The 55,432-nt window shown below is 69.7% G+C and carries 56 protein-coding genes and 1 pseudogene (1 of these 57 cut by a window edge); 16 read left to right on the forward strand and 41 right to left on the reverse strand.

Features of this window, described 5'->3' with window-relative positions; translation table 11 throughout:
* Window positions 1-43: 43 nt before the first annotated feature.
* Together ACWC2B_RS10855 and ACWC2B_RS10860 are read left to right on the forward strand one after the other, a co-directional pair.
* Window positions 44-910, forward strand: coding sequence for a chitosanase (locus ACWC2B_RS10855; protein ID WP_450716138.1), 867 nt, complete (start codon window positions 44-46; stop codon window positions 908-910).
* A 187-nt stretch (window positions 911-1,097) separates the two neighbouring features.
* Window positions 1,098-1,562 carry an excalibur calcium-binding domain-containing protein gene (locus ACWC2B_RS10860; protein WP_450716139.1) on the forward strand — a complete coding sequence of 155 codons (465 nt, stop codon included), beginning with the start codon at window positions 1,098-1,100 and terminating at the stop codon, window positions 1,560-1,562.
* A 16-nt stretch (window positions 1,563-1,578) separates the two neighbouring features.
* On the opposite strand, the gene ACWC2B_RS10865 is transcribed toward ACWC2B_RS10860, so the two are convergent.
* The 8 genes from ACWC2B_RS10865 to ACWC2B_RS10900 form a co-directional block, all read right to left on the reverse strand.
* Window positions 1,579-2,988, reverse strand: coding sequence for a nucleobase:cation symporter-2 family protein (locus tag ACWC2B_RS10865; RefSeq protein WP_450716140.1), 1,410 nt, complete (start codon window positions 2,986-2,988; stop codon window positions 1,579-1,581).
* A gap of 481 nt (window positions 2,989-3,469) precedes the next feature.
* Window positions 3,470-4,861, reverse strand: coding sequence for an 8-oxoguanine deaminase (locus tag ACWC2B_RS10870; RefSeq protein WP_450716141.1), 1,392 nt, complete (start codon window positions 4,859-4,861; stop codon window positions 3,470-3,472).
* A gap of 48 nt (window positions 4,862-4,909) precedes the next feature.
* Window positions 4,910-6,310, reverse strand: a complete 1,401-nt coding sequence (locus tag ACWC2B_RS10875) for a nucleobase:cation symporter-2 family protein (protein WP_450716142.1) — start codon at window positions 6,308-6,310, stop codon at window positions 4,910-4,912.
* Window positions 6,311-6,378: 68 nt separating this feature from the next.
* Complete coding sequence (pucL, locus tag ACWC2B_RS10880; RefSeq protein WP_450716143.1) at window positions 6,379-7,302, reverse strand: factor-independent urate hydroxylase; 924 nt, start codon at window positions 7,300-7,302, stop codon at window positions 6,379-6,381.
* Window positions 7,303-7,307: 5 nt separating this feature from the next.
* On the reverse strand, window positions 7,308-7,697 hold the full coding sequence (gene uraH, locus ACWC2B_RS10885; protein WP_450716144.1) for a hydroxyisourate hydrolase: 390 nt from the start codon (window positions 7,695-7,697) through the stop codon (window positions 7,308-7,310).
* Window positions 7,697-8,209, reverse strand: coding sequence for a 2-oxo-4-hydroxy-4-carboxy-5-ureidoimidazoline decarboxylase (gene uraD / locus ACWC2B_RS10890; protein WP_450716145.1), 513 nt, complete (start codon window positions 8,207-8,209; stop codon window positions 7,697-7,699). Before uraD ends, uraH begins: the two co-directional genes overlap by 1 nt.
* Window positions 8,210-8,376: 167 nt before the next feature.
* Window positions 8,377-8,754: a helix-turn-helix domain-containing protein gene (locus tag ACWC2B_RS10895; protein WP_450716146.1), complete on the reverse strand. Its 378-nt coding sequence runs from the start codon at window positions 8,752-8,754 to the stop codon at window positions 8,377-8,379.
* The gene (locus ACWC2B_RS10900; protein ID WP_450716147.1) at window positions 8,751-9,002 is read right to left on the reverse strand and encodes a hypothetical protein; all 252 of its coding nucleotides are present in this window, start codon (window positions 9,000-9,002) and stop codon (window positions 8,751-8,753) included. Before ACWC2B_RS10900 ends, ACWC2B_RS10895 begins: the two co-directional genes overlap by 4 nt.
* 124 nt (window positions 9,003-9,126) lie before the next feature.
* On the opposite strand from ACWC2B_RS10900, the gene ACWC2B_RS10905 reads away from it, so the two are divergent.
* The 3 genes from ACWC2B_RS10905 (at window position 9,127) to ACWC2B_RS10915 (ending at window position 12,583) form a co-directional block, all read left to right on the forward strand.
* The gene (locus tag ACWC2B_RS10905) at window positions 9,127-9,960 is read left to right on the forward strand and encodes a TIM barrel protein (RefSeq protein WP_450716148.1); all 834 of its coding nucleotides are present in this window, start codon (window positions 9,127-9,129) and stop codon (window positions 9,958-9,960) included.
* Between the two features lie 61 nt (window positions 9,961-10,021).
* Complete coding sequence (locus ACWC2B_RS10910) at window positions 10,022-10,936, forward strand: 2-hydroxy-3-oxopropionate reductase (RefSeq protein ID WP_450716149.1); 915 nt, start codon at window positions 10,022-10,024, stop codon at window positions 10,934-10,936.
* A 189-nt stretch (window positions 10,937-11,125) separates the two neighbouring features.
* The gene (locus tag ACWC2B_RS10915; RefSeq protein WP_450716150.1) at window positions 11,126-12,583 is read left to right on the forward strand and encodes a catalase; all 1,458 of its coding nucleotides are present in this window, start codon (window positions 11,126-11,128) and stop codon (window positions 12,581-12,583) included.
* Between the two features lie 774 nt (window positions 12,584-13,357).
* Here ACWC2B_RS10915 and ACWC2B_RS10920 read toward each other — a convergent pair.
* The 8 genes and pseudogenes from ACWC2B_RS10920 to ACWC2B_RS10955 form a co-directional block, all read right to left on the reverse strand.
* On the reverse strand, window positions 13,358-13,573 hold the full coding sequence (locus ACWC2B_RS10920) for a hypothetical protein (protein WP_450716151.1): 216 nt from the start codon (window positions 13,571-13,573) through the stop codon (window positions 13,358-13,360).
* Window positions 13,570-14,469 carry a hypothetical protein gene (locus ACWC2B_RS10925; protein WP_450716152.1) on the reverse strand — a complete coding sequence of 300 codons (900 nt, stop codon included), beginning with the start codon at window positions 14,467-14,469 and terminating at the stop codon, window positions 13,570-13,572. Before ACWC2B_RS10925 ends, ACWC2B_RS10920 begins: the two co-directional genes overlap by 4 nt.
* A gap of 187 nt (window positions 14,470-14,656) precedes the next feature.
* The gene (locus ACWC2B_RS10930; protein WP_450716153.1) at window positions 14,657-15,091 is read right to left on the reverse strand and encodes a hypothetical protein; all 435 of its coding nucleotides are present in this window, start codon (window positions 15,089-15,091) and stop codon (window positions 14,657-14,659) included.
* A gap of 18 nt (window positions 15,092-15,109) precedes the next feature.
* Entirely contained in the window at window positions 15,110-16,732 is a 1,623-nt protein-coding gene (locus tag ACWC2B_RS10935; protein WP_450716154.1) for a restriction endonuclease fold toxin-2 domain-containing protein, read from the reverse strand.
* Between the two features lie 139 nt (window positions 16,733-16,871).
* A pseudogene (locus ACWC2B_RS10940) lies at window positions 16,872-17,261 on the reverse strand (mobilization protein); the annotation flags it as partial.
* A 19-nt stretch (window positions 17,262-17,280) separates the two neighbouring features.
* Window positions 17,281-18,350 (reverse strand): IS630 family transposase gene (locus ACWC2B_RS10945; protein WP_450716155.1). Its coding sequence is split into 2 segments (ribosomal slippage): window positions 17,281-17,864 and window positions 17,864-18,350, totalling 1,071 coding nucleotides; the frame shifts between segments, so codons are not numbered across the junction.
* 31 nt (window positions 18,351-18,381) lie between these two features.
* Entirely contained in the window at window positions 18,382-18,765 is a 384-nt protein-coding gene (locus ACWC2B_RS10950) for a hypothetical protein (RefSeq protein ID WP_450716156.1), read from the reverse strand.
* A gap of 815 nt (window positions 18,766-19,580) precedes the next feature.
* Window positions 19,581-19,886: a hypothetical protein gene (locus ACWC2B_RS10955; protein ID WP_450716157.1), complete on the reverse strand. Its 306-nt coding sequence runs from the start codon at window positions 19,884-19,886 to the stop codon at window positions 19,581-19,583.
* A 189-nt stretch (window positions 19,887-20,075) separates the two neighbouring features.
* Between ACWC2B_RS10955 and ACWC2B_RS10960 the strand changes: the two genes are divergently transcribed.
* From ACWC2B_RS10960 to ACWC2B_RS10970, 3 genes are all read left to right on the forward strand, one after another.
* Window positions 20,076-20,600, forward strand: a complete 525-nt coding sequence (locus ACWC2B_RS10960) for a class I SAM-dependent methyltransferase (RefSeq protein ID WP_450716158.1) — start codon at window positions 20,076-20,078, stop codon at window positions 20,598-20,600.
* Window positions 20,601-20,735: 135 nt separating this feature from the next.
* Window positions 20,736-20,921 (forward strand): hypothetical protein, encoded by a 186-nt coding sequence (locus ACWC2B_RS10965; RefSeq protein WP_450716159.1) that lies wholly within the window; start codon window positions 20,736-20,738, stop codon window positions 20,919-20,921.
* 254 nt (window positions 20,922-21,175) lie between these two features.
* Entirely contained in the window at window positions 21,176-21,835 is a 660-nt protein-coding gene (locus ACWC2B_RS10970) for an HAD family hydrolase (RefSeq protein WP_450716160.1), read from the forward strand.
* Between the two features lie 95 nt (window positions 21,836-21,930).
* On the opposite strand, the gene ACWC2B_RS10975 is transcribed toward ACWC2B_RS10970, so the two are convergent.
* From ACWC2B_RS10975 to ACWC2B_RS10985, 3 genes are all read right to left on the reverse strand, one after another.
* Entirely contained in the window at window positions 21,931-22,293 is a 363-nt protein-coding gene (locus tag ACWC2B_RS10975; RefSeq protein ID WP_450716161.1) for a hypothetical protein, read from the reverse strand.
* Window positions 22,294-22,435: 142 nt separating this feature from the next.
* Window positions 22,436-23,620: an alpha/beta hydrolase family protein gene (locus ACWC2B_RS10980; protein WP_450716162.1), complete on the reverse strand. Its 1,185-nt coding sequence runs from the start codon at window positions 23,618-23,620 to the stop codon at window positions 22,436-22,438.
* A 358-nt stretch (window positions 23,621-23,978) separates the two neighbouring features.
* Window positions 23,979-24,200 (reverse strand): hypothetical protein, encoded by a 222-nt coding sequence (locus ACWC2B_RS10985; protein WP_053725806.1) that lies wholly within the window; start codon window positions 24,198-24,200, stop codon window positions 23,979-23,981.
* A gap of 207 nt (window positions 24,201-24,407) precedes the next feature.
* Between ACWC2B_RS10985 and ACWC2B_RS10990 the strand changes: the two genes are divergently transcribed.
* Window positions 24,408-25,205 (forward strand): ArsR/SmtB family transcription factor, encoded by a 798-nt coding sequence (locus ACWC2B_RS10990; protein WP_450716163.1) that lies wholly within the window; start codon window positions 24,408-24,410, stop codon window positions 25,203-25,205.
* A gap of 117 nt (window positions 25,206-25,322) precedes the next feature.
* On the opposite strand, the gene gcl is transcribed toward ACWC2B_RS10990, so the two are convergent.
* Window positions 25,323-27,113, reverse strand: coding sequence for a glyoxylate carboligase (gene gcl, locus ACWC2B_RS10995; protein ID WP_450716164.1), 1,791 nt, complete (start codon window positions 27,111-27,113; stop codon window positions 25,323-25,325).
* A 282-nt stretch (window positions 27,114-27,395) separates the two neighbouring features.
* Here gcl and ACWC2B_RS11000 point away from each other — a divergent pair, with 282 nt between their 5' ends.
* Window positions 27,396-28,091 carry a hypothetical protein gene (locus ACWC2B_RS11000; RefSeq protein WP_450716165.1) on the forward strand — a complete coding sequence of 232 codons (696 nt, stop codon included), beginning with the start codon at window positions 27,396-27,398 and terminating at the stop codon, window positions 28,089-28,091.
* Here ACWC2B_RS11000 and ACWC2B_RS11005 read toward each other — a convergent pair whose 3' ends face one another.
* The 11 genes from ACWC2B_RS11005 to ACWC2B_RS11055 all read right to left on the reverse strand — a co-directional run bounded on the left by ACWC2B_RS11005 (window position 28,092) and on the right by ACWC2B_RS11055 (window position 39,933).
* Window positions 28,092-29,699: an AMP-binding protein gene (locus tag ACWC2B_RS11005; RefSeq protein WP_450716166.1), complete on the reverse strand. Its 1,608-nt coding sequence runs from the start codon at window positions 29,697-29,699 to the stop codon at window positions 28,092-28,094.
* Between the two features lie 252 nt (window positions 29,700-29,951).
* Window positions 29,952-30,845 (reverse strand): fumarylacetoacetate (FAA) hydrolase, encoded by an 894-nt coding sequence (locus ACWC2B_RS11010; protein ID WP_450716167.1) that lies wholly within the window; start codon window positions 30,843-30,845, stop codon window positions 29,952-29,954.
* Between the two features lie 100 nt (window positions 30,846-30,945).
* Window positions 30,946-32,250, reverse strand: coding sequence for a pyridoxal phosphate-dependent aminotransferase (locus tag ACWC2B_RS11015; RefSeq protein WP_450716168.1), 1,305 nt, complete (start codon window positions 32,248-32,250; stop codon window positions 30,946-30,948).
* 39 nt (window positions 32,251-32,289) lie between these two features.
* Window positions 32,290-33,936, reverse strand: a complete 1,647-nt coding sequence (locus ACWC2B_RS11020) for an AMP-binding protein (RefSeq protein ID WP_450716169.1) — start codon at window positions 33,934-33,936, stop codon at window positions 32,290-32,292.
* Window positions 33,933-35,072: a Glu/Leu/Phe/Val dehydrogenase dimerization domain-containing protein gene (locus ACWC2B_RS11025; protein WP_450716170.1), complete on the reverse strand. Its 1,140-nt coding sequence runs from the start codon at window positions 35,070-35,072 to the stop codon at window positions 33,933-33,935. The genes ACWC2B_RS11020 and ACWC2B_RS11025 overlap by 4 nt, the downstream gene beginning before the upstream one ends.
* Window positions 35,073-35,148: 76 nt before the next feature.
* Window positions 35,149-35,712, reverse strand: coding sequence for a type 1 glutamine amidotransferase (locus ACWC2B_RS11030; protein WP_450716171.1), 564 nt, complete (start codon window positions 35,710-35,712; stop codon window positions 35,149-35,151).
* A 70-nt stretch (window positions 35,713-35,782) separates the two neighbouring features.
* Window positions 35,783-36,571, reverse strand: coding sequence for an amino acid kinase family protein (locus ACWC2B_RS11035; protein ID WP_450716172.1), 789 nt, complete (start codon window positions 36,569-36,571; stop codon window positions 35,783-35,785).
* The gene (argC, locus tag ACWC2B_RS11040) at window positions 36,568-37,623 is read right to left on the reverse strand and encodes an N-acetyl-gamma-glutamyl-phosphate reductase (RefSeq protein WP_450716173.1); all 1,056 of its coding nucleotides are present in this window, start codon (window positions 37,621-37,623) and stop codon (window positions 36,568-36,570) included. The genes ACWC2B_RS11035 and argC overlap by 4 nt, the downstream gene beginning before the upstream one ends.
* The gene (locus ACWC2B_RS11045) at window positions 37,620-38,468 is read right to left on the reverse strand and encodes an ATP-grasp domain-containing protein (RefSeq protein ID WP_450716174.1); all 849 of its coding nucleotides are present in this window, start codon (window positions 38,466-38,468) and stop codon (window positions 37,620-37,622) included. The genes argC and ACWC2B_RS11045 overlap by 4 nt, the downstream gene beginning before the upstream one ends.
* Before the next feature lie 34 nt (window positions 38,469-38,502).
* Window positions 38,503-38,685 carry a lysine biosynthesis protein LysW gene (locus ACWC2B_RS11050; protein WP_344374712.1) on the reverse strand — a complete coding sequence of 61 codons (183 nt, stop codon included), beginning with the start codon at window positions 38,683-38,685 and terminating at the stop codon, window positions 38,503-38,505.
* 57 nt (window positions 38,686-38,742) lie between these two features.
* On the reverse strand, window positions 38,743-39,933 hold the full coding sequence (locus ACWC2B_RS11055) for an isopropylmalate synthase (protein WP_450716175.1): 1,191 nt from the start codon (window positions 39,931-39,933) through the stop codon (window positions 38,743-38,745).
* Between the two features lie 329 nt (window positions 39,934-40,262).
* Here ACWC2B_RS11055 and ACWC2B_RS11060 point away from each other — a divergent pair, with 329 nt between their 5' ends.
* A complete protein-coding gene (locus tag ACWC2B_RS11060) occupies window positions 40,263-41,006 on the forward strand; it encodes a maleate cis-trans isomerase family protein (RefSeq protein ID WP_450716176.1) in 744 nt (247 codons plus the stop codon).
* 44 nt (window positions 41,007-41,050) lie between these two features.
* Here ACWC2B_RS11060 and ACWC2B_RS11065 read toward each other — a convergent pair whose 3' ends face one another.
* The 4 genes from ACWC2B_RS11065 to ACWC2B_RS11080 all read right to left on the reverse strand — a co-directional run bounded on the left by ACWC2B_RS11065 (window position 41,051) and on the right by ACWC2B_RS11080 (window position 45,798).
* Window positions 41,051-42,253 carry an LLM class flavin-dependent oxidoreductase gene (locus ACWC2B_RS11065; RefSeq protein WP_450716177.1) on the reverse strand — a complete coding sequence of 401 codons (1,203 nt, stop codon included), beginning with the start codon at window positions 42,251-42,253 and terminating at the stop codon, window positions 41,051-41,053.
* A gap of 59 nt (window positions 42,254-42,312) precedes the next feature.
* Window positions 42,313-43,701 (reverse strand): NtaA/DmoA family FMN-dependent monooxygenase, encoded by a 1,389-nt coding sequence (locus tag ACWC2B_RS11070; protein WP_450716178.1) that lies wholly within the window; start codon window positions 43,699-43,701, stop codon window positions 42,313-42,315.
* A 123-nt stretch (window positions 43,702-43,824) separates the two neighbouring features.
* Window positions 43,825-44,583 (reverse strand): response regulator transcription factor, encoded by a 759-nt coding sequence (locus ACWC2B_RS11075; RefSeq protein WP_450716179.1) that lies wholly within the window; start codon window positions 44,581-44,583, stop codon window positions 43,825-43,827.
* A gap of 450 nt (window positions 44,584-45,033) precedes the next feature.
* On the reverse strand, window positions 45,034-45,798 hold the full coding sequence (locus tag ACWC2B_RS11080; RefSeq protein ID WP_450716180.1) for a TetR family transcriptional regulator: 765 nt from the start codon (window positions 45,796-45,798) through the stop codon (window positions 45,034-45,036).
* A 202-nt stretch (window positions 45,799-46,000) separates the two neighbouring features.
* Between ACWC2B_RS11080 and ACWC2B_RS11085 the strand changes: the two genes are divergently transcribed.
* The 3 genes from ACWC2B_RS11085 (at window position 46,001) to ACWC2B_RS11095 (ending at window position 48,931) form a co-directional block, all read left to right on the forward strand.
* Window positions 46,001-47,206 carry an IS701 family transposase gene (locus ACWC2B_RS11085; RefSeq protein WP_450716181.1) on the forward strand — a complete coding sequence of 402 codons (1,206 nt, stop codon included), beginning with the start codon at window positions 46,001-46,003 and terminating at the stop codon, window positions 47,204-47,206.
* Window positions 47,207-47,303: 97 nt separating this feature from the next.
* A complete protein-coding gene (locus ACWC2B_RS11090) occupies window positions 47,304-47,930 on the forward strand; it encodes a sigma-70 family RNA polymerase sigma factor (RefSeq protein WP_450716182.1) in 627 nt (208 codons plus the stop codon).
* A gap of 140 nt (window positions 47,931-48,070) precedes the next feature.
* On the forward strand, window positions 48,071-48,931 hold the full coding sequence (locus tag ACWC2B_RS11095) for a polysaccharide deacetylase family protein (RefSeq protein WP_450716183.1): 861 nt from the start codon (window positions 48,071-48,073) through the stop codon (window positions 48,929-48,931).
* Window positions 48,932-49,026: 95 nt separating this feature from the next.
* Here the strand turns inward: ACWC2B_RS11095 and ACWC2B_RS11100 are convergent, their stop codons facing one another.
* Both ACWC2B_RS11100 and ACWC2B_RS11105 read right to left on the reverse strand, forming a co-directional pair.
* Window positions 49,027-49,371 carry a MerR family transcriptional regulator gene (locus ACWC2B_RS11100; protein WP_450716184.1) on the reverse strand — a complete coding sequence of 115 codons (345 nt, stop codon included), beginning with the start codon at window positions 49,369-49,371 and terminating at the stop codon, window positions 49,027-49,029.
* An 87-nt stretch (window positions 49,372-49,458) separates the two neighbouring features.
* Complete coding sequence (locus tag ACWC2B_RS11105) at window positions 49,459-50,685, reverse strand: MFS transporter (RefSeq protein WP_450716185.1); 1,227 nt, start codon at window positions 50,683-50,685, stop codon at window positions 49,459-49,461.
* Between the two features lie 65 nt (window positions 50,686-50,750).
* On the opposite strand from ACWC2B_RS11105, the gene ACWC2B_RS11110 reads away from it, so the two are divergent.
* Complete coding sequence (locus tag ACWC2B_RS11110) at window positions 50,751-51,149, forward strand: MerR family transcriptional regulator (protein ID WP_450716186.1); 399 nt, start codon at window positions 50,751-50,753, stop codon at window positions 51,147-51,149.
* Window positions 51,150-51,335: 186 nt separating this feature from the next.
* Here ACWC2B_RS11110 and ACWC2B_RS11115 read toward each other — a convergent pair whose 3' ends face one another.
* From ACWC2B_RS11115 to ACWC2B_RS11125, 3 genes are all read right to left on the reverse strand, one after another.
* Window positions 51,336-52,106 carry an SDR family NAD(P)-dependent oxidoreductase gene (locus ACWC2B_RS11115; protein WP_450716187.1) on the reverse strand — a complete coding sequence of 257 codons (771 nt, stop codon included), beginning with the start codon at window positions 52,104-52,106 and terminating at the stop codon, window positions 51,336-51,338.
* Between the two features lie 163 nt (window positions 52,107-52,269).
* Window positions 52,270-53,211: an NAD(P)H-binding protein gene (locus tag ACWC2B_RS11120; RefSeq protein WP_450716188.1), complete on the reverse strand. Its 942-nt coding sequence runs from the start codon at window positions 53,209-53,211 to the stop codon at window positions 52,270-52,272.
* Entirely contained in the window at window positions 53,208-53,831 is a 624-nt protein-coding gene (locus ACWC2B_RS11125; protein ID WP_450716189.1) for a ScbR family autoregulator-binding transcription factor, read from the reverse strand. Before ACWC2B_RS11125 ends, ACWC2B_RS11120 begins: the two co-directional genes overlap by 4 nt.
* 384 nt (window positions 53,832-54,215) lie before the next feature.
* Between ACWC2B_RS11125 and ACWC2B_RS11130 the strand changes: the two genes are divergently transcribed.
* Window positions 54,216-55,157, forward strand: a complete 942-nt coding sequence (locus ACWC2B_RS11130; RefSeq protein WP_450716190.1) for a ScbA/BarX family gamma-butyrolactone biosynthesis protein — start codon at window positions 54,216-54,218, stop codon at window positions 55,155-55,157.
* Between the two features lie 108 nt (window positions 55,158-55,265).
* Here the strand turns inward: ACWC2B_RS11130 and ACWC2B_RS11135 are convergent, their stop codons facing one another.
* Window positions 55,266-55,432, reverse strand: the 3' end of a protein-coding gene (locus ACWC2B_RS11135; protein WP_450716191.1) for an AMP-binding protein. 1,375 nt of this gene lie beyond the right edge of the window; the window shows 167 of its 1,542 coding nt (coding positions 1,376-1,542); its start codon lies off the right edge, out of view; its stop codon occupies window positions 55,266-55,268.

The raw sequence follows: 55,432 nt of genomic DNA on the forward strand, positions 1-55,432 counted from the left end.
CCTAACAGAACACCGGAGCACGAACTTCCTTCTGGAGGTCCAGGTGCACACCCCCCACCGCAAGACCACCGCACGTCGTACCAAGATCGCCGTCCGCGCCCTGCTCGGCACCGCGCTCCTCGCGGTTCCGGTCACGGCGTACGCCGCCGAGAGTCCGGCCGCCTCCACAGCGGACAATGCGACGGTGAACAGTGCCGCCGCGACCGGGCTCGACGACCCGGCGAAGAAGGACATAGCCATGCAGCTCGTCTCCAGCGCGGAGAACTCCTCGCTGAACTGGAAGGCTCAGTACAAGTACATCGAGGACATCAAGGACGGGCGCGGCTACACCGCCGGCATCATCGGATTCTGTTCCGGCACCGGCGACATGCTCGACCTCGTCAAGCTCTACACGGCCCGCAATCCCGGCAACGTCCTCGCGAAGTACCTGCCGGCCCTGGAGAAGGTCAACGGGAGCGACTCGCACAAGGGGCTCGACCCGAACTTCACCAAGGACTGGAAGACCGCGGCGTCGGAGACCGCCTTCAAGGACGCCCAGAACGACGAGCGGGACCGGGTGTACTTCAACCCGGCCGTCAGGCAGGGCAAGTCCGACGGAGTCGGCACGCTCGGGCAGTTCATCTACTACGACGCCATCGTGATGCACGGCGACGGAAGCGACCCGACGAGCTTCAGTTCCATCCGCAAGAAGGCACTCGCCAAGGCGAAGCCCCCGTCGCAGGGCGGCAACGAGACGACGTACCTCAACGCGTTCCTCGACGCCCGGGTCTGGGCGATGAAGCAGGAGGAGGCACACAGCGACACCAGCCGCGTCGACACCGAGCAGCGGGTCTTCCTGAAGAAGGGCAACCTGAACCTGGACACCCCGCTCGACTGGAAGGTGTACGGCGACCCGTACCACATCGGGTAACAGCCCCCACAGGAACGGCGGGTACGGCAGCCCTTCGCTGCCGTACCCGCCGCTTTCGTCCGTTCCCCGTCGACCCGGCGGCAGAATTCGGCCGAGTTGACCGATTCTGCATTACGGAACCTTTGCGGACCGTATTCTTTCTTCACCTGATCATTACAAGCGCCTGATCGTCCGAAAGAGCCGCCGCATGCGCATATCCAGCCCCGCCGTCCGCACTCTGCTCATCTCCGGCCTGCTCGGTGCGCTCGCCTTCACCACGACCGGCTGCCAGGACGACAGCAAACCGGTGAAACCCGCGGCCGGCAGCCCGACGGCCACCCCTTCCGCGTCCCCTTCGCCGACGCCGTCCGCCGTCCCCAGCGAGAGCCCGAGCGCCACCCCGGCCTCGACGCCCGCCGCCCCGACGCCGCCGGCCCCCGAACTCCCGCCGAAGCCGAAGACGAACGGGCCCAGCCTGCCGCCCCCGATGAACGGCGGCGGGGGCGATGGCGGCGGAGGCACTGGTGGCGGGGACAGCGGCGGCGGGGACAGCGTCTACTACAAGAACTGCGCCGCCGTCCGCGCCGCCGGAGCCGCTCCCCTCCATCGCGGCGAGCCCGGCTACGCCGCCCACCTGGACCGGGACGGCGACGGCATCGCCTGCGAAAGGTAGACACTCGGCCGCCGGCTCAGTGCAGGGCGACCGCCGGTTCCGCCGTCGGCAGGTCGTCGGCTTCCGCCTCGGCCCGCTTCTTGCCGAAGTGGTTGAACGCCAGGTTGAGGACGATGGCCACCACGCACCCGGTGGAGATCCCGGAGTCGAGGACGACCAGCGCCTTGTCGGGGAAGGCGTGGTAGAAGTCCGGCTTGGCGATCGGGATCAGGCCGATGCCGACCGAGGCCGCCACGATCAGCGCGTTCTCGCCCTTCTCCAAGGCGGCCGTCGACAGGGTCTGGATGCCGCTCGCGGCGACCGAGCCGAACAGCACGATGCCCGCGCCGCCGAGCACCGGCAGCGGTACGAGGGAGATCACCGAGGCCGCGACCGGGCACAGGCCGAGGACGATGAGGATGAGGCCACCGGTCGCGACGACGAACCGGCTGCGCACCTTGGTCATCGCGACCAGCCCGATGTTCTGGGCGAAGGCGCTGGCCATGAAGCCGTTGAAGACAGTGCTGAGCACGGATCCGAGGGTGTCGGCGCGCAGGCCTGCCGCGATGGTCTCCTGGTCGGCCGGGCGCTCGACGATCTTTCCGAGGGCCAGCATGTCGGCGGTGGACTCCGTCATGCAGACCAGCATCACGATGCACATCGAGACGATCGCGGCGACGTCGAACTGCGGGGCGCCGAAGTGGAACGGCGTCGGGAAGCCGATGACGTCCGCGTTCTTGATGGCGCCCAGGCTGGTCTTGCCCATCGGGATCGCGATGACCGAACCGGCCACCAGGCCGAGCAGGATCGCGATCTGCTGCATGAAGCCGCGCAGTAGTTTGCGCAGCGCGAGCACGATGACCAAGGTGATCCCGGCGAGCGCGAGGTTGGAGAGCGAACCGTAGTCGGCGGCCTTCTCGTTGCCGCCCGAGGACCAGTTGAAGGCCACGGGGAGCAGTGAGACGCCGATCAGGGTGATGACGGTGCCGGTGACGACCGGCGGGAAGAAGCGGACGAGCTTGCCGAAGTACGGGGCGGCTATGAAGCCGAGCAGTCCGGCGACGATGATTCCGCCGAGGATGACAGGGATCGCGTTGGCGCCGTGCTCCTTGCCGATGGCGATCATCGGGGTGACCCCGGCGAACGAAACCCCGTTCACGAACGGCAACTTGGCGCCGATCCTCCAGATCCCGAGGGTCTGCAGAAGTGTGGCGAGCCCTGCGGTGAACAGGCTCGCGGCGACCAGAAAAGCGGTCTCTTTGGTGTCGAGCCCCACAGCGGGGCCGACGATCATGGGCGGGGCCACCACACCCGCGTACATCGCGGCCACATGCTGGAGGCCACTGGTGAACATTTTCAGCGGGGGGAGCGTCTCGTCGACCGGGTGCTTCTCGCCGGTCTGGGCGGGGGTGACTGCGAAATTGCGAAACCTGGGCTGTGCGGCCACGGCGGTTCCTCCGGTCGGTTACACGTCGGCGGTGGACGCGGATGTCAGGGAGGTGGTGCGGTGTGGTGCGTTGAGCAGCTGGAACAGGTGGTGCAGGGCAGTGCGGACAGCGCGGCTCGGCTGTTTGACGCGGGGGGCCATCGATCGGTTTGCGGGTGGGGCCGAACGGTGTGGGGTGGCCGGGTCATTACGGTGGCGCCGAACGGTCGCGGGGTGGGACCGAACGATTCCGGGTGGTGCCGGACGGTTGCGGGTGGTGCCGGACGGTGCGGACAGCGCGTGGATCGCGCCTCCGGTACGGCTGGTGCGGTCGGCGTGGCTCGCGCCAACTGGCGGTGTACGTACGGGAATTGGCACGTTCACCGTTCCGGGGGGTGCGTACGTCCTTGTAGTACGCACCCCCCGGCCCAGCTGCCGCGCACCCCGCTCGGGTGCACGGCGACCGGCCGAGGGCCGTCCCCCTCGGCCGGACTCCTTGGGGTCAGGCCTGCGCGGCGATCCGGGCGAGGCGCTGGGCCTCTTCGCGGGTCGCGACCGCGATGGCGTCCTCGTCAACCGTGGTGAGACGGCTGTTCTCGACGATCTGCTTGCCGTTCACGAACGAGGCGGTGACCGGGGCCGCGGCGCCGAAGACGAGGGCGGTGACCGGGTCGGCGATGGAGGCGTGGGCCAGGGTGTCCAGCTTCCACAGCACGAAGTCGGCGAGCTTGCCGGCTTCGAGGGAGCCGATCTGGTCGGCGCGGCCGAGCACCTGGGCGCCGCCGTAGGTGCCGAGGCGCAGCGCTTGGCGGGCGTTGAGCGCGGCCTCGCGGTGCTGGGCGTTGAGGCGGTTGATGAGGAGCGCGTTGCGCAGCTCGGTGTGCAGCTCGCCCGACTCGTTCGACGCGGTGCCGTCGACGCCGAGGCCGACCGGGACGCCCGCCTTCAGCATGTCCGGGACGCGGGCGATGCCCGCGGCCAGGCGCGCGTTGGACGACGGGCAGTGGGCCACGCCCGTCCCGGTGCGGGCGAAGGCGGCGATGTCGGAGTCGTTCATGTGGACGCAGTGCGCCATCCACACGTCGCTGCCGAGCCAGCCGGTCGACTCGAAGTAGTCGGTCGGGCCCATGCCGAACAGCTCCTTGCAGAACTGCTCCTCCTCCACGGTCTCCGAGCCGTGGGTGTGCAGCCGTACACCCTTGGCGCGGGCCAGCTCGGCGCCCTGCTTCATGAGTTCGGTGGAGACCGAGAACGGCGAGCAGGGGGCGACGGCGACCTGGGTCATCGAGCCGAAGGAGGCGTCGTGGAAGCGGTCGACGGTCTCGGCGGTCGCGGCGAGCGCGCCTTCGAGGGTCTCGACGGCGAAGTCCGGCGGCAGGCCGCCGTCCTTCTCGCTGCGGTCCATGGAGCCGCGGGCCAGGGTGAAGCGCACGCCCATCTCGGAGGCCGCGCCGATGATCGCGCCGGACAGGTCGCCCGAGTTCCGCGGGTAGACGTAGTGGTGGTCCATCGCGGTGGTGACACCGCCGCGGGCCATCATCGCGAGCGAGCCCTGGGCGGCGACGCGCCCCATCTGCTCGTCGATGCGCGCCCACGTCGGGTAGAGGGCGACCAGCCAGTTGAAGAGGTTGTGGTCGGTGGCCAGACCACGCGTGATCCACTGGTAGAAGTGGTGGTGCGTGTTGATCAGGCCGGGGGTGACCAGGTGGCCGGTGCCGTCGATGCGACGGACCACGTTCTCCAGGCCCTTCGGGGCCTGACCGGCTCCGATCGACTCGATCTTGTTGTCGGCGACGACGAGGTACCCGGAGGCGTACTCGGTGTCGTTCGCGTCCACGGTGGCGATCGCACAGTTCTCGATGACGATGCGCTGGGGGGCTGCCGAAGGTGCCATGGTGCGTCCTTCTTGGTTCAGTGGCGGCTGTTTGGGCACGGCAGGACCCTACGAGGATTTGAGTGCCGGGGCGGCGACGCTGCTCCGGGTGCCGAGATGGTGGAAGAAAAGGTTGAGCAGGACCGCGGTGAGCGCTCCCGCGCTGATGCCGGACCCGAGCACGGTCTGTGCCCAGGCGGGGAATCCGGCGTAGAAGGTGGGCGCGGCGAGCGGGATGATGCCCGCCCCGAGCGCCACGGCCACCAGGATGATGTTGGAGCTGTCGTCGAGCCCGGCCTCGGAGAGGGTACGGATACCGCTCACCGCGATGGAGCCGAACAGGACGATTCCGGCGCCGCCGAGGACGGGCATCGGGACGAGCGAGACGACCGCGCCGAGCACCGGGAAGGCGCCGAGCACGAGCAGGGCCCCGCCCGCGACGGCGACAACGTACCTGCTGCGTACGCGAGTCAGTGAGACGACGCCCACGTTCTGGGCGAACGCGCTGGTCGGGAAGCCGCCGAAGACCGGGCCGAGCAGGGTCGCGAGGCCGTCGGTGCGCAGGCCGCGGGCGATGGTGCGCCCGTCGGTGCGGCGTTCGCAGATCTCGCCGATGGCCAGCATGCCTGCGCTGGACTCGGTCATCAGGACCAGCATCACGATGCACAGGGACAGCACGGCCGCGGGGTGGAACTCGGGGGCGCCGAAGGCGAAGGGCGTCGGCAGCGCCGCGACGGGCGCGGACTTCAGAGCCGAGAAGTTGGCCATCCCGAAGGGGATCGCGGCGAGCGTGCCGATCAACAGGCCGAGCAGCAGGGCGACTTGGCGCAGGAAGCCGCGGCCGAAGCGCTGGAAGAGCAGGATCACGACGAGCGTGAAGGCGGCGAGCGCCAGGTGGTTCATGGACCCGAAGTCGGCGGCGTTCTTGTCGCCGCCCTGGGCCCAGGACACGGGGACGGGCATCAGCGTGACGCCGATGAGCGTGATCACGACACCGGTCACCAGCGGCGGGAAGAAACGCAGCAGCCGGCCGAAGAAGGGCCCCACCAGGAGGCAGAAGACACCGGCGACCATCACCGCGCCGTAGATCGCGGGGAGTTGATGGCCCTTGGCGCTGGTTTCGGCGATCGCGAGCATGGGCGCGATGCCGGCCGACGAGGCGGCGTTGACGAACGGGAGCCGGTTGCCGGCGAAGTTCGCGACGCCGAGGGTCTGCAGGACGGTGGCGAGCCCGGCGATGAGCAGGCTGGCCGCGATCAGACGGGTCTGTCCCGCGGTGTCCAGGCCGACGGCCTGGCCGATGATGAGCGGAGGGGTGACGACGCCCGCGTACATGGCGGCGATGTGCTGGAGCGCGGCGGGGACGAGCCGCGCGGCGGGAAGCTTTTCGTCCACCGGGTGCACGGCACCTTCAGGTGGGTTGGTACATGGGCCGTCGGCTGTTGCCGGCCCAACTGCGGGCTGTGCCATGGGGATTCCCTCCGGTCTGGCCGGCCCCCGCCCTGCTGCGGGCGGGCGGGGGCGGGCTCAGTGCCGCGTCAGAGGTTGGTCATGTCGACCGGGATCTGCGGCTCGACGCCGTCGCGCAGGACGGTCGCCTCGATCAGACCGTACGGACGGTCCGCCGCGAAGTAGACCTCGTTGTCGTTCTTGAGCCCGAACGGTTCGAGGTCCACCAGGAAGTGGTGCTTGTTCGGCAGCGAGAAGCGAACCTCGTCGATCTCGGACCGGTTGTTGATGATGCGCGAACCCATCTGGTACAGGGTCTGCTGCAGCGAGAGCGAGTACGTCTCGGCGAAGGCCTGCAGCATGTGCTTGCGCACCTGCTCGTAGGACTTCTCCCAGTTCGGCGCCTTCTGCTCGTCGTCGCTCCAGCTGAACCGCCAGCGGGCCGAGACCTGCGTCGCCAGGATGCGGTCGTACGCCTCCTGGAGCGTCGTGTACTTGTCCTTGACGTAACCCCAGAACTCGGAGTTCGTCGAGTTCATCACGACGAGGTCCTTGAGGCCCGAGATGACCTCCCACTTCTCACCGTCGTAGGTGATCTGGGTGACCCGGGTCTCCTGGCCCTTGCGGACGAAGGAGTGCTTGACGTCGTCGGAGCCGATGAACTTCGAGTTGGCGTCGGAGGTCTCGATGCGCTCCCACGAGTACTCCTCGATGCGGATGCGCGCGACCTTGATCGGCTCCTGCGAGGTCACGAAGTGCCGCGCGAGGTGGATGCCGAACTGCTCGGCGGACTCGATGCCGTACTCCTTGGCGAACGCGTACACCGTGTTCTTGGTGGTGTCGGTCGGGAGCACGTTGGCGTTCGAGCCGGAGTAGTGCACGTCCTCCATGTCGCCGGACAGGGCGACGGAGACGTTGAGGTCCTTGATGTGGTGCGTGTCGCCGTCCCGCGTGATCTTGACGACGCGGTTCTCTGCTTTGCCGTACTGGTTCTGGCCGAGAATCGTGGGCATGTCTGCTAGCTCCCTCGGTAAACGGAGTAGCCGAACGGGTTGAGCAGCAGCGGTACGTGATAGTGCTCGCCCGGGGTGACGGCGAAAGTGATCGCCACCTCCGGGAAGAACGCACCGCTGTCCCTTACGCGGGGGGCGTCCTGCTGCGCCTCGGCTTGCTTCTTGGAGAAGTAGGACTCGACCTCGAAGTCGAGTCGTACGTGGGTGGTGCCTTCCGGCAGGGCCGGCAGGTCCTTGCAGCGCCCGTCCGCGTCGGTCGCGGAGCCGCCGAGCGTGACCCACTCGGCGTCGGAGCCCGAGCGGGCCGCGAGCGAGATGGCCACGCCCTCGGCGGGGCGTCCGATGCTGGTGTCCAGGATGTGCGTGGACACCGAGGCGGTGGTGGCGGTGCTCATCAGTCCTTGTCCTCTTCTACGAGACGGGTCAGCCGGATTCGGTTGATCTTCCCGAGTTCGGTGCGCACGATCTCGCGCTCCTCCTCGGCGGTGTTGCCGATCCGGGTCTTCACCGCGTCGCGCATCTGCTCACCGGTGGCACCGGTGGCGCAGATCAGGAAGACATGGCCGAACTTCTCCTGGTAGGCCAGGTTCAGTTCGAGCAGCTCGGCCTTGAGGGCCTCGGAGGCCCCGGCCATTCCGCGCTGTTCACGTGCGGAGGTGGGGTCACCGGGCTTCGGCCGGCCGATCGGCGGGTGCCCTGCCATCGCCTCTTCGAGGTCCTTCACGGTCAGCTCGGCCAGAGCGGCGTCGCTGGCGGTGAAGAGGTCCTCGGCGGTGGCGTACGGGCGCTGGGCGAGCAGCTTGCTCCCCCACGCCGAACTGGCGCACACCTCGTGGAGCGCGGCGAGCGCCGCGTCATCCTGTGAGGTGTTGAACCGGGCGAGGCCCGGCGTCGAAGTCGTAGTCACGGCGGCCTCCGTGGCCTTGGTGCTGAACGGGCTGCGGATAGCTAACGCTCTCCGAAACATCCCGTCAACACTTTGTTGAAAACTTCGGGTTACAAAAACCGCCGCCCGGTGTCCGGACGGCGGTTCGTTGCGCGGGGGGTGCCTGAACAGGCACCGAGCGTGCTCGCTCAGTCATCCTTGGCGGTGTTTTCCCTGTTCAGGTAGTTGTACACGGTGAACCGGCTGACCCCGAGGGCCGAGGCGACCGTCTCCACGCCGTGTCGCACCGAGAAGGCGCCGCGCGCCTCCAGGGTCCGTACGGCGGACTGCTTGGCCTTGCGGTCCAGGGATGCGAGCGGCATTCCGTGGCGGCGTTCCATGGCGGCCAGGATGTGATCCAGGGAGTCGGAGAGCTGGGGCAGCCGCACGGCCACCACGTCCTCGCCCTCCCAGGCGAGCACCACGTCGTCGGGCAGGGCGTGGGCGGGCGGCAATATCTCCGCGCCCATGGCGTCGACGAGCGGCTTGACCGCCTGGATCAGGGGGTGGTCCGCGGGTTCGGTCACTTCTCGCCCTCCCCGATCACGTTGACCTGGAGCGAGACGCGGGTGGCGCCCGCCGCCAGGGTCTTGCGCAGCAGCGCGTCCACCGCGGTGAGCACCTCGTCGGCGCCGCCCTCCGCGGTATTGCCGAAGGGGCCGACGTCGACCGCGTCGAGCCGGGCCGCCTGGATGACGTCGCGGGCGACCACGGCATGCGGGGGCGCCTCGTCGAGGTCGAAGGGCTCGGTCGTGAACTCCACTCTCAATCGCACGCGCTCAACCTACTGCGAGGTCGACGAAAACCGGGAGGCCCTCTTGACAAGCTCGCCGGTCCCCCTGCAACCTTCCATCAAGCAGAAAACAACTTCCGCAATACGGAAGGAGCGCACACCCCTCATGGGATACCCGAACCAGCGCTTCGATGTGAACCTCTCGATCCTCTTCACGGAACTCCCGCTCCTGGAGCGTCCCGCGGCCGCGGCCGCGGCGGGCTTCACGGCGGTCGAGCTGTGGTGGCCCTGGATCGAGACCCCCACCCCCGAGCAGGCCGAGCTCGACGCCCTCAAGAAGGCGCTCGACGACGCCGGCACCCAGTTGGTGGGCCTCAACTTCTACGCCGGCGCCCTGCCGGGCCCGGACCGCGGCGCGCTGTCGATTCCCGGTGAGGAGTCGGACCGCTTCCGCGCCAACATCGACGTGGCGGCCGACTTCGCCGCCTCGGTCGGCTGCAAGGCGCTCAACGCGCTCTACGGCAACCGCGTCGAGGGCGCCGACCCGCAGGTGCAGGACACCCTCGCCCTGGAGAACCTCGTCCTGGCGGCCCGCGCGGCCGACCGGGTCGGCGCGGTCCTCCTGGTGGAGACCCTGAACAAGCCGGAGTCGCCGCTCTACCCGCTGGTGAGCGCCCCCGCCGCCATCGAGGTCATCGACAAGGTGAACGCCGCGACGGGCCTTGGCAACGCCAAGTTCCTGCTCGACATCTACCACCTGTCGATGAACGGCGAGAACGTCTCCGAGGTCATCGAGGCGTACGCCGACAAGACCGGCCACGTGCAGATCGCCGACAACCCGGGCCGTGGCGCGCCGGGCACCGGCTCGCTGCCCCTTGAGGAGCTGCTCGACCAGCTGGGGAAGGCCGGCTACGACGGCTGGGTGGGCCTTGAGTACAAGGCCGCCGACGCCGCCGCCTCCTTCGAGTGGCTCCCCGCCGAGGCCCGCGCCGCGCGCTGAGGCACACCCACCGGGCCTCAACTTCTTGACGTACCAAAGCTTTTAGGAAGGCAGCACCCTCATGAGCAACCTCGCCGACAGCTCCCTCCCGACCCGCCCTGCGATCGCATGGGTCGGCCTCGGCATCATGGGCTCCCCCATGTCCGAGAACCTGATCAAGGCCGGTTACTCGGTCACCGGCTTCACCCTGGAGCAGGACAAGCTGGACCGCCTCACGGCGGCCGGCGGCACGGCGGCCGGCTCCATCGCCGAGGCCGTCAAGGACGCCGACGTGATCATCACGATGGTTCCGGCGTCCCCGCAGGTGGAGGCCATCGCGTACGGTGAGGCCGGCATCCTGGCCAACGCCAGGCAGGGCGCGCTGATCGTCGACATGTCGTCGATCACCCCGCAGACCTCGGTCGACCTCGCCAAGAACGCCGCCGAGAAGGGCATCCGCGTCCTGGACGCGCCCGTCTCCGGTGGCGAGGCCGGCGCCATCGAGGCCGTCCTGTCGATCATGGTGGGTGGCGAGCAGGCCGACTTCGACGCGGCGCTGCCGATCCTTCAGGCCCTCGGCAAGACCATCGTGCTCTGCGGCCCGCACGGCTCCGGCCAGACGGTGAAGGCCGCCAACCAGCTCATCGTCGCGGTCAACATCCAGGCCTGCGCCGAGGCCGTCGTCTTCCTTGAGAAGTCCGGCGTGAACCTCACGGCCGCCCTGGACGTCCTCAACGGCGGTCTGGCCGGCTCGACGGTCCTGACCCGCAAGAAGGACAACTTCCTGAACCGGGACTTCAAGCCCGGCTTCCGGATCGACCTGCACCACAAGGACATGGGCATCGTCACCGACGCCGCCCGCAACGTGGGCGCGGCCCTTCCGGTCGGCGCGGTCGTCGCCCAGCTGGTGGCCTCGCTGCGCGCCCAGGGCGACGGCGGCCTGGACCACTCCGCCCTGCTCCGCGCCGTCGAGCGCCTCTCGGGCTCGCAGGTCTGACCCCTACCGGGTCCCCCAGATTTCCGGGCGGCGGCGGCGCTGACACCTGTCCTGTCGCGCCCAGGCGCCGCCGCCGCCCGGAAGCTCACACTTCATTTTCAACAAACTGTTGACGTTCTGTTCCGGGCGAATTTACGCTCCAGGAACCGCGGAACAGTCAGCGGTGCAGCTCCAGTACGGAAGGTCACGATGTCGAAGCGCGTGCTTACGACCGAGTCCGGCGCCCCCGTCGCCGACAACCAGAACTCCGCCACCGCCGGCGTCGGTGGCCCCATCCTGCTCCAGGACCAGCACCTCCTGGAGAAGCTCGCGCGCTTCAACCGTGAGCGCATCCCGGAGCGTGTGGTGCACGCCCGCGGCTCCGGTGCGTACGGCTACTTCGAGGTGACCGACGACGTCACCGGCTTCACCAAGGCCGATTTCCTCGGCGAGGTGGGCAAGCGCACGGAGACGTTCATCCGCTTCTCCACCGTGGCCGACTCGCTCGGCGGCGCGGACGCGGTCCGCGACCCGCGCGGCTTCGCGCTGAAGTTCTACACCGAAGAGGGCAACTACGACCTCGTAGGCAACAACACGCCCGTCTTCTTCATCAAGGACCCCATCAAGTTCCCCGACTTCATCCACTCCCAGAAGCGCGACCCGTTCACGGGCAAGCAGGAGCCGGACAACGTCTGGGACTTCTGGGCGCACGCCCCCGAGGCGACCCACCAGATCACCTGGCTGATGGGCGACCGAGGCATCCCGGCGTCGTACCGCCACATGAACGGCTACGGCTCGCACACCTACCAGTGGACGAACGCGCAGGGCGAGGCCTTCTTCGTCAAGTACCACTTCAAGACGAACCAGGGCATCCGCTGCCTGTCCTCCGACCAGGCCGCCGAGCAGGTCGGCAAGGACGCGAACAGCCACCAGACGGACCTCCTGCAGGCCATCGAGCGCGGCGTGAACCCGTCCTGGACGCTGTACGTCCAGATCATGCCCGCCGCCGAGGCCGCGGACTACCGCTTCAACCCCTTCGACCTCACCAAGGTGTGGCCGCACAGCGACTACCCGCTGCAGCGCGTGGGCCGGCTGGTCCTGGACCGCAACCCGGACAACGTGTTCCAGGAGGTCGAGCAGTCGGCCTTCTCGCCGAACAACTTCGTCCCCGGCATCGGTCCCTCGCCGGACAAGATGCTCCAGGGCCGCCTGTTCGCCTACGCGGACGCGCACCGCTACCGCCTGGGCGTCAACCACACCCAGCTGCCGGTCAACGCGCCGAAGGCGACCGAGGCCGACAACTACGGCCGAGACGGCCTGATGGCGACCCGCAACGGCCGCCGCACCGACAAGAACTACGAGCCCAACTCGTACTCGGGCCCCGCCCAGACCGACGCGGCCCTCTCGGCCCCGCTCGCGATCCACGGCTACACGGGCACGCACGCCGCCCCGGCCCACGTGAAGGACGACGACTTCTTCCAGGCGGGCGAGCTGTACCGCCTGATGTCGGACGACGAGAAGTCCCGCCTGATCGCGAACATCGCAGGCGGCCTCTCCCAGGTGTCCCGCGACGACGTCATCGAGAAGAACCTGGCCCATTTCCACGCCGCTGACGCCGAGTACGGCAAGCGCGTCGAAGAGGCGGTCCGCGCCCTGCGCGAGGACTAGGAACCCTGGTTGGTTTCAGGTAACTCACAGACCGTGCATGGAAATTGACGGGAGGTCAATTCCCTTGCACAGTCCGATCCGCCGACCCGGATGAGGGGTGGTCGGCGGATATGGACAACCCGAGGATCGCGGCGGTGTGGCGATGCCAGTGCGGTGGTGAAGGAGTGCGCGCCGCCCTTCCTGACCTGAAGGAGGGCCCCCGGCGCCCACCCCAATCGCCGCCGCCGCGATCCCGGCAACCTCCCCCCAAGAACCCCGCCCGGCGGTGCGAACGTCCTGTCGCGCCAGCCTCGTTCCGCCGGGCGGCAACAACTCCACAGCCAGGACGCTGGGTTCGGTTTACGGTCCCGAACCGAGCGTCCGATGATCAAGGCCTCACCTGCGGTTCTGGGTGGGGCCTTGGTTGTTGTGCGTACGTGGGGAACCTCACGGGAACATGATCAAGGAAGACAGCCCTATCCCCTATGGCGAGCATCCCGTGGCGGGGCTGTTGGGTGGGGGCGGGTGTGCCGACGCAGGCCTGAACGTCCAGTGCACGGGCAGCGGGCACAGTCACGTTGGTCCCGTCGGACGCAGACGCGCTGCACATCCGTGCATCAGCAGTCGGACCGCTTCCCGCGCCTCGACCAGAGTGATCAGGAGCAGGCTCGGGGCGTCCGAGTACGAACCGGTCACAGGGGAGCCGAGGTCATCCCCGTGCAGTCAACTCCCGACCAGCCGCCAGGGTTACGTGTGTTGACCGTCCCCCGGCCCGAACCCGCTGGACGATGCCAGTCACTCGCCTCCCAACGCTTCAACGTGTTCGGCGACGACTGCCCGGATCTCCTCGAAGGCCCCACCGGCAGGGATCTGCCACTCGGTATCGTCTCCACTGTCCAGCGCCTGCTCACTGCTGAACCGGATGAAGTCGGGGCGCGGCACGAGACCGCTGCGCAGCCACAATGCGAAGTGCGCCACCTCGGTTGCAGTCGCACCCACCACAGTGATCACGGCACTGTTCTCGACTGGAGTGCTGGCAACACCCTCCACCCACGTCTCCGGCTGCACTTCGATCTCGAAGTCCACGACGAAATTCCCGCGGAGACCGGCGGGTCCTGCGGGTGCGCGTCCGGCCCGAGGATCTTCGAACACACGAAGAGCGTCATCAGCTTGCCGTCCCGGCTCGCGAAGTCAGCCTGCCGCTCTCGCCGTACGCGATCGGCCAGAGCCGGGACGGGAAGCGAACTCGCCCAGAGAGACGCGGAATCCAACCCTCGCGGCGCGTTCCCCCAGTCCTCCCAGTCGAAGAGGCAGAACGTCGGCGCGGTCATGTTGGCCCAGTTCAGGTCCGCGTGGGCCGGGAGCCACCGCTCAACGGCGGTGTCGAAGTCCCCGGGGAAGGCCCTGCGGATGGAATCAGTGACGAGGATCTGCGTGATGGTGTCGGTGTCCGGTGTGGCCACGCGGATCGTGCACTGTGCCGCGAGCGCGTCCAGGGAGGCGTTGAGCGCCTGCCACCACGCATCCGGGAGCGTCGGATCCTCGCTCAGTACGGCACTTCCGATTGGCTCCCCGGGCAGGAGCGCGGTCTCGTCGGCCCGCCACATCGCGGGCTCGTCCGCGTCCGGCCACACCACGCATCCCTGCCACGCGGGTTGGGAGATGCCCGCCAAACGCGCGGCACACTCGGTGCCGTTCCAACCCTGATCACTGATCTGGTCGAGGAGGCGGCGCTCAATCCGCACCCAGGTGTCACGATCCGTCCGGGCTCCCACGGAACGGCGCTTGCGCATCACGGTGTTCGGGTCGAAGCACGTCTGGAGCGACCGCTCGACACGATCAAGAATCTCGTCGACTGGCTGGACTCGCAGATCGACAGCACGGCCGGTGGCAACCGAGAGCGTCATGGGTGTGACCGTAGCAGCGGGCCCGCTCTGTCATGGGTGCCTCGAATCAGCTGCCGCCTAAAACAGCGCCCAAGCCGCCGATGATCGCCTGGCTCGCGCAGAACGCCAACGCAAACCCGCACGCCGCGGAGGAGGTGGAGAAGTGGGCCGACGTGGGAGACCACCCGTCCGCCAGTCGCGTTGTCGGTCAGCCGACGACGACTTGGAGGTGATGCTTGATCTCGTCTGCGATCCGCGCGTGGTCTCCGGTGGCCGGGATTCGCCAGTCGGTGTCGATCTCCCGCTCGTAGGCGAGTTCGGAGGTGAAGCGGATGAGGTCGGGTGCGGGGAGATACGAGTCGCGAAGCCACAGGATGAAGCTGGCGGCTTCGTCAACCGTGGTCGAGCTCAGTGCGATCGTGGCGCGGGATTCATTGTCGGCGAATCCGTCGAACTCCTCGCCGTCTGCGGTCATGGCCCAGAACGACAGGCGAGACGCGTGCCCCTCTTCCGGCTGATAGCGCACCTCGGGGAAGGCGTCGTCGAGCGCCTGGCCGAATGCAGACAGGTCCAGGTTCCACCCTTGCGGGTTCTTCGCCGGCGCGTAGAGCAGGTATGCGGTGTTGTACTCGTCGAAATCCACGGGGGCCTTCCTTTTCGGTTACGGGACGTACTGCGAGGTTCCCGTGACGCCCTGTTGCGCCATGAGCGTCTGCCAGTAGGCCGCCGCGTCCTTGTCGTTGGTGACGATCGACAGTCCGCGTATTTCCTTGTGAGCGGTCATAGCATCGCGGTACTGGCCGAGTTCACCCTCGTCCAGGCCCTTGAAGAAGGACCCTCTGTTCCACTTCTTCTTGCCGTCGGCGCCGTACTTGTCTTCCAGCTGGTCGAAGGTCTCCGGCTTGCGCCAGCAATCCTTACCGTCGTCCTTCACATACTTGGAGTCGATCATGTAGCCGTCCGCGGGCCGCATGCCGTCGGCCGCCTTGAAGGGGCGCTTGGATGCGGGCAGCAGCGGGATCTTGCGCTCGGGGTAACCGGCCGTCCTCAACTGGTAGGCGTTCTCCGCCGAGTCGGGGTCCTTCGCATTACTGCCCAGTCCGAGCGGTTTGAGAGTGTTGACGAAGGAGACGAACTCCTTCCGCTCGTCGATGCTCAGCAAGCGGGTCGTGCCCGGGACCGGGGGCACGGGGTCCTTGCTGGGGATGCTCGGGTCGGGATCGACATACGACGCGGGCATGATGCCGGATATGCCGCCTTGATAGGAGGCGACAAGCACAGGAATGCCCTCTGGCAGCAGCCCGGGCACGAGCGGCAGCCCGGGAAGCAGGGGGCGGTTGTGAGAGCCGTCGGGCAGCTTCACCCGTGCTTCGGAGGTGTCGAGGGCGTGGGCGACGTTGCCGAGCTTGTGGATCCAGGGGTCGTCGAGGACCGCGTCCTTAAGCCCGCCGTCGTACCCGTTCCCACCGAACATCGGGGAGTCCCACGGCATGTCCATGTGGAAGGGGTCCAGTTCGTGCTGCTGGATCTCCTTCTTCGCGTCCTCGACATGGTCGGCGTAGCGGTCGCACGCCTTCGCGAGCTGGCTGCAGGCAGCGACCAAATTCGCGACCAGGGTCTCGTCCGGGTGCGCGTAGTCCGGCGGCGCGGCGAAGCCCACGAAGTTGTTGAAGTACTTGCGGAAAGTGTCCGCGGCCTCACCGCTGTGAGCCTTGTCCGCAGTATGCGCGCATGCCTGGGCATCCTCCAGGAAGCGCACCATCAGCTTCCCGCCCCGGCGCCACGACTCCGCGACATCACGCAGCTTCTCGGGCGAGCCCCGGAACCTGCTGCTCCTGCCTCCTGGCGCGTACTGGTCGAACCATGAGGTGTCCCCGATGACCCCTTGAAGCTCCTGGCCACGCCCGAGGAAGCTCTCCTTGCAGTCCTCGTACGGGTCGCCCATGCTGGCGGTCATGTCGACCTGCTGGCCCAGGATCTGCGAGGCGACGTGGCTCTCCCCGGCCATGAACTCGCGTGCCGTGTGCATCAGGCCGCGACCGGTCTCGCTCATGACCAGAGCGCTGAAGCCCATCTTGTCGAGGGTCGTGGAGGCTGCGGACTGGTAAACCTTCGCGAACTCGTGGCCGGCGTCGTCGTCTCCCGCCATGCCCTTCTGTCGGTCCAGGTCGTGGAAGAGCGCGATGGTGGTGTCACGGGCGCCTGGCATCACCTCCTTCACCATGTCCATGGCCGCGCCGATCATGTCCTTGGTGATCATGCCGAGATCAGCAGGCATCCCCATTGCTTCGCCTCCCCGTTGACGAGACTCGTGCGCCACCACGTAGCAGAACCGTTCTACCTCAGATGGGTTTTGCTCATGCAAGCGGGCCTCAGATGAGACGCACCCCACCCGACCCGAAGCGTCCATCGCCTCTGACCCACTATCGCCGAGGACCGTTGCCCCGCCCCGGAGCCGCAGAAGGGTTGATCGGCGGCGCCGGCTGTGGTGCCCCGTTGGGATTCCAAGCCCTGGTGGAGCGTCGACGGGAGGCTTCGGCGAGGCGGTTGGGCGCGGGGTTACGGCCGGTGTGCTGGATGCGGGTGATGAGGACACGAGCGGGTTGGCGCGCGGTGTCCAACTCTCGTTGCGCGGCAGCCTCCTTGAGGAGTTGGTGAGGCTTATGGCCGAGGGCTTCAGCGTCGGCGAGGAGGGTGGCGAGGGCAGGCCAGGCGGCATCGGTGAGGATGCGGTCTGCGCACTCGGGTACGGCCGCTCGTACGTCGTGAGCGAGGACTTGGCTGCTCGCCTCCCTCGGGCGGCGGGCTTCTAGAGATCTTTAATGGCTGAGGTTACGGCGGTTGGAAGTCGAGCCCGGTCTTGGCGATGAGTCCCTCGATGAGGCGGGGCCGGTACTGCATGCGTTTCAGCCGCGTCTTCACCAACGCGGTGAGCTGGTCCAGGCCGTGTTTGGTGAGGTTGGCCAGCGACCTCTTCAGGTGCGACCACACGCCCTCGACCGGGTTGAGCTCGGGAGCGTACGGCGGCAGCTGGTAGACCGTCAGCCACAATCGGGCGGTGATCAGCTCGCCCATGGTGCTGCTGACGTGCGTGTTCAAGTTGTCCCAGACCAGAACAAGAGGTCCGCCGAGCTGCTGGTGGGCGGCATCGAGCAGGCGGGCGTAGTCGGTCTCGGTGAAGCCCTTGCGGCGGCCTTTGGAGGGGCCGCGGTCGAGGTGGATGCGGTAGATCAGCCGGGGCCGACGGCCGGCTTTGGCGCAGATCAGCGCAGCCATGGAGACACGTTTGGTGCCTTGGGCGGTGACCCGAACCACCGGGGTGTGACCCCGTCGGCCCCAGGTGCGGCCCTTGGGCGGCCTCAGGCCCTGGCCGGCTTCGTCCTCGAAGCAGACCCAGGCACCCAAGTCCGCCGCCCTCTTTTTATGACGGGCCACTGCTCGTCCTTCCAGGCAGCGATCTTCTCCTCGTCCCGCTCGGTGGCCTTGCGGGAGGGGACCTGCACACTCCAGCCGATGCGGTGCAGCAGCAGGTCCAGCCCGGCCAGGGTGTACTCGACACCGAACCGGCAGCGCACGACCTCAGCAATCCGGGCCAGCGTCCAGCACTGGTCAGTCCAGCCGGAGGCGGCCGGACCGGCATCCAACACCGTCTCCAGAACACGGAGTTGTCCCGCATCGAGCTTGCAACGGGCGCCACCAGGGCCCTTGGACACCAGTGCCTGCCGACCGCCCGAAGCCAACGCCCGCCGCCAGCGATTCGCCGACATCCGGGTCACCCTGAACCGCCGGGCCACCTCCCGGTCACTGGCCCCGGCCTCGATCAGATCGGCAGCCGCGAGCCGGACTTGCTCACGCCGAGCCCTTTCCTCAGCCGTCAAGCCACCGCTATCCGGATACCTCATCCTCCCGGCATAGCGCAGACCACGACAGCCGTCACGACCCTACGTAACCCACACCGTTAAAGATCTCTAGCTCGGCGAGCACCGGAGTGGCGGCCTGGTCTCCGGCGGCTTGGAGGTGCTGCAGGGCTTGGTGGGCGGCCGCCGCCCGCTGGGCGTGATCCTTGGCCTCGTGCCAGCGCTTCGCGGTGATCGTGGACCACACGAGGGCGGCAAGAAGAGCAGCCAGCAGCTCGCGTTCGTCGGAGCCGTACATGCCGTCGATCCGCGGGTCGAACGCCAGATTCCCTTGCTGATCTACTTTAGTTAAGCGCAGCCGACTGCGGCCATCCCGCTCATGAACGAGATGCCGATGCGGCCGCATAACGAGGATGAACTCTTGGCTCTGCTCGGTCTCATGGTCAGAGAGGCGGGGCACGTTGAACTCGGACAGCGCGAGTGCCTGCGCGGGCCCGTCATCGACGACCCGCGACGCCGCCGCTTCTACGCCCTGGTCCCGTGCTCCCCGCCCGGCCCGGGCCCCGGCCGGTATGCGACTACATCGGCGTGTCCCGGGTCGGGGACGACGAGCCGGACAGTTGCCTCACGAGCCACTGGCTGTGCCGCCAACTGCCCCGGGCGCCCTATGCGCTCCCATCCAGCTGACCGGAATGATCGAAGCGGGCACCGCCCTACTAGACAGTCAGGCCGACTCATGACCACCACGCGCGCGCCGGGCAACTACGTCACACCCGAGTGCCGCGAGGCGGAGAAGCCACGGTGGGTCGGGGGCCATTTTCACTGTCCCGGGCCACTCGAAGTGCGACAGTCCACCGGCACGGTGGCGGTTGAGGTACTCAAGTGCGCCTGCTCCTACCACCCAGGGAGGCACGGAGCCACCCCGTGAGGCCGGCCCGCCGCTCCGGACCATTGTGCTGATCCGGTACGTAGAGTGCGGACACGCGCTGCACCTTGGGCCTGCCGGGCCTTTAATCACGTGCCGGCAATCACCGTGCGCGGCTACGGTGTTTCTCGTCCAGGTGCGCAGGCAGCGGTTACTTCGTTTTGGGAACGGGCGGTTGCGGGTTCGAGTCCCGTCTTCGACTTCGGGTCGGCGTAGCTCAAGGGTAGAGCACCATGTACCGCCGCCGACCTTGAACTCTGGACGCAGGGGGCCCTTGTCTTTCGCCAACTGGCGGGCGGAAAGGGCCTCCTGCTGCGCTTGTGATCACAGGTCCGCCGCTGTCGTTGGCGTCACTTCCAATCCGTGTCAAGAATGGCAGCGTGCACGGCAGCAGCGATCATCGTGATGGTGAGGACTCCCCCTGCCCAGTTTTTCGGATTGCCAAGTACGGTCTCCACCATGGCTGAACCGTAGATGATCGCTGCGTAGACAGCAGGAACGCTCATGCTGACGACACGCTTCTTGGCTGCTATGAAGAACAGCGGCGGTGCCAGAAGGCCGGCCGACAGGACGACCGCGGCAAGCCAGATCACCTTGTGCTGCGTGTTCGCGTACATGTGGGCCCGAATGGGCGCGTTGATGTGCGAGCTGCTCATAGCTCCCCCCTGATTTCACCAGGCACCAAGTGTGACCCATAACACTTCAACCTGTCGTGCGATTGGGGGAATTGCGGTGCGACAGCCGATTCCGCGATCACCACATTCGTTTCACGGCCGGTCGCAACCGGGTGCAATGCGCCTCCGGATCGGCGAGCGCTCAGGCGTCTTCAGCCCCGCTGTTCTTCTTTGGCATCTGCCTTGCGGCCTCCCCTCACGCCGCCACCTGATCCCGCATCCGCACGTGGAATCGCCGCCGCTCTCAAGCTCGATGGGCAGGGGCGCCTCATCGATGTGGGATGCGGGCCGGGCCCCCTCGCCCTCGACCTGGCCCATCTGTTCAGCGAGGTCGTCGGCGTGGACCCCGACCCCGGAATGATCGCCGAGGATGCGCATGAGGCCGCCCGGCGCGGAGTGGGCGGGACGCAGGGAACACCCGGCGATGAAGTCGCGGTACTCACCCGGGCGGGTTTCACCGGCCCCCATCGCCACGTCGTCCCCGGCGGACAGCCGCTGGAGCGCACGTCTGCCGACGTCGTGCCGTGGGTGTTCTCGATGTCGTACGCCGCTCCCCACCTGTTCGGCACGCGCAGCGACGCCTTCGAGGCGGAGGTGCGTCGGCTGCTGAGGGGTGTCTCGCCGTCAGGGCGGTTCTCCGAGCAGCAGCGGAGCAGCGAGGTCTTTGTCTGGCGGAGGAGCCTCGCCGAGGCATGATCCGGGGTGCCGGACGGGCGCTCGGAGCGGCCTCGGGTCGGTCATCCGCCCACCGCCACAACCACCCACGTACAACCACCACTTGAGCCATCCGAAACGGCGTCCAGCACAGGGCGTCGCCATGCACAATGAGGCATGACCACGATGCTTGTATCCGCCGCCGCTCGCCGCACCATCCCGATCGCCGCGGCCGGCCCCCGCGTGGCGCTCGCCGCCCGCGCCGCCGCCCAGCACGCGGGGCTCACCCCTGCCACCCTCGACCGCGTCACGACGGTGGGTGACACCGTGCCTTCCGCGTCCGCGTTCCAGTCCGCGTTGTAGTAGCTGTAGCTATAGCTGTACGGGCGCGGTCGGCGTTGCAGGGACGCCGTCCACGTTGCGAGGGCGTGGTCCCACCCCAGCGGCGCCGTTCTCGTTGCGAGCGGCGCCGCCCAATCCTCCAGCCGCGCCGTCCCACCCCGCAGCCGCGCCGCCCAATCCTCCAGCCGCGCCGTCCCACCCCGCAGCCGCGCCGTCCGACTCGTAGTCGCGCCGTCCCACGAACATTCCCACCCGACCGCCTAGGATCGGCCTCGATGATTGAGACCATCGTGCTCGACATAGGCGAAACACTGGTACGCGACGACCGCTACTGGGCATCCTGGGCCGACTGGATCGGCGTCCCCAGGCACACCCTCGCCGCGCTCGTCGGGGCGGTCGTCACCCAAGGCCGCGACGCCGAGGACGCGCTGCGCATGCTCAAACCCGGCATAGACGTTCGCCAGGCCTACCTGGCCCGGGAGGCGGCGGGGCGCGGTGAGCACCTCGACGAGACCGACCTGTACGACGACGTACGGCCCGCCCTCGGCGGTCTTCGCAAGCTCGGTATCCGGGTCATCGTCGCCGGGAACCAGACGGTCCGGGCCGGCGAGCTCCTGCGCGGCCTCGACCTGCCCGCCGACCTGGTGGTCACCTCCGACGAGTGGGGCGTCTCCAAGCCTCAACCAGCCTTCTTCGAGAGGGTGTTGGAGGCGGCCGGATCGGCACCCAGCGCGACCGTGTACGTCGGCGACCATCCCCTGAACGACGTGTTCCCCGCCAAGGCGGCCGGGCTGCGCGTCGCACACATCCGGCGCGGGCCATGGGGCCACTGGTGGGCGGACGACTCGGAGGTCGTCGCGGCGGCGGACTGGCGGATCGATTCCCTCACCCAGCTCACATCCATCGTGGATGCCCCTCCGTCAACTTTTCTATGAACGAACCACGTTGGCGGCGCGCGGCAAAGGCACGGCCCCACCCCCCGGTCCGGAGGGGTGGGGCCGTGATCCTTCAGTGGGGCCGTACCGCGGTGCTACAGGGCGCGGTTGCTGCGCCCGTCGCAGTAGGTCCAGTTACCGGACTGCGAAACGGGCACGTTGCAGTACGCGGTGCGCACCTGGTGCGGCGAGTTGCGGACGCCAGTGATGGTGACCTGGCCCTTGTACCAGTAGCCGGCGCGGCCGGTGTAGCCGGTGCCGGGCGTGTTGAAGTAGCCGGTGCACACCCAGGCGTTGTTCTGGTTGTGGCCGCAGACCTGGACCTTGTCCGAGTAGTACGTGGACACGGCGACCTGCTGCCCGTTGGTGCCGGCCGACGCGGTGGTGGCTCCCGCGAGCGGAAGCGCGGCCGCTCCGAGGGCCGCCACAGCTATCGCCGCCTTGTGGATGGGTGTCATCGTTCCCCCTGGTCGAGTGGGTTCCGCGAGCGTTCTCGCGACTCACCACACCTTGCCGATCCGGCCCGGCCGGAGTCGTCAACCGGGGGTTGGAACCCGGGTAAACCCGGGCGGTAAGCCCCCGGTTGGGGACGGCCCTCGGTCACGGGTTGTTGAAGGTCACCTCAGGGTTGGCGGGGGCCGGCCCCGCGAGGACCGGCTGCTCGACGCCCCGCAGGTGCTGGTCGAAAAATGCACCCACGTACGTCCGGATGAGGGCGACGGAGCGTTGTGCGGGCAGCGGCGAGTGCGGGAGGCCGAAGTGGTCGGCGATGACCGGCTCGTCGCAGAACGTCATGTGCTCGGCTCCGGCGACCGTCAACCAGCGCTTCCAGCCGTCGAGGGCGGGCCACGTCGTGTCCCACGTCTTGTCCTTGCCACCCGGGCGGTGCATGTCGTCGGTACCCAGCATCATGAACGGCCGCCCGCCGAGCCCCTGGGGCGGCAGCGTGTCCCAGAACGCCCCGTCCATGTTGACCCCGGCATCGACGCGCCCGTCGCGCGCCATGGCGGCGAGTGCGGCGGCCCCGCCGATGGAGTGGCCCGCCATGCCGATGTGCCGCTTGTCGATGGCGGCGGCGTACCGCCAGGCCGGGTGTTTTCCGGTGAGGCGGTCCAGGAGGTACGACGTGTCCGCCGCGCGCGCCGCGGTGACCACGTTCCCCGGGGTGCCGTCCTGCATGGCCTTGCAGGCGACGCAGGTCAGTAGGCGGCCGCCGGGGAAACTCGTGCCGAACGACTCGTAGGCGTGGTCCACCGACGCGACGACGTAGCCGCGGCTCGCGAGGTCCTCGGCGAGGGTGGTGAGCGAATAGCGCGGGGCGCCGAAGCCGGGTGAGAGCACGATCAGCGGGTGGCCGCCCCGCGCGGGCCGCGCGCCGAGCCCGGCGTGTGTCCTGGTGCCGGCCACCTCTCCCGCCCTCGCGGGATCGATGCCGAGCTCCTTGAGGAGGACCGGGGCCTCGGCGGCTGTGGTGTACGGGGCGGGGTGGCCGGTGCCGGGGCGGGCCGCCGGGTAGGTGAGGGTCACCATGAGCTCGCGGTCCCGGCTCGGCACCCAGGGGTCGCGACGGGCGTGGTCGACGAGGTGGAGGGTGTCCGCGCCGATCGCGTACTGGCCGGTCGGACGCGGGATTTCGAGCTGCTGGGCGGCGGCGACCGGCGCGGTGACCATCGCGGTGGCGGGAGGCGCCGACGGGGCTGCCTGAGCGGTTGTCGCGGCGGCCAGCGGGACCGCGAGGGCTAAGGCAAGGGCGACGGCCGTGGCCGCGCGGGAGATTTTGACCATGAACGACACGCTAGGCGGACCGTTCGGCCGCCACGTCCGCCTCAGGTGCCGGACGCCTCCGCCTCTGGTGTCAGGCTCGGGGTCGATTCGTACGCCCATGGTCGGAGCGCAGAGTCGGAGGGCAGGCTCGGAGGGCATGGTCGGAGCCCTGGGTTGAAGCTCGCTCGTGTTCGAGCCCGGGGTGGATACGGGCCCTGCTAGGAGGGCCCCACAGAAGGGCCCGGCGGATACGGTCGGCGGGGCGCGCCAGGTTCACTCGGACGGGCAGTCCTCGCGGGGTGAGGGGCGCCGAGGACACGCCCGCCGGGCCGGGCCGCGGCTGCGGTCCGGACCGGCGGCTCTCGCCCGACGGCGAGATTTAGAGCTTGTCCATGCGGGTGTACGGGCTGACGATTCGGGCCTGGCGGGAGCCGAAGTCGACGAGCATCGCGACGCCGTCCTCGACCCCGATGATGGTGCCCAGGCCGAACTGGTCATGTGTGACCCGGTCTCCCAGGATGAAGTGCTTGGCCGCCGGAGCGTCCGGGGCTTTGAAGGGGCTGGTGGGCAGGTGGCGCCGGGGCGCGGATGGCTTCGTCATCGTCATCCCAGTATGCGCCGCGAAACGGCCCGAAGGGCAGGCCCGACGGATGACGATGGGGAATCGATCCGGTATCCGCGCCGACCGGAACGCATGCTGGTGCGAAAATCGTCACGAATTGACACGCAACCCCAGGGTTGCAAATCTGGAAGCGAAGGTGCGTAGGTGCCACGCCGAGGGTACGTACACACAACGCCGGAGGCACGCGTGGACGACGTCTTCAGGGCGCTGGCCGACGCCAGCCGGCGGCGGCTGCTCGACCGGCTCCGGACGCGGGACGGGCAGACGCTGCGCGAGCTGTGCGAAGGGCTCGCCCTGTCACGTCAGGCGGTGAGCAAGCATCTGGCGGTGCTCGAAGCCGCCCGTCTGGTCACGTCCGTGCGGCGCGGCCGGGAGAAGTTCCATTACCTCAATCCCGTGCCGATCCAGGAGCTGTCGCAGCGCTGGATCGGCAAGTACGAGCGCGGCGGACTCGACGCGCTCGGCAGACCGAAGCGGAGCCTGGAGGAGCAACTCACCATGGACAAGCCCGAGTTCGTGTATGTCATCTATATCCAGACCACCCCCGAGCGGCTCTACGAGGCCCTGACGGACGCCGAGTTCGCCCAGGAGTACTTCGGCGGCTGGGGGCCCATGTCCGACTGGCGGGTGGGTTCACCGGTGCTGTGGAAGATGGGCCCGGACGGGACGTACGAGGATCTGGGGCAGGCGGTCATAGAGGCCGTGCCGGGCCGGAAGCTCGCGTACACCTGGCACCGGCTGCTTCCGATGCACCGTCAACTCTTCGACACGGAGGAGGAGTTCGAGAAGGCGCGGACGGAGCAGTCCCAGGTCGCGTTCGACATCCAGCCGGCCGAGACCCCCTCGCTCGGAGTGAAGCTGACCATCACGCACGACGGGTTCGAGAGCGCGGACAGCGAGATGCTCAAGGGGGTCAGCGGCGGCTGGGTGATGATCCTCTCCACGCTCAAGACGCTGCTCGAACGCGAGGAGAGGCCCCGCTGAGCGCTCCGCGGGAAGTGGAGTGCGTCGGCCGCGGGCCGTGTTTGGAAACCCCGCTAGGAATACGTCCGGCCCCCGTTCCCCAGTGCGGGGGAACGGGGGCCGGACCGTTTGGGTGGGTCAGGAAACCGTGAGGGGGCGGATCGCCGTCGGGGCGTGGCCCGGCTCGGTCGCGATCTCCTCGAACTCCGTGACGTCGGAGATGTCGGCGGTCTTGCTCATCGCGATGTTGGTGACCCGCTCCAGGATCGCCTCGACGACGACCGGGACGCGGAACTCGGCGGCCAGCTTCTTGGCCTCCTCGAACGCGGGCAGCAGCTGGTCCGGCTCGGTGACGCGGATGGCCTTGCAGCCCAGGCCCTCGATGACCTTGATGTGGTCGACGCCGTAGACGCCCAGCTCCGGCGAGTTGATGTTCTCGAACTCCAGGTTGACCTGGAAGTTGATGTCCAGGCCGATCTGCGCCTGGCGGATGAGGCCCAGGTAGGCGTTGTTCACGAGAACGTGGACGTACGGGATCCTGTGCTGCGCGCCGACCGCCAGCTCCTCCAGCATGAACTGGAAGTCGTAGTCGCCGGAGAGGGCGACGACGGGCGTCTGAGGGTCGGCCTTGGCGACGCCGAGCGCGGCCGGGATGGTCCAGCCGAGCGGGCCGGCCTGGCCGCAGTTGATCCAGTGGCGCGGCTTGTAGACGTGCAGCATCTGCGCGCCCGCGATCTGCGAGAGGCCGATGGTGGTGACGTAACGCGTCTCCGGGCCGAAGGCCCTGTTCATCTCCTCGTAGACGCGCTGCGGCTTCAGCGGCACGTTGTCGAAGTGCGTGCGGCGCTGGAGGGTGGCCTTGCGCTCCAGGTGGGAGGCGACCCAGGCGGAGCGGTCGGGCAGCTTGCCCGCGGCCTTCAGCTCCTTGGCGATCTCGACGAAGAGCTCCAGGGCGGCCTTCGCGTCGGAGGCGATGCCGAAGTCCGGGGCGAAGATCTTGCCGATCTGGGTGGGCTCGATGTCGACGTGGACGAACTTGCGGTCGCCGCGGTAGACGTCCAGCTTGTAGCCGGTGTGGCGGTTGGCCCAGCGGTTGCCGATACCGAGGACGAAGTCCGACTCCAGGAACGTGGCGTTCCCGTAGCGGTGCGAGGTCTGCACGCCGACCATGCCGGCGTTCAGCTCGTGGTCGTCGGCGATGGTGCCCCAGCCCATCAGGGTCGGGACGACCGGGGTGTTGGTGAGCTCGGCGAACTCGACGAGCAGGTCGGAGGCGTCCGCGTTGATGATGCCGCCGCCGGCGACGATCAGCGGACGCTCGGACTCCAGCAGGAACCGGATCGCCTTCTCGGCCTGGGCGCGGGTCGCGGCCGGCTTGTAGACGGGCAGCGGCGCGTACGTCTCGGGGTCGAACTCGATCTCGGTCAGCTGGACGTCGATCGGCAGGTCGATGAGGACCGGCCCGGGGCGTCCCGAGCGCATCAGGTGGAAGGCCTGCTGGAAGACGCCGGGAACCTGGGCGGCCTCCAGGACGGTGGTCGCGGCCTTGGTGACCGGCTTGGCGATCGAGGCGATGTCGACGGCCTGGAAGTCCTCGGTGTGCAGCTTGGCGACCGGCGCCTGGCCGGTGATGCACAGGATCGGGATCGAGTCGGCGATCGCCGAGTACAGACCGGTGATCATGTCGGTGCCCGCGGGGCCCGACGTGCCGATGCAGACACCGATGTTGCCCGGGTTGGTGCGCGTGTAGCCCTCCGCCATGTGGGAGGCGCCTTCGACGTGGCGGGCGAGCGTGTGGTCGATGCCACCGCCCTCCTTGAGCGCCCGGTAGAAGGGGTTGATCGCCGCGCCCGGCACACCGAAGGCGTGGCTGACGCCTTCGCGCTTGAGGATCTCAACTGCCGCTCGGGCAGCGGTCATACGAGGCATGGGGTGCTCCTGCTTCGGCCGGCGGACTCGGCTCCGGCGGGCCGCCTGCGCCGCGCCACCTTCGAGCCTTATTCCGTAATGCGGAAGTATCATTCTGCTATGTGGAAGCAATGTAGGACGGGTTCGCCAGCGCGTCAAGGGAGGACCGGGATGCGCGAATCGGCCACGCCGCGGTCGCGGTTGATGGACCATGTACCGCGGAACCCCCGGCCGGGCCGCGCCAGGGGACCGGGCGTGCCGCGGAACCCGTACGGGCTCGCGTCGTCATGGAGGTGGGGGCGGATGAACGGTGAAGGCGTACCGGTGCGCTGCCCGACCTGTCGGCGCGAGCACGTTTTCGTGCCGGCGGCCTACCCCTGCGCCTGCGGGGCCCCGCTCGCGCCGCCCATCCAGCGGGGCGCCGCGCCCTCGCCGATCACGCACCGCACCTGGACGGACACCTGGGTCACGGTCCGGTGCCGGGCGTGCGGGCGCCAGAGCCAGTGGCCGCAGCCCGAGCTCGGCTGCTCCTGCGGCTGTGTGCTCAGGGTGCCGGTGCGGCCCGTGACGGCGCCGCCCGCGCCCGTGCCGCACCCGCGGCCGACGGGGGTACGGGCCCGTACGGCGTTCCGGCCGCTCACGATCCGTACCGCGAGGGACGCGGTCACCGCGGCCGGGCTCTATCTGACCTGGCTCGGCTTCAGCGACATACTGCAGGCCGAGCCGCCCCCGGCCTCCGGCATCGACCTGCGCGGGCGGGGCCTCGTGGCCCGGGTGGACCCGACGACCCGGCCCGCCTCACTGAAGGCCGTCGAGTGCCTGTGGCTGCACGCGATGACCAGGTCCGCCCGCAGCGTCCACTTCTCGCTGGCGGGGTACGCGCAGGACGCGAGGGCACGCGCCGACCAGCTGCGTGTCCCGCTGTTCGTCCTGGACCTGACGGGCACACCGCAGCCGGTGAACGACGCCGCTCAGGACCTCGTCACGACGGGTGCCTGATCAGGCGCCGTACCCCTCCCGCAGCTCCACCTTGCGGACCTTGCCGCTCACCGTCATGGGAAACGCGTCGAGAATCCGCAGGTGCCGGGGGATCTTGTAGTGGGCCAGCCGCTCGCGGCAGTACGCGGTGAGCTCGTCCAGGGTGGGCGGGTCCGCCGGGTCGCGCGGGATGACGCAGGCCAGGATCTCCTCGCCGTACTTCGCGTCGGGCACCCCGACCACCTGCACGTCGGCGATCTTGGGGTGCCGGTACAGGAACTCCTCGATCTCGCGCGGGTACACGTTCTCGCCGCCCCGGATGATCATGTCCTTGATGCGGCCGACGATCTCGACGTAGCCGTCCTCGCGCATCACCGCGAGGTCGCCGGTGTGCATCCAGCGCCCGGCGTCGATCGTCTCTGCGGTCCGCTCCGGCTCGTCCCAGTAGCCGAGCATCACGCTGTAGCCGCGGGTGCGCAGCTCGCCCGGCTCGCCGCGCGGGACGGTGACTCCGCTCGCCGGGTCGACGATCTTCACCTCGACGTGCGGCATGACCCGGCCGACCGTGCCGGTGCGCCGCTCCAGGTCGTCGTCCGTGCGGGTCTGGGTGGAGACCGGGGAGGTCTCGGTCATGCCGTAGCAGATGGACACCTCGGCCATGTGCATCTCGGCGACGACCCGCTTCATCACCTCCGCGGGGCACGGTGAGCCCGCCATGATCCCGGTACGCAGCGAGGAGAGGTCGTACGAGGCGAAGCCGGGCAGGTTCAGCTCGGCGATGAACATCGTCGGCACCCCGTACAGCGAGGTGCAGCGCTCCCGCTCGACGGCCCGCAGGGTCGCCTCCGGGTCGAAGGACGGGGCCGGGATCACCATGCAGGCACCGTGCGACGTGGCCGCCAGATTGCCCATCACCATGCCGAAGCAGTGGTAGAAGGGCACCGGAATGCAGATCCGGTCGGCCTCGGTGTAGGCGAGCAACTCCCCTACGAAATAACCGTTGTTGAGGACGTTGTGATGGGAGAGCGTGGCACCCTTCGGAAAGCCTGTCGTGCCGGAGGTGTATTGGATGTTGACCGGGTCGTCGCAGGACAGCCCGGCCTCGCGAGCAGCGAGTTCCGTACTCGGCCGCCCGAGGCCGTCGGCCATCAGGCGACCCCATCCCGGGTCACCGATGAACACGGTCCTCCGCAACTCCGGGCAGTTGCCCCGCACTTGCCCGACCATCGCCCGGTAGTCGCTCGACTTGTGGGACAGCGAGGCGAAGAGCACCGAGATGCCGGCCTGGCGCAGCACGTACTCCAACTCATGCACGCGGTAGGCCGGGTTGATGTTCACCATGATCGCGCCGATCCGCGCGGTGGCGTACTGGACGAGCACCCACTCGGGGCAGTTCACCGCCCAGATCCCGACCCGGTCCCCCTTGGCGACCCCGATCGCGAGCAGCGCACGGGCCAACTGCTCGACGTCCGCGCCGAATTGGGCGTACGTCCAGCGCCGCCCCGACGCGACATCGACGAGCGCCTCGCGCTCCCCGTACGCCTGGACCGCGCGGTCCAGGTTGCCGCCGATCGTGTCGCCGAGCAGGGCGGTACCGCTCACCCCATGGGCGTACGAGTCAGTCACCATCGCAGCGCGCCTCACTTCCAGAACCAAGGTCCCCAGCATGCCCCTACCGGGCCTGACCTGCCTAGGTTTGCGCGGGGGGAAGATCGCCGCGCGGTGCGTGCTCGGCCGCCCGGCCGATCGGGGCGCCGTCCGTCAGGAGCCGGGATGAGCGCGGCGCGGATCTCGGCCGATGATCCGTCACGGCAGCGGCCGCGGCCCGGCACGCCGCCGAGGGGGGCAGCATGCCGGGCCGCGAAGGCGGGCGGGGCCTCATCAGGCGATGGGAGTGGGCGCCTCGAAGCTCACCGGGTTGGACAGGACCACCTCGTGGCTCTTCACGTCGATCGTGATGCGGTCGCCGTCCGCGATGCGGAAGCCGTCGTGGAAGCTGGCCTCGTCCGCACCCATCAGGACGTAGTTCACCAGGCCCGGCCTGCGGACCGCCGGGTAGGTGAACAGGTGGGCCGCCATGTCCTTGATGCCGAAGTACAGCGCGTCGTCGCCGCAGTCGAAGGTGCCCTCCCAGGCCGAGACCCCGTCGCGCTCGATGGTGACCCGGCCGGTCACCGAGCGAGGCGGCTCGCCGAGGAAGAGCCAGGGCGCCATGGAGGTGTCGCAGAGCTTGCAGTACGGGTTCCAGCCCGGGTTCTGGCGGTGCAGGCCGATGTCGCACAGGTCGTTGCCGAAGGTGTAGCCCGCGTAGTGCGGGGTGCCGTCGGCGTCGTTGACGTAGACCAGCGCGACCTCGGGCTCCTCGATGAGGGCGACCGCCGAGGCAGGCACGGTCAGCGTCTCGCCGGGCATGCGCAGCCACGAGCCGAACCCCTTGAAGAACCAGTTCGGGGCGACGAACTCCTCGTCCTCGCTGGGCTCGGTGTCGAACTTGGACTTGTGCGTCCGCATGAAGCCGCTGAGCAGGGCGTTCCCGTCGGCCGTGGGCAACAGCGGGGGCAGGAAGCTGAGTTCGGCGTCCCCGGCGGTGACGGTGATGTGCTCCGCGTGGCCGGTGATGGCGGCCTTCAGCTGCTCGGGGCCGTCGGTGGCGATGACCGCCGCGGCGAGCTGCCCGTCGGCGACCCTGTAGAGCGTCTGCGGCTCGCCGGGCGCCGGCCGGTCGAAGCCCGCGTAACGCTCGCCCCGGTATACGCATTCGAAGAGGATGGACATGGTGGCGGCCCTCCTGAGCCGTGGGACCGCGGGCCGGGGAACGTCCCGGAGCCGCGGCAGTTGACGATGTGTCAGAAGATGCTGAGGCCTTGACGGTGAGTCAGATGTGCGGGGCCGCTTCCGGACGCGGCGCCGACGCGCCCACCAGGTCCGCCAGGACCTCCTCGACCCGGTCGAGGGAGGCCCGGATCCACGGCAGGGCCACCGGGTCGGTGGCGGCCAGGGCTGCCGTGCGCTGCTCGTCGGTGTCGCCGTACAGGCGACTGGTGGCCACGCGCAGCCGCAGCGAACGGTCCGGTTCGCCGAACGCGCTCGCGGGCAGCAGACCCAACCCGTAACGCTCGACCAGGAGTTGGGCCAGATCCGCGCCCGAGTGCACTTGGCGGGTCTCCGCGAGGCGCTCGCGCAGGGGCTCGAAGTCCGGATACAGATAACAGGTCGCCTGGACGGGGGTGAGCAGCGCTCCGACCGCGGCGAAGCGGGCGGCCATGGCGCACGCCACCGCCTCGTGCAGCCGACGGGAGGCACGGACGCGCTCGACCACCTCGGGCGGCTCGGTGAACGCCCAGGCCGCCGCCTCCTGGACCGGGGCCGCCGGGCTCGACCAGATCTGGCTGGCGACGCCGACGAGCCGGGTGTGCAGGGCGCGCCCGGTGTCGCTGTCGGGCAGCAGGGCCACGCCCGTACGCCATCCGCCGACGGCCAGGTTCTTGGTGAGCCCGGTGGTGACCACGGTCCGCTCGGGCGCGAACACGGCCGGGGAGACGGCCGGTTCGGAGCCGTCGAAGACCAGATCGCAGTAGATCTCGTCGGAGATGACGGTCAGGTCGAGTTCCCTGGCCGCCTCGCACAGGCCGCGTACGGTCTCGGGCCGCGCGATGGTGCCGGTCGGGTTGTCCGGCAGGGTGACCACGACGGAGCGCGGGTCGCGCCCGGCGGCGCGGGCGGCGGTGACCGCCTCGCGCAGCCGGTCGGGGTCGGGAACGCCGCCCTGGCCCGGCAGGGTCTGCACCGGGATCGGCCGCACCCCGAGCAGCCCGGCCTGGGCCGCGTAGCTGACCCAGCTCGGCATGGGCAGCGCCACGTCGCCGCCGACGGCGAGCAGCAGCGCGAACAGCAGGGGCTTGCTGCCCGGCCCGCACACCACCAGACCGGGGTCGGCGGACAGGCCGCGTCGGCTCCAGTAGTCGGCCGCCGCGGTGCGCAGCGCGGCGCTCCCGGCCACGGGGCCGTAGGTGTTGAGGCCGGCGGCCGCGGCCAGTTTCGCCCGGAGGGCGGGGAGAACCGGCAGACCTATCTCGCCGCTGGCCATCGAGAGCACCTGCTCTCCGGCCAGCCGTCTGCGGGCGATCGCCTCGTCGGCGGCGAGCGTCGCCGACATGGTCACCTCGGTGGACTCGGGCATGACTACTCCAACAGTCGGTTACGGGGCGGGCCCGGGGCCTCAGGCCTCGGGATAGAGCTCCCGCAGGGCGGCCTTGCGGACCTTTCCGGTGAGGGTCTTGGGCAGCGCCTCGACCACCAGCAGGCGGTCGGGCCAGAACCGTTCGCTCTGGTCCGCCTCCTTCAGATGCCGGCGGATCTCCTCCAGGGTCGGTCCCTCGCCGCCGCTGGGAACGACCACCGCGAAGATCGCGTCGCTGACCTGGCCGGTCGGACCCACCAGGGCGGCTTCGTGCACCTTGGGGTGGCGGGCGATGATCGCTTCGAGCTCGGTCATCGGGACGACGATGCCGTCGCGCATGATGGCGTCCTTGGCACGGCCCAGGATGCGGATGCCGCCGCGGCCGTCGTCGCGCGCCACGTCCCCGGTGTCGAACCAGCCGTCCGCGGTGAGTTCGGCGGCGAAGACGTCGTCCCGCTTGTAGTAGCTCAGCGCCTGGGAGGCGCCGCGCACCCTCAGCCGGCCCACCGAAGCCCGCTCGTCGGGGTTCTTGCAGTTGTCGATCCGGATCTCCATGGCGTCGATCGGCCGACCGTTGCTGTGCGCCGCCCAATCCTGGTTGTAGTCGAGCTTGGTGATGGTGACCGGGCCGTTCTCGGACATGCCCCACAGCGAGTACGTACGGGCCCCGAGGGTCTCGCGGAGCTCGTCCACCAGGGGCTGGAGGACCGGCGCCGAGCCGGTCACGACGTGCCGGATGGTGCTGACGTCGCGGGGGTCGGTCCGCTGCGACTGGCTGATCTCGTGCAGGGTGGGCGGGGGGCCGTACAGCAGGGTGGCGCCGTAGCGTTCCACCAGGTCGAGCAGGGCGGCGTTCTTGCGTACGTCCTGGAAGGCGATGGTGCCGCCGAGCATGACGCCCGCGAGGATGCCCTGGCCGAAGCCCGAGTAGTGGACCAGCGGGGTGGTGACGGCGGCGACCAGGTCGTCGTCCAGGAGGAAGGCGTCGACGTAGCCGCGCACCGCCGAGTGGATGGTGTTCTGGCTGTGCAGGACGCCCTTGGACTCGCCGGTCGTGCCGGAGGTGAACAGGACCACGAACGGGTCGTCGGGCTTCAGCTCGCGCCCGTCCAGATCGGCCGTGTGCTCCTCCTCCCAGACGGTGCCGACGAAGTGGTCGTGGAAGTCGCGGGCACCGTCGGGGGCGTGGCCGCCGACCACCAACACGTGCTCCAGGGTGGCGAGTTCGTCGCGCAGGCCGGTGACGATCTCCGCCAGCGGCGTGCCGTCCCACTCCGGGACGGTGACGCAGACCCGGGCCTCGGTGAGCTCCAGGCGGTGGCGGAGCTCACCCTCGTCGCAGATCGGCGAGATCGGGCAGATGACCGCGCCGACCCGGATGCAGGCGAAAAGCAGGGGCGCCATCTCCCACCGGTTGGGGAGCTGGACGGCCACGAAGTCGCCCGGCCGGACCCCGAGTTCGACCAGCGCGCCCGCGAACCGCTCGGTCATCTGGAACAGCTCGGTGTAGTCGAGGGTGTCGGTGCGGCCCTGGGTGACCCGGCGGCCGGCGATGGCCAGCTTGTGCGGACGCTCCCGGGCCTGGCGGCGCAGGTCGTCGAGGAAGGTCTCGTCGCGCCACCAGCCGCGCCGCCGGTACTCCGCCGTACGGGCCTCGTGTCCCTCGGGGACGAACCCGGCGGTCATCGGCGGTCCCCCCGGCGGGCGGAGAGCAGGGTCGGCAGCGGGTCCTCGGACGTCGCGGCGGCGATCTCCAGGAGGTCCTGGGTGTTCTTGCGGACGCGGGTGCCGACCCAGTCGAAGACCCATTCCTTGCGTGCGGTCGCCTCCAGTTCGAAGGGTACGGTCCGGGTGAGGGCGAGGCCCGCCGCTGCCGCGCCGCCCACATTGGCGACGACGTCGGGGACGAGGGTCGCGCCCTGCACCGCGAGCTTCAGCTTCGCCTCGGGACTGACGGTGATGTTGCCGCCCTCGACCACGAGGGGCGCGGTCAGGCGGTGCACGTTGGCGTCGTTGAGGGCGTTGTGGTTGGCCGCGAGGATGAGGAGGTCGGCCTCCACGTCCAGCCAGGCGTCCGGCTCGGCGGAGACGGTGACGTTCTGCGGCAGCCGGGAGCGGTCGATCTGCCCGAAGCCGTCGGTGATGGCGAGCAGGTCGGCGACGGGCAGCCGCTCGGCGCTGATGGTGCCCTTCACGTCGGCCACACCGACGATGCGGTGGCCCCGGTCCTCCAGGAACTTCGCGACCGAGCGCCCCACGGTGCCGAAGCCCTGGATGACGACGCGGCGCGAGGCACCGCGGTCGGGCAGCGCTTCGAGCGCGGTGACCGCCGCGACGCCGACGCCGTGGCCGGTGCAGTCGACCAGCGGCTCGTAGTAGGTGCGCCAGTCGTACGGCATGTCCACCCCGCGGGCCTTGCGGCGCGGGTCGTAGTCGGCCTCGGTGAAGAACACCTTCCGGTCGGCCGGGGTCACCCCGAGGTCGCAGCCGAGGTGAATGCCGCCGTGCAGCAGCGGCGCGACGGTGCGGCCGAAGGTGCGCAGGGTCTGCTCGCGGTCGGTGCCGTCGGAGACGATGCCCGCCTTGGCGCCGCCCACCGGGAGCCCGACCAGCGTCAGCTTGTGCGTCATGCCCCGAGCCAGGCCGCGTACCTCCTCCTCGGTGACGTCGGCGGTCATACGGGTGCCGCCCATGGCGATCGAGTCGACCAGCGAGTCGACCACGACCCAGCCCTTGAGCGGGCCGCCGCTGCCGTTGAGTGCGACCGAGAAGGCGGGGGCGCGCTGTTCTTCCCCGCCGGGGTTGTCATCCACGATGCTCATGCTGAAGAGACCTCATCATCGATTGGTTTCGTTAACTGGTGTGCTGCATAAGGGAATTGACGGGCTCTCAGGGGTGTCACCGGTACTGCTCGGCGAAGCCCCGGAGGATCTCCATGCCGTCGTTGCGGAATTCGAGGTGGGCCTGCGAGCCGAAGATCCGGCCGTCGTCGGAGCGCATGAACTCGACCGGCGCGTGCTCCGAGCGCCCGATGGAGCGGAAGCCCTTCGGCGCGGCCCGGAGGTAGAGGGTGTGCCGGTGGAAGACGGTCACGGTGGGCTTGACGTAGGAGAAGAGGGCCTCCTCCTTGTCGACCTGCGCCTCGTGGCCGCCGACCCGCTGCGGGCCCTCGGCGAGTTCGGCGCCGGCCGCGACGGCGATGATCTGCATGCCGCCGCAGATCCCCAGAACCGGCACGTCGGCCTGCATGACGAGGTCGATCAGGGGCCGGTAGAAGTCACTGTCGTAGGCGCGGACCTTGGTTCCGCTCAGCACGATCGCCTGATGGCGTCCGTCGAGCTTGCGCGGCACGGAGGCCGCGTCGACGGTGTCGGTTTCGGAGCCCAAGTCCTCGAAGCGCCGGCGCAGTTGCTTCAGGGACAGGGTTCCGTTGTTGACCACTAGCACCCGGGATGACGCCACGTGCGCTGCTCCTCTCGCTGATGTGCCCTCGCTGCCGCGCGCGGGGGCACGGCGGCGGGCGGGCTCGGTTTCACGCGGGGGTGATGACGGTGCCGGTGCGTTCGGCGAGCATGTCCGAGACGGGTGCGCTGCCGATGATGACCCGGCCCACTCCCCCGTCCAGTGCCTCGCCGGCTGCCCGCAGCTTCTTGCGCATGCCGCCGGTGGCGCCCTTGTCGCGGAAGGCCGCGGCGGCCTGCGCGCTGATCCGGCGCACCGGTTCGCCGTCGATCAGGAGGTGGGCGACGTCGGTGACCAGGGTCAGGGAGGTCGCGCCGGTGGCGCCCGCGATGGCGGCCGCGGCCCGGTCGGCGTCGGTGTTGACCTCCTGGCCCGCGGGGTTGCGGGCCAGCGGGGTGACGAGGTGGCAGTGGCCCGGCTTCAGGTCCTTCAGGGCGCGGGGGTCCACGCCGGTGATCGGGCCCACCAGGTTGTCCAGCTCGACGAGTTGCTTGTTCCGCCACCACCAGCGCTCGCCCTCGCCGGCCCGGACCAGGCCGTCGCTGCCCACCACCCGCTCGGCGGTGATGCCGCGGCTGTTCAGGCGGGCGAAGACCTGCTCGCCCAGGGCGTGGCTGACGGTCTTGATGTCGTCGATGACCTCGGGGGTGGTCCACCGGCTCTGGTTGCCGTAGCGGTCCCGCATGACGGCCGAGGGCTCGGTGTAGCGGGGGTTGAGGTCCTTGAGCGGTTTGGACCAGCCGTGGACCAGGATCAGCGGATGACTTCGGCCGTGCGCGGCGAGGTCGTCCCACCAGGCGTCCGTCATGTCGTCCAGGCAGCTTCCGCCGAGCTTGACGACCGAGGGTGTGTTGCTCATGCCGGCATCAGCGGCTGCATGGTCAGCCCCCTCTCCTCGGGGAGGCCGAAGCGGATGTTCAGCGCCTGGACGGCCTGGCCCGCGGCCCCCTTGATCAGGTTGTCGAGTGCGGCGAGGACGACGATGCGGCCGCCCTCCGGGTCGTGCAGCACGCTCACGTCGCAGTAGTTGGAGCCGAGCACGGCCTGCGGGTCGGGCACCGGGATCATCGTCTCGGTGTGCCTGCGCACCCGGACGAACTGGTGGTCCTTGTAGAAGCGCAGGTAGGCGCGCTGCAGTTCGCGGCCGTCGACCGCTTCGTCGGTGAACACGTAGGTGCTGGCCATCAGTCCCCGTACGTGCGAGACGCCGTACGCCGACATCGTCAGGGAGCCGATCGTGCCGGGTTTGCCGCGCTCCAGGAAGTCGCCGACCTCGGCGGCGTGCCGGTGCCCGACGGGGGCGTACGGGGTGATGGCGCCGTTGCGGTACGGGTGCAGGCCCGCGGTGCGCAGCTGCTGGCCGCTGCCGCTGGAGCCGCTCTTGCCGTCGACCAGGACGGTCTTGAGGTCGAGGCCGAGCCCGAGGGTGAGCGGCGCCAGGCCCAGGGTGATGGCGGTGGCGTAGCAGCCGGCCAGCGAGATCAGCGGTGCGCCGGCCATCTGGTCGCCGACGAGCTCGGGCACTCCGTAGACGAAACGGTCGGCCAGTTCGGGCCGGCGTCGGACCTTGGGGTACCAGCGCTCGTGGAGGTCGGTGCTGCGGATGCGGAAGGCGCCGCTCAGGTCGATCACGGACGCGACCTGGTCGGCGAGCTGTCCGGCCAGTTCGGCGGACACTTCGGCGGGAGTGGCGAGGAGGACCGCGTCGCACCGGCCGGACAGGTCGGTGGTGACGGGCTCGACGGCCAGGCCGAGGTCCTGGCGCAGGCCGGGGTGGAGTTCGGCCGGGCGGCGGCCGATGTTGGAGGAGCCGCCGAGGAAGGTCAGCTCCAGGTCGGGATGCTGGCCGACCAGCCGGATGAGTTCGCCGCCCGCGAACCCCGAGGCGCCGATGATGCCGACACGGATCATCGCAGCAGCTCCCTCACATGGCGGCCGACGACCGAGGCGATGTCCGCGCCGGTCGCCGAGGCGACGGCCCGGAAGCCCGGGGCGTGGTTGACCTCGTTGACGAGATATCCGTCCGGGGTGCTGAACAGGTCGATCCCGTAGATGCCGGGGCCGAGCTGGTCGACCACGCTGTCCACGATCCGCCGTACGTCCTCGTCGTGGGCGACGGCACGGTTGCGGTTGCCGAGGGCGGCGTTGTTGCGCCAGTCGGCCCCGCCGCTCTGGAACTCGGCGGCGGCGACCAGTTCGCGGCCCACCACCAGGCAGCGGATCGAGCCGCCGCCCAGGTACGGCTCGACGAGGCAGGCCTGCTCGAAGGCGTGGCCGAGGTCCTCGACGTAGTCGTAGACGGACTGCGCGGTGTCGGAGTGCCGGATGAGGGTGACCCGCTTGCCCATGCCGCCGAAGACGGGCTTGAGGACCACGAGCAGGGGCAGTTCGTCGAGCGCCTTCTCGAAGTCCTTGCGGGACAGGACGAGCCGGAAGTCCGGGACGGGGACGCCCGCGGTGCGCAACAGGGCGCGCAGGGCCAGCTTGTTCTCGCAGGCGTGGACGGCGGCGGCCGAGTTGAGGGTGGGGATGCCGGTGGTCTCGCCGAGGGTGGCCAGCATGCCGCCGCGGGTGTAGCTGCGGCTGCGGACCAGGAGTGCGTCGTAGCCGCTGACGGACTTCGCCTGAGGGTGCCCCAGGCACAGGGATTCGTCGTTGAGCCACTCGACCGAGAGACCGAAGTCCGGTCCGGACTGGATCAGCTGGCGTTCTTCCCAGCTGATCCGGTCGGCCACGATGGCGACTTTCTTGCCCATGCGCATGGGTTCCTTCCGTTGTTGGCGGTAGCTCTTACTGGCCCCAGTCGCGGAGGGTGACTTCGACCATCTCCAGCGAGAGGGTGCCGTCGCTGATGTCGTCGACCCGCAGCGTCAGGAGGCACTCGGGGCACGAGAGCGTCTCGCCCTGGACCATCGGCGGGGTGGTGACGTCGGTCTCGCACTCGGGGCAGGCACCGGTCAGCAGCGTGGACATGACTTCTCCAAATCGGTTGGTACGGAGCCGAGTCGGCTCGGTCTGCTTGTTCTGAGGTCAGATGGACTGGAAGTCGACGGCGGCCTTGCGGATGCCGTCGCGGTCGAGCAGGGGGCGGCCGTCCCGTTTCTGACGGTTCGTCAGCCAGGTGGTGAACGACTCCACGTCGAGGCCGTCCTCGACGCCCGAGTCGGTGAGCGCCCAGCGGACGAGGGCCGGGCTGATGCGCGAACGGACGCGCAGCTCACGGGAGTTGCCGACGAGTTCGGCGGGCAGGGTCTCGTACGCCGACGGGTTGCTGAGCTGGCCCGGCAGTTCGTAGGCGAAGGCGTGCGCGGTGGTGGGGCCCGACTGGAACGCCTCGCCCAGGCCCGCCCCCTTCAGCGCGGCTCGCGAGAGCTCGGTGAGGTGGGTGAGGTCGAAGCGGGTGTCGCCGTGGACGACGCGGAGCGAGGTGAGCAGCTCGGCCAGGGGTGCGTTGCCGCCCCGCTCGCCGATGCCGCCGACGGTCGCCGAGATCCACTGGGCGCCGGCCCGTACGGCGGCCAGGGAGTTGGCGACCGCCATGCCCAGCATGTTGTGCGAGTGGATCTCGATCTCGGACCCGTCGATCGCGGTGAGATCCGCGATCTTGGCCTCCATCTGCCACGGCGAGAGGTACGCGACCGTCTCGGCGAGGCGGAAGCGGTCGGCCCCGGCCGCGAAGCCCGCCTCCACATAGGGGACGAGCCGCTCCCTGGGGGTGCGCGCACCGTCCTCTCCGCTGAAGGTCACGTGCAGGCCGCGCTCCTTGGCGCCTTCGATGGCGGCCTTGGCGAGGGCCGTGAGGTACTTCTCGCTGGGCGAGGCGAGCTTCAGCGCCGCGTGCTCCCGCGAGGTCGGGATGGAGAACATCACGGACTTCACGCCGAGCCGTACGGCCTCGTCGAGCGCCTTCGCCACCTGCTGGCGGTCGCGGACCATCACCAGGCTCATGGAGTGCTCGGGGCCCACGGCCTCGTGCGTGGCGAGGATGAGGTCGGCGTCGGCCGACGAGGGGCCCGACACCATGCCCACCTCGACCAGTTCCACGCCGGTCCGCACCAGAAGGTCCGCGATGGTCTCCGCGTCCTTGGCGGTGAACTCGACACCGGCCATATGGGCCGAGTCCCGCAGCGTCGCATCCGATATGCGGGGCAGGACGGGCAGGGGTTCTTTTTCTTCCGCCGGGCCCCGGGTTTCCCCGGGGAGGCTTTCCGATATCGCCATGTGCATTCACTCCTTCATCCAGAAGCTATTGCAGAATCCGGCCGCCGCCATACGGATGCGTACGCCCTCAGAAGGCTTTCGCATTCAGGCGGAACGTTGCGTCTGCCGTTGGTGAATAGCTTCATCGGTGCCGGTGGCGGGCGTCAACGCCTGTCGTGTGCGGCTCTTGTCAGACATTGTCAGGCCAAGGTCAACTCGCCACAGAAATTCAAGATCCGGGTGAGAAGGCGGCCGATTCCGAGGGATCGTACGACTCGTACGCCATTCCTGGACTAGCCTGCTCGCATTCGACAACCACGCCACAGGACCGACAGATTGGTGATGCCGTCATGGACATACGCTCCGTGCCACGAATCGGGATTGTCGTCCCGCCGGAAAACCCCACAGCCGAGCCCGAGTTCCACCAGTTCTTCGGTGCCGGGACGAACGTGCACACCACCCGCTTCCCGGTCCTTCCGGGCCAGGGCCTGCGGGCCGTGCTGGAGACGTACAACGAGGTGCTGCCCGGGGTGCTCGACGGCTTCGGCCGGCTGCCGCTCGACGCCGCCGTGGTGGCGTGCAGCGCCTCGCACTATCTGCTGGGGCCCGACGGCGACCGGGAGTTCTGCGCCCGGCTCGGCGAGCGCGCCGGGTATCCGGTGCGGTCCTCCGCGCTGACCACCCTCGCGGCGATCGAGGCCCTGGGCCTTGACCGGCTGACGCTGGTCTCCCCGTACGAGCCGTGGCTGACCGAGCTGTCGCGCGGCTACTGGGAGAAGGCCGGTCTCACCGTCGACGCTGTCGTGCGGATCCGGGCGGGCGAGGTCCACGACCCGTACCGGGTGACCACCGAGGGGCTCCTGGAGCAGGTGCGCCGGAACCCGCTCCCCGAGGACGGTGCGGTGCTGTTCACCGGGACCGGCATGTTCACCCTGGCCGCCCTCGACGAACTCGCCTGCCCCGGGCGGGTGTTGCTGTCGTCCAACCTGGCCAGTGCGTGGTGGGCGCTCCAGGTGACCGGTACGCCCGTCACGGCGCCAACCGTCCACCCGCTCCTCAAAGGCCTGGCCGCCCACCGCGCCAACCCTGCCTGATACACGGCCGGTTGGCGCGGATCCCCCGGGTCCTGGCCACCCGCTCAGCTCGTGGCCGCGTAGCGACTCGCCGGGCGGGGCAGACCCAGCAGTCCGCGCAGGGTGGGGCTTTCGTAGGCGGTGCGGAAGGCCGCGCGGCGCTGGAGTTCGGGGACCAGGCGGGTGGTGATCAGGGCGAGGTCGTGCGGCAGCGCGCCGGGCCGCAGCCGGAACCCGTCGAGGCCGGCCCCGCTCCAGTCGATCAGGAGCTCGGCCAGCTCGCCGGGCGTGCCGGTGAAGATGTGCGCGTCGGAGCCGAGCGCGGCGCCGTCCAGCTCGTCGAGGCGCCCCTTGCGGCGGGCAGCCGCGCCGGAGTCCTCGTCCAGGAAGACGACGAGATCGGCGAACGTCTTCAACGGCTGCTCCGACGGCCGCCCCACGGTGGCCGCGGCCTTGTCGACCCGGCCAAGGATCCGTGTCGTGTCCGCGCGGGAGCACGGCGTGATGAACACGACGTCGGCCGCGCGGGCGGCGAGTTCGTACGGGGTCGAGGCGTGCGCCAGGACGGTGACGAGCGGCTGGCCCTGCGGCGGGCGCGGGGTGATGGACGGGCCGCGGATGCCGAAGTGCTCGGCCGTGAAGCCGATGTGGTGGACCTTGTCGCGGTCGATGAAGCGGCCGGTCGCCGCGTCGCGGATCTCCGCGTCGTCCTCCCAGCTGTCCCAGAGCCGGCGCACGGCCTCGACGACATCGCCGGCCTCCGCGAACAGCGGGCGCAGCCGGCGCGCGATGAGCTCGGTGTCCTGGACGTCCTCGTCGGTGAGGACCGGGGTGGCACGCCGTCCGAAGTGGTGCGCGTCCGCCGCCCGGGACGTGATCTGGGGCCGCCAGCCGGCCCGGCCGTGGCTCGCGTGATCGAGGGAGGCGATGGCGGTGGAGAGGTGGAAGGGCTCGGTGTGGGTGACATTGGTCGTCGGCACGAGGCCGATGTGCGAGGTCCGTGGGGCGAGGTGGGCGGCGAGCAGGACGGCGTCCAGGCGGCCGCGGACCTGGTCGGTCCGGTCGTCCGGGCGGTGGAACGCGGCGGACTGAAGGCCGAGTTCGTCCTCGATGGTGACGAAGTCGATCAGCCCGCGCTCCGCCTCGCCGACCAGTTCCGCCCAGTAGCGAGGGGTGAACAGCTGGTCGGGGCGCGCGCCGTGGGCCCGCCAGGCCGCCGGGTGCCAGCCGGCTCCGTTGAGCGCGACGGCGAGATGAAGCCGGGTCACGGTGTCTCCGTTCAGGGGTTGGGGGGCCGGTGATGTCAGGGGTTCGGGGACCTGTGACATCAGGGGGCGTCCCGGTCAGCGGCACGCGCGGTTCGGGTCGGCCGCAGGGCGAGGTGGTCGCGCAGGGTGGTGCCCGTGTAGTCGGCGCGGAAGACGCCCTTCTCCTGAAGGAGCGGCACCACCTTGTCGACCAGATCGTCGAGACCGGTGGGAGTGATGTGGGGGACGAAGATGAAGCCGTCGGCACCGTCGCTCTGCACGAACTCGTCGATGGCATCGGCGACTTGGGCGGGCGTGCCGACGAACGTGTGCCGTCCGCGAACCTCGATGGCCAGCTCGCGGATGCTCAGCCCACGGGTCGCCGCCATCTCCCGCCACCGGCGGGCGGTCGCGGCCCGGTCGCCACGGAACTCCGTATGTCCCTTCATCAGCAGCTCGTCGGCCAGCGGCTCGATGTCGGGGAGCGGCCCGTCGGGGTCGTAGCCGGACAGGTCCCGGCCCCAGACGGCTTCGAGGAACCGGATCGCGGTCCCCGGTCCGACCTGGGCCCGGCTGATCTCGGCGGCTCGCTCCTCGGCGTCCCGCGAGGTGTCGCCCAGTACGTAGGTGACCGAGGGGATGATCTTCAGGTCCTCGGGGGCGCGGCCGTACTTGGCCAGGCGCGCCTTGACGTCGCGGTAGAAGGCGCGCCCTTCGGGGAGCGTGCTGTGGCGGCTGAAGATGACGTCGGCGTCGCGCGCGGCGAACTCGCGCCCCTCCGGCGAGTCCCCGGCCTGAATGATCACCGGGTGTCCCTGGGGGGAACGGGGCGTGTTGAACCGTCCGGCGATGTCGAAGTGCTGCCCGTGGTGGGCGAAGGTGCCCGCGCCCGCTCGTACGAACGCGCCCGCGGCCGGGTCGGCCACGAGGTCACCCGGTCGCCAGCTGTCCCACAACTCCCTTGCCGTGTAAAGGAATTCGGCGGCTCGGGTGTAGCGGTCGGCCTCGGCCAGGTAGCCGCCGCGCCGGAAGTTCTCGCCCGTGAAGGCGTCGTGGGTGGTGACCACGTTCCAGGCGGCGCGCCCTTCGCTGAGGTGGTCCAGGGTCGCCAGTCTGCGGGCCACTTCATAGGGCTCGTTGAAGGTGGAGTTGACCGTGGCGGCGAGGCCGATGCGGTCGGTGACGGCGGACAGCGCGCTCAGCACGGTGAGCGACTCGGGCCGGCCGACCACGTCGAGGTCGTGGATGCGGCCCTTGTGCTCGCGCAGCCGCAGCCCCTCGGACAGGAAGAAGAAGTCGAACCTGCCCCGCTCCGCGGTCTGTGCGAGGCGGGTGAAGGACTCCAGGTCGATCTGGCTCCCGGAGCGGGGGTCGGACCAGACGGTGGTGTTCTGGACGCTGGGCAGCTGGGCCGCGAGGTGGATCTGCTTGACGGGTTTCCGGCTGAGGGGGATGCGTGGGGCGGGCACGGTGCGTGGGCCTCCTGCGAGAGCGGGTTGATCGTCCCGGGTGGGCGCGTACGGGTACGAGGGGGGCGTCGGCGTATGGAAAGGGAGGGCGCGGGCCTGCTCAGGGCCTTGCGCGGGGGCGGGTCACGGCCGGACGAACTGGAGGCCGACGCCCCGGACCGTGGTGATCCAGTCCCCCGCTCCCAGCTTCTTGCGCAGGCTGCTCACATGCGTGTCCAGGGTCCGGCGCGACCAGGAGTCGCCCCAGACCTGCCGCATGATCCGGTGTCGCGACACGACAGTGCCGGGCTGCGAGGCGAGCAGGTACAGCAGGTCGAACTCCTTGCGGGTCACCTCGACCCGCCTACCGTGCACGCTCACCTCTCGCGCGGTGGAGTCGATCCGCAGCGGGCCGTGCGCCACCACGGGCGTGGCGACGGGCTGCGGCCGGATGCGGCGCATGACGGCGTCGATACGGGCCATCAACTCCCGGAAACCGTAAGGCTTGACGAGGTAGTCGTCGGCGCCGGCCTGGAGGCCGAGCACCCGGTCGAGTTCGGTGGCCCGGGCGGTGACCGCGATCACCGGGATGTCGCAGGCCGAGCGCACCTCACGGCACACCTCCAGGCCGTCCAGGTCCGGAAGTTCGAGGTCGAGCAGCACCAGGTCGGCGCGCTGGTAGCCCTCAAGGGCGGCCCGGCCGGTCTCCGCCCGCTCGACGCTGTGCCCGTGCCGGGTCAGGCCCCGGATCAGCGACTCGGCGTCGCGGGCGTCGTTCTCCACGACGAGCAGCCGCCAGGTGAGGGGAGGCCTGTGCAGGGCCGGCGCGGTGACCTGGTGGAATCTTGAAGGGACTGCCCCGGCGAGCCGGGGCGACGGTATGTGAGGATCCATCAGGTCCATGCCGTCTCCAACTCGGCTGTCTGTACGGGCAGTTGCTCACGGACGCTGACACAGGACATGTTCCTCGTCTCCCTGAATGGCGACCGGCGGGAGGAGCTGCCCGCCGCGCAAGCTGAACTCCAGTCGTCTCCGGGCGCTGTCACCGCCCGGTGGGGTGCACCGCCCGCCGGACTTGACGGCCAGGACGGGGGATTGCCTTCCGTCAGGCGAGCGGCGGGACGGTGCACCCGGCTTGTCGGGTGCACTGGAGGAGCACCGGGCGAGGCGTCCCCAGCGGATCGCGGACCGGGCCCGCGATCCGTCCCGGGTGCCTCGCGGCCACCATCTTGCCGGGGCCGTACGAGGGCGAACATAGGGACTTCAATAAGTCACGTCAGGCCGCGTTTCCTCTTCCCTTCCCCTTCTAAATGCGCCGACCGCTTGCTCCATCGCGTCAACTGGTGCTCGGATTCAGGCCGTTCGCTCCCGCCCGTCCCGCTCCGGGCGGGGCGGGCCGGTGGCAGACGCTCCGTACAGAACGATGTCCCACACCTCGGCGAGCTGACCGACGGCGTCCCGGGACGCTTCGGCCCCGGCGGGGGACGCGGTGTGGGCGCGCAGGCGGAGGTGGGCGTCCACGCCCGTGACGAGGTAGGCGGCGAGCACGGTCAACGCCTCCGGATCGGCCGACCGGCTCAACTGGCCTTCTACACCGGCCTGTTCAAGGAGGCGGCGCAGTTCCGGCAGCCATGCGGCCGTCCAGTCGGCGGCCTCGCACGGGCGCTCCCGGGTCAGCCGGGCGGCCGCGCGGACGTCGGTCTCCGCCTCCAGGAGCCGGGCGACCGCGAGCAGCAGGGCCCGCGCCAGGCGCAGGGGGGAGGCGGGGAGCGCGACGACCCGGGTCACGGCTTCCCGGGTCTTCGCGCTCCCCCGGGCCTGGAGTTCGTCGGCGAGGCCGGCCTTGGCCGGGAAGTGGAACGTGAGGGCGCCCAGCGAGATCCCGGCGGCGGCGCAGATGCGGACCAGTGACGTGCCGGCATAGCCGTCCCGGTCCATCTCGACCGCGGCCGCCCGGATCACGGCGGCGCGGGTGCGGGCCGCGCGTATCTGCTTCACCACGGCCGCCGCCCGGTGCGGCGCCCAGGACAGCGGTGTTCCGCGGGCGCACCCGCGGAACAGGAGCGGGGCCGGGAACCGGGTCGGCCATCCGGCCCGCACTTCCTCTTCACCGCGCACCGTCGGGTGCGTATCAACCTCGAACACCTTTCTCCGTACCGGACTGCACAAGACGGACACTTTCCCCAGCCGAAGCGTCCGGCGGCAACGCCGACTTGCCGAAGTCGCGGTGGGGATCGACCACTCTGGCCAAAAACAGAAAAAGCGTTCGCTATATTTCTGGGTGTCGTACCGGCCGTCGACGCTCAGAGGGGGATTCACCATGGCCGTACAGCACCGCGCCGTCCTGCCGCAGCCTCAGTACGCGCACCACCGTCTGCCAGAGTTATCGGGCTTCACGGAGGACGTGTTCGGCTATCTGCCGCGCGTCGACCAACGCCGGTGGGCCGACGCCTACTTGTGCGGGCTGCTCACGGCCCCGGGCAAGAAGACGGTCTCGCAGATGGCCAAGGCGGCCTGTCTGCCTCCCGGCGCGGCCCAGGCGCTGCAGCAGTTCATCAGCGCCAGCCCGTGGGACTGGAGCGCGGCGCGCGAGTCGCTGGCCCGCAAGGCGGCCGCGCGGCTGCCCGGGCACAGCTGGACGGTCGGCACGACGCTGGTGGAGAAGCGCGGCGAGCACTCGGTCGGTGTGCACAAGCGGTTCGTGCCGGAGGCCGGCCGGACCATCAACTGCCAGGTCGGCATAGGGCTGTTCCTGACCTCCGGGTCGGAGAGCATCCCCGTCGAGTGGTCCCTCCTGATGGACGAGGCGTGGTGCGGCGACGAGATGCGCAGACGCCGGGCCCGGGTCCCCGACACCGTACGGGCCGAGCCGGCGTGGGCGCATGTCCTGGACCTGACGGACCGGCTCGCCGCGCTGAAGGTGTCCGGCCCCGCTCCGCTGGTCGTCGACCGGCACTGTGCGATCGATGCCACTCGCCTCGCGGCCCATCTCCATCTGCGCGAACGGGACTTCGTTCTTGAGGTCCGGCCCGATCAGCCCGTGCTGCCGGCGCTCCACGCGGCACCCGGCATCGGCAACCGGCCGGGCCCGGCCCGACCGGTCAGCGCGCAGCGGTTCATGCACGAGGGCGGGGCGCGCCACCCGTACGTCATCGGCGTGGAGCAGGGCGGCCGGACGCGGCGCGTCCAGGTCTTCTCCGCGCCGGTCCGGCTGCCGGGCAGTTCCCCGGCCGCGCCCAGCACCCAGCGGGTCCACCGGCTGATCGCCGAGCAGTTCCCGGCGGGGCCGCGCCCGGCCCGGTTCTGGATCACCAGCCTCGGGGACCGCCGGATGGACGAGGTGCTCTCCCTGCTGCGCAGACCCTCGGGCACCCACGCCGTGGTGCAACGCCTTGAGGACGACTTCGGGCTCCTCGACTTCGAGGGCCGGTCCTACCCCGGCTGGCACCACCACATGACGATGTCGTCCGCCGCCTACCTCTACCGCCGCCTGCAGCTCGGCGCGCGACGCCCCGCCCGCCTGTGATCCGCCGGGCCCCGGGATGCCCCGGCACCGCGCCCGCGGGCCCCGGACGAACGAAACCGCGCCCCCTGCCAACGGCTCCCCACGCGAAGGACGAACGATGACCGCGCCCCCGCCCCGTACCGACGAGGTGCGCCCGCCCGGCGACGCGCAGCGAGCCGCGGAGGAATCCGCCCAGGATCGCGCACGACGCTTCGAGCGCGACGCCCTCGGCTACCGGCGCAGGCTGTACACGCAGGCCCTGCGCCTGACCCGCAATCGCGAGGATGCCGAGGACCTGGTGCAGGAGACGTACGCCATCGCGTACAAGTGCTTCCACCAGTTCCGCGCCGGGACCAATCTGTGGGGCTGGCTGCGGCGCATCATGACCAACGCCTTCATCACCTCCTACCGCAAGAAACGCACCGAGCCCCAGCACTGGGGCACGGGCGAGATCGAGGACTGGCAGCTCGTCCGCACCGCCGGTCACACCTTGGGGGGCCTCGCCTCCGCCGAGTCGCAGGTGCTCAGCCGGATCCCCGATCCCGAGCTCCTCGACGCGCTGCGCCGGACCCCCGAGGTCTTCGTCGAGGTGGTCTACCTCGCCGACGTGGAGGGCCTGCACTACCGCGAGATAGCCCAACTCCTCGACATCCCCCACGGCACGGTCACCTCGCGCCTGCACCGGGGGCGCCGTCGGCTGCGTACGCTCCTGACGGGCTCGGGCCGGGTTCCCCAGCGCCTGTGACCGGCTTCACGCCGGGCCGGGTTGACCCTCACATCAGTGCGAAGGGCCGAGGATGCGGATGAGTCAGCCGTCTTCCACACCGGACCCGCCGCCCGTACTCCCTTGATGGGACGGCGGGTTGGACCACGAGGTGAGCAGCCATGGACAACGAGTTATTCGCGTACAGCCCGATCACCGAACGCCCGCCGATCCAGTGGCCCGGCGGCGCCCGCGTCGCCTGCTACGTCGGGGTGAACATCGAGCACTACCGGGTCGACCAGCCCTCCACCAGCATCTTCTCCGGGACCGCGGGACTCGCGCCGGACCCGCTGAACTACGGCTGGCGCGACTACGGCCCCCGGGTCGGCATCTGGCGGCTGACCGAGAGCCTGGACCGGCACGGGATCCGCGCGAGCGTGATGCTCAACTCGGCCGTCTGCGAACACTATCCGCAGATCATCGAGGCGGGCCGGGCCCGCGACTGGGCCTGGGTGGCCCACGGCAGGGACAACTCCACCTTCCAGACGCACGGTTCGGCCGAGGAGGAGCGCGCCTATCTGGCGGAGGTCGTCGACACCATCGAGCGGGCGACGGGACGGCGACCGCGCGGCTGGCTGGGCCCGGCGCTGACCGAGACCTTCCGCACGCCCGCCCTGCTCGCCGAACTCGGCCTCGGGTACGTCCTCGACTGGTGCAACGACGACCAGCCCTACCGGCTGAACGTGCCGGGGATGCTGAGCGTTCCGTACTCCATCGAGGTCAACGACGTCAGCCTGTTCGTCGGCCGGAACCTCAGCGGCCCCGAGTTCGTCCGCATCGTCTCGGACCAACTGGACCAGCTGTACGCCGACTCCGCGGACAGCGGCCGGGTGATGGCGCTGGTCCTGCACCCGTTCATCAGCAGCCAGCCCTTCCGGCACAAGTACGTGGACCAGGTCCTGGAGCGCCTCGCGAACCATCCCGCGGTGTGGCTGGCGACGAGCGACGAGATCGCCGAGCACTACGCCGCCACCCAGCCCTGAGATCAGCACTCCGCGGAAGGGGCGCCCCTGACAGCTGCCAGGGGCGCCCCTTCTTCGCATGGCACGACCTGATACACCATCAAAACCATTCCGGCTTACGGGATATGGACGGACGCCATGACCGCGTCCAGCGCCTCGCACGCTGCGAGCAACCCCGCGGCGGCGTCCCGGAGCCGGGCGCGCTCCCGGCCCAGGCCGGCCAGCAGGTCCGCGCTCAGCGGTACGGGTGCGAGGTCCCCGCCGCCGGGAAGGCAGGGCATCAGCGCGGCGATCGAGCGGGTGCTGAGTCCGGCGGTCAGCAGGGCGCGGATGCGCCGGACCGTCTCCACGTCCTGTTCCCGGTAGTCACGGAAGCCGCTGGGGCGGCGCCGGGGTGCCAGCAGGCCCTGTTCTTCGTAGTACCTCAGCAGCCGCGTGCTGACGCCGGTCTGCCGGGCCATCGCCCCTATGAGCACGGTAGGTCCCCCTGCCGTCGGCGAACGCCGGACACCGCGGCGTGGGGCCGCGGCGTCCGGCGTCGTCGTTCCTCAGGCGGCACTGCCGCGTTTGGCGGGGAATCCGTGGGCGCGGGCGGCCAGGACCACGACGAGGACCGGCGCGAGCAGGACCAGGATGCTCCAGGGGAAGGAGGTCGAGCCCAGCAGGTTCAGGAGGATGCCGCCGACGATGCCACCACCGGCCATCGCCACGTTCCACAGCGTCACCAGCATGGCCTGCGCGGCGTCCGCGTGCTCGCCGCCCGCGTCGCCGACCGCGGTCTGGAGCAGCGTCGGGGCGCCGCCCCAGCCGAGCCCCCACAGGGTGACGGCGACGTACACCATGGCGGTGCTGTCCGAGAGGACGGCGAGGATCGCGGCCGCGACGGCGATCAGCAGGGTGCTCGCGATCATCAGCGCACGCAGCCGGCGGTTGATCTGCGCGCCGACCACCCAGATGCTCACCAGCGAGGCCGCACCGAACACCAGGAGCACCAGGTCGATGGAGCCGCCCATGCCGAGCTCGTCGAGGAAGGTCGCGATGAACGTGTAGAGGATGGTGTGGGCCAGCACGAAGACCAGGGTGACGAACAGGACCGGGGTGACTCCGGGGACCTTCAGCGCCGCGGTCATCCGCGTCTTGCCGCTCTGGGCCTGGCCCGGGTAGTCCGGGACCATCGCGCCGATCCAGCCGAGCAGGATCACGGTGAGCCCGGTCATGACCAGGAAGGCGACCTGCCAGTTGACGGCCTTGCCCAGGAAGGTGCCGGCCGGGACGCCCAGGGAGAGCGCGACGGGGATACCGGCCATCGCGATGGCGATCGCCTTGCCCTGCAGGTGCGCCGGCGCCATGCGGCGGGCGTATCCGGCGAGGAGCGCCCAGGCCAGACCGGCGGCCACACCGGCGACGAACCGGGCCGCCATCGTCAGGGAGTAGTTCCCCGAGAGGGCGGTCACCGTGTTGGCCGCGGCGAATCCCGCCATCGACACCAGGAGCAGTCGCTTGCGCCGCCAGGCCGCTGTCGCGGCGGTCAGGGGGATCGCGGTGAGGGCCGTGCCGATGGCGTAGATCGTGACCGTCTGGCCGGTCGCGGACTCGCTGACGTGCAGGTCCGAACTCATCGCGGGCAGCAGGCCCGCGGGCAGCGTTTCGGTCAGGCTCGTGATGAAGACCGCCGTGGCCAGCGCGAGCAGCGCGAGCAGGGGCAGTTTCTGGTCACTCTGGTTCTTGATTCCGACTTGGGGATCAACTGGTGTCTGCTTCTCGCTAATTGACATGGTGTGAATGCTCGAACCCTCACACCTATGTGAAGGTCAACGGGAAGAAATGTGAGGTCGATCACATGCGTATCGGAGAGCTGTCGGAACGCACCGGCACGCCCCGCCGCCTCCTGCGCTACTACGAGGAGCAGCGGTTGATCGTCGCCGATCGCTCCGCCAACGGATACCGCGACTACGACGAGTTCTTCGTCGACCGGGTCCTGCAGATCAGAGGCCTCCTGGAGGCCGGGCTGCCGACGCGGATCATCAAGCAGATCCTGCCCTGCCTGGAGACCACCCGGACCATCCATGTCCTGGGCGCGACACCGGAGATGATCGCCACCCTTGAGCGCGAGCACCGTCGCATGACCGAACGCATCCAGGATCTGACCCGCAACCGTGACGCCGTGGCCGGCTACCTCGCCACGGTCCGGGGCGAGGGCCGGCCGGACCCCACCACCCCCTCCCCGCGGGCGGCTTGAGCGCCCGTGTCGCCCCAGGGTTGTTCGCCCTGGGGCGGCATACGCCGATGCCCCGGACCGCAGATGGGCTCTGCGGTCCGGGGTGGTCCAGGTCGGTCCGGGGCAACCCGGGGCGACCCGGGGCGGGATGTCGCGGCGGGTGTTGCCCTGGGCTGAACAGAATGAGGATTCTGCTGCCGGAAGGCGTTACGCCGCGGTCCACCCGCCGTCCACCGGCATGGCCGCGCCCGTGACGAACGTGGCACGGTCGCTGCACAGCCAGGCCGCGGCCTGGGCGATCTCCACCGGGTCGGCCATCCGACGCTGGACCGAGCGGGCCACGAAGCTCTCCTCCAGTTCCGGGGTCCCGGCCAGCACTTCCTCCATCAGCTCACTGCGGGTGCTGCCCACCACCAGCGCGTTGACCCGGATCCCCTGCCGCCCGTAGTCCGCCGCGGCCGCCCGGGTCAGCCCCAACACGGCATGTTTGGCGGCCACATACGCAGCCGATGCCCCGGTGGCCTGGAGACCCGCGACGCTGGAGGTGTTCACTATGGAGCCGCCCCCGGCGTCGAGCATGGCGGGGATCTGGTGGCGCAGGCAGTTCCACACCCCGCGCACGTTCACGTCCATGGTGCGCTCGAAGATCGCGGTGTCCGTCTCGTGCAGCGGTGTTCCCGCCGTGGCCCAGCCCGCGTTGTTGAACGCCCCGTCCAGGCGGCCGAACCGGCCCACCGCTGCCTTGACCGCGTTGGCCACGTCCTCTTCGCTGACCACGTCACCGGGGGCCGGCTCGGCTTTGCCGCCCGCCTCGACGATGTCGTGGGCCAGCGCCTCCAGTCGGTCCGCGCGACGGGCCATCAGGACCACCGCGGCCCCTTCCGCCGCGAACAGCCGCGCCGCGGCCTCCCCGATGCCGCTGGATGCCCCCGTGATCAGAACGGTTCTGCCCGCGAGCATGCCGTGCGCTTCAGTCATGGTGCTACTTCCCTCCCGGTGCCGGTTTCCCGGCCGGTACGTATGTGTGTGGTGCGGGATATGACGACATGTGGCCCTCCGATATGTGGTGTCGCCACATGTGGGCCGACCACTCCATTTCCCCTATGGGTACGAGCCCGCTCAGCTATGGGCACAAGCCTGCTCAGCGGAAGGCGTCCGCGTGGCGGGTGGCCCAGGCCCTGAAGGTGCCCGGGGGTCGGCCGGTGGCCTCCCGGACACCGTCGGTGACCTGTTCCTTCGCGCCCGCCGCCTGCCGTTCGGCGCTGTCCAGCAGGGCGCGGGCCAGGGGCTCCCCCAGCCGTTCACGCCATCCCCACAGGGCCTGATGGGACGTCAACTCCTCGTAGCGAACGACCTGTTGGAGTGCCTCGCCCAACTGCTCCGTCTGCTCGCGCACGCTCAGTGCCTGCTGCCCCGTCAGCGTATGGATCCGGCCCGCCTGGCCGCGTCCCACCAGGGCGCGCGCCGCGGCCCGCGCCACGTCCTGCGGGTCGACGCAGGAGTTGCGTGAGGATCCGTACAGGGCGCGCACCACCCCCTCCTTGCGCACTCCCCCGGCCCAGCCAAGAGCGTTGGACATGAACGCCCGCGGACGCAGCAGCGTCCAGGTCGGACCGGACGCCTTGACCCGCTCCTCCGATTCACGCTGCCAGCAGGTGATCCGGTCCTGGGCCAGTGGATCGCCCACCGCCGCCGCGGACAGCTTCACCACGTGCCGGACTCCCCCTGCCCGCGCGGCGGCCAGCGCGTTCGCGTCGTGTGTGGGGCTCAGCGGGTCGAAGGTGACGAGCAGGAGGGCATCCGCCCCCTCCATCGCATGGCGCAGTGTGGCGGGATCCCCGAGATCCGCGCCCACGATGTGCCCGGCCACCCCGGCCCGGGCGGCCCGTGCCGGGTCCCTGGTCAGCGAACGTACGTCATGGTTCGGCGCCAGGAGACGGGCCACCTTGCCGCCCACGGTGCCGGTGGCTCCGGTGATGACGACTCGCATGCGCCCCGCCTCGCCGAAGGCATCGGCGCCCAAGTCGGCCTCGGCGCCCGGGGTTTCGCCGGCGCCATCCGGCCATAAGTTCCGTTCGGTCACGAGACGCGGCCCCGCTCCGCGTCCAGGCTGATACGGCGCGCGGCGCTGGGCACGGCGAGGCCGGGGAGCAGCAGTTCCCACATCCGTACGGTGCGCTCGACGAGGTCCTCGCGGCCGTTCACCAGGTTCGCGTACAGCTGGATTCCCGTACACGCGCCGACCACGAACTCGGCGATGTCCTCGGCCACCACCCCTGGCATGAGTTCCTTGTCGCTCTCGGCGTCGACCAGGCACGCGAGCATGATCTCGCGCCACTCCAGGAACGTGGACGCGTCGTGCATGCCGAAGCTTCCCTGCTCAACGGCGAGTCGCACACCGGCGCGCAGCAGCGGGTCGACGCGCAGCCGGTGCGCCCACACCAGGGTGATGTCGACAAGTCGCTGGAGTCCACGCGAGGTGAGGCGTGGCTCGATCGTGTGCTTCTGCGCGTTCATCACCGCGACGGCGAGGTCCTCCTTCGACTTGAAGTGGAAGTACATCGCCCCGGCGGTGAGCCCGGCCCGCGCGAGGATCTGGTTGATCAGCGCTGCCGCGTAGCCCTTCTCGTCGAACTCCTCCGCCGCGGCGCGCAGGAGCACCTCGCGGGTCCTCACCGCCCGCTCCTGTCTGATTTCCGCCATCGCTTCCGCTCCCGAATGGGTTCGACAAAAATAGAGAACGCCTTTTATATTATCGGCCATCGGTACGGCGGTCCACCAAACACGGGGCCGCGCCGACCATTTCGACTTATGCCCGGGGGGGCCGCATGACGTCGAGGATCCAGCGCGCGCTCACCGCGCCGCGCCGGTCCGGCGCCGACCCGCTGCGCCCCATCAGCTCTTGCGCCTGCTGCCGCAGCAGCTGTCCCGGCTCCTGTTCCTGTCCCGGTTCCTGTCCCGGCTTCCACTCCAACTCCCCTTCGTAGCAAGCCGGTTATTCCAGTACGGCGCCACCTGCACCCCATGCATCCCCACCCCTGAGCCCGTCGGCGTCCGCGCCGCCCGGCCCTCTGTGAGGAGTACCCCATGCCGCCACTGCCCGTATGCCCCGCACCCCCGGTCTCCAGCGTTCCGAGAGAACTGGTCCACAAGACGAATCCGGACGAGGTGCTGCTGACCGGTTGGCAGCGCACCGCGCCCGACGCCTTCACCGTCACCGCCCGCTGGCCCGACGACCACCCCTTCTACGAGGTACGACATGGCCTGCACGACCCGCTGATCCTGAGCGAGACGATCCGGCAGATCTTCCCCCTGCTCTCGCATGCCGCCTATGAAGTGCCGTTCGGGCACCACCTGTTGTGGGACCGCTACCGCTTCACCCTGCGCCCCGACGCCCTGGACGCCGCGTTACTTCCGCCCACCGTCGACCTGCACGTCACCTGCCTGGAGGTGGTACGCCGCAGCCGGCGCACCACCGCCCTGACACTACTCATCCGGGCCTTCCGCGGCGGTGTTCCGCTGGCCACCGCCCACACCCGCTTCACCATCCAGACGCCAACGGTCTACCGCCGACTGCGCGCCCGGTACGCCGATGCCCACATGTGGCCCGCACCCCAACTCACGCTGCCTGTGCGGCCCACACGTGTGGCCCGCACCCACGCCCGTGACGTGGTCCTGTCGCCCAGCCACACCCCTCATCGCCACCAGCTCCGCCTCGACCCCCGGCACGCCGTGCTCTTCGACCACCCGGTCGACCATGTGCCGGGCATGCTGCTCCTGGAGGCGGCCCGGCAGGCGGCCCTCCATCTGCACCACCCGGAACCCATCGTCCCCATAGCCATGGACTGCCAGTTCCACCGCTACCTCGAACTTCACGCGCCCTGCTGGATCGACACCCACCAGCTCCCCCCGGACGCGCGAGGCCGAGCCCGCACCACCTTCACCTTCCACCAGAACAACACCCCGCACTTCACCACCACCCTCACCCACCAGCGCCTCGACACCGCGAGCAACACCTGGCGCGGGTGACCGGCCGACCCACCGGGACACCCGAGCGGCGCCCACGCCGAACCCGGCCGCCCCGACGAACGGAGCGGCCGGGCTCACAGGCGTACGCCAACTCACCTGTAGAAGATGTCAGTTGATCTCGCGGCCGAGGCCGGACCAGTACGGCTCGCGGAGTTTGAACTTCTGGATCTTGCCCGTGGCGGTGCGCGGGATGGCCTCGCGGAACTCGACCGAGGTCGGCGCCTTGTAGCGGGCGAGGCGGTCCTTGCAGTACGCGATGATGTCGGCCTCCGTCA

This window comes from Streptomyces sp. NPDC001415, assembly GCF_053597395.1.

Coding starts and splice junctions, on each gene's coding strand:
- gcl (WP_450716164.1), bottom strand. CDS start 27,113: ATGCCTCGTATGACCGCTGCCCGAGCGGCAGTTGAGATCCTCAAGCGC.
- ACWC2B_RS11125 (WP_450716189.1), bottom strand. CDS start 53,831: ATGGCGGAAATCAGACAGGAGCGGGCGGTGAGGACCCGCGAGGTGCTC.
- pucL (WP_450716143.1), bottom strand. CDS start 7,302: ATGCCCACGATTCTCGGCCAGAACCAGTACGGCAAAGCAGAGAACCGC.
- ACWC2B_RS11090 (WP_450716182.1), top strand. CDS start 47,304: ATGACCGCGCCCCCGCCCCGTACCGACGAGGTGCGCCCGCCCGGCGAC.
- ACWC2B_RS10870 (WP_450716141.1), bottom strand. CDS start 4,861: ATGGCACCTTCGGCAGCCCCCCAGCGCATCGTCATCGAGAACTGTGCG.
- ACWC2B_RS10965 (WP_450716159.1), top strand. CDS start 20,736: ATGACCACGATGCTTGTATCCGCCGCCGCTCGCCGCACCATCCCGATC.
- ACWC2B_RS10985 (WP_053725806.1), bottom strand. CDS start 24,200: ATGACGAAGCCATCCGCGCCCCGGCGCCACCTGCCCACCAGCCCCTTC.
- ACWC2B_RS10925 (WP_450716152.1), bottom strand. CDS start 14,469: ATGACGCTCTCGGTTGCCACCGGCCGTGCTGTCGATCTGCGAGTCCAG.
- ACWC2B_RS10915 (WP_450716150.1), top strand. CDS start 11,126: ATGTCGAAGCGCGTGCTTACGACCGAGTCCGGCGCCCCCGTCGCCGAC.
- ACWC2B_RS11085 (WP_450716181.1), top strand. CDS start 46,001: ATGGCCGTACAGCACCGCGCCGTCCTGCCGCAGCCTCAGTACGCGCAC.
- ACWC2B_RS11095 (WP_450716183.1), top strand. CDS start 48,071: ATGGACAACGAGTTATTCGCGTACAGCCCGATCACCGAACGCCCGCCG.
- ACWC2B_RS10970 (WP_450716160.1), top strand. CDS start 21,176: ATGATTGAGACCATCGTGCTCGACATAGGCGAAACACTGGTACGCGAC.
- ACWC2B_RS11045 (WP_450716174.1), bottom strand. CDS start 38,468: ATGGGCAAGAAAGTCGCCATCGTGGCCGACCGGATCAGCTGGGAAGAA.
- ACWC2B_RS11105 (WP_450716185.1), bottom strand. CDS start 50,685: ATGTCAATTAGCGAGAAGCAGACACCAGTTGATCCCCAAGTCGGAATC.
- ACWC2B_RS10875 (WP_450716142.1), bottom strand. CDS start 6,310: ATGGCACAGCCCGCAGTTGGGCCGGCAACAGCCGACGGCCCATGTACC.
- ACWC2B_RS11110 (WP_450716186.1), top strand. CDS start 50,751: ATGCGTATCGGAGAGCTGTCGGAACGCACCGGCACGCCCCGCCGCCTC.
- ACWC2B_RS10975 (WP_450716161.1), bottom strand. CDS start 22,293: ATGACACCCATCCACAAGGCGGCGATAGCTGTGGCGGCCCTCGGAGCG.
- ACWC2B_RS10980 (WP_450716162.1), bottom strand. CDS start 23,620: ATGGTCAAAATCTCCCGCGCGGCCACGGCCGTCGCCCTTGCCTTAGCC.
- ACWC2B_RS10905 (WP_450716148.1), top strand. CDS start 9,127: ATGGGATACCCGAACCAGCGCTTCGATGTGAACCTCTCGATCCTCTTC.
- ACWC2B_RS11005 (WP_450716166.1), bottom strand. CDS start 29,699: ATGGTGACTGACTCGTACGCCCATGGGGTGAGCGGTACCGCCCTGCTC.
- ACWC2B_RS11020 (WP_450716169.1), bottom strand. CDS start 33,936: ATGACCGCCGGGTTCGTCCCCGAGGGACACGAGGCCCGTACGGCGGAG.
- argC (WP_450716173.1), bottom strand. CDS start 37,623: ATGATCCGTGTCGGCATCATCGGCGCCTCGGGGTTCGCGGGCGGCGAA.
- ACWC2B_RS11115 (WP_450716187.1), bottom strand. CDS start 52,106: ATGACTGAAGCGCACGGCATGCTCGCGGGCAGAACCGTTCTGATCACG.
- ACWC2B_RS11035 (WP_450716172.1), bottom strand. CDS start 36,571: ATGAGCAACACACCCTCGGTCGTCAAGCTCGGCGGAAGCTGCCTGGAC.
- ACWC2B_RS10955 (WP_450716157.1), bottom strand. CDS start 19,886: ATGAGCAGCTCGCACATCAACGCGCCCATTCGGGCCCACATGTACGCG.
- ACWC2B_RS11015 (WP_450716168.1), bottom strand. CDS start 32,250: ATGCCCGAGTCCACCGAGGTGACCATGTCGGCGACGCTCGCCGCCGAC.
- ACWC2B_RS11025 (WP_450716170.1), bottom strand. CDS start 35,072: ATGAGCATCGTGGATGACAACCCCGGCGGGGAAGAACAGCGCGCCCCC.
- ACWC2B_RS11100 (WP_450716184.1), bottom strand. CDS start 49,371: ATGGCCCGGCAGACCGGCGTCAGCACGCGGCTGCTGAGGTACTACGAA.
- ACWC2B_RS11055 (WP_450716175.1), bottom strand. CDS start 39,933: ATGGCGATATCGGAAAGCCTCCCCGGGGAAACCCGGGGCCCGGCGGAA.
- ACWC2B_RS10910 (WP_450716149.1), top strand. CDS start 10,022: ATGAGCAACCTCGCCGACAGCTCCCTCCCGACCCGCCCTGCGATCGCA.
- ACWC2B_RS11050 (WP_344374712.1), bottom strand. CDS start 38,685: ATGTCCACGCTGCTGACCGGTGCCTGCCCCGAGTGCGAGACCGACGTC.
- ACWC2B_RS11130 (WP_450716190.1), top strand. CDS start 54,216: ATGCCGCCACTGCCCGTATGCCCCGCACCCCCGGTCTCCAGCGTTCCG.
- ACWC2B_RS10935 (WP_450716154.1), bottom strand. CDS start 16,732: ATGGGGATGCCTGCTGATCTCGGCATGATCACCAAGGACATGATCGGC.
- ACWC2B_RS11060 (WP_450716176.1), top strand. CDS start 40,263: ATGGACATACGCTCCGTGCCACGAATCGGGATTGTCGTCCCGCCGGAA.
- uraH (WP_450716144.1), bottom strand. CDS start 7,697: ATGAGCACCGCCACCACCGCCTCGGTGTCCACGCACATCCTGGACACC.
- ACWC2B_RS10860 (WP_450716139.1), top strand. CDS start 1,098: ATGCGCATATCCAGCCCCGCCGTCCGCACTCTGCTCATCTCCGGCCTG.
- ACWC2B_RS11075 (WP_450716179.1), bottom strand. CDS start 44,583: ATGGACCTGATGGATCCTCACATACCGTCGCCCCGGCTCGCCGGGGCA.
- ACWC2B_RS11000 (WP_450716165.1), top strand. CDS start 27,396: ATGAACGGTGAAGGCGTACCGGTGCGCTGCCCGACCTGTCGGCGCGAG.
- ACWC2B_RS11010 (WP_450716167.1), bottom strand. CDS start 30,845: ATGTCCATCCTCTTCGAATGCGTATACCGGGGCGAGCGTTACGCGGGC.